The following is a 57,671-nucleotide window of genomic DNA, read 5'->3' as shown; positions in this document are numbered from 1 at the left end:
TTCCTCTTTCTCGCGGACCGGCCCGGCGATGAATTCGCCTTCGGGATTCAGGATGGCGCTGTCCCCGGCGTTGATCCATTCGCCCACGTTTTGATAAAACCGCCCTTTGAACTCAAATCGCTCCGGGATGTCGGACTGGCGCAAAGCCATGCCACAGCCAATCACGTAGACGCGGCCTTCTTTGGCGATGTGGCGCAAAGTGGAGAGCCAGGGTTCGCCGCGATCCCAGGTGGCGGCCACATAAATCTGCGCGCCCCAGGCGTAGAGCGCGTAACGCGCCAGCGGCATGTAGTTCTCCCAGCAGATCAGGCCGCCCAGCTTGCCGAAGGGCGTGTCGTAAACATCCAGCGTACTGCCGTCGCCCTGCGCCCAGACAAGACGCTCGCCGCCGGTTGGCACCAGCTTGCGATGCTTGCCCATGATGTTTCCCTGCGCGTCAATGTAGAGCAAAGAATTGTACAGGCTCGCTCCGCTGGCCTCGGTGTTGCGTTCGCTCAGGCCCATGACGACGTGAATCTTCGCCCGTTGTGCGGCGCGGCAGAGTTGATCAGTGTCCGGGCCGGGAACCGCCAACGAGTTGTTGAGGAACTCGGCGTACAACTCGTTGAGTAAACGTTCTTCACCTGGCGGCACGGCCCACACCCAGTCTGGGTAAGCCGGGATGAACGATTCGGGGAAGACGATCAACCGCGCCCCAGCCCGGCCCGCGTCTACGATCAACTCGCAGGCTTTTTCTGTCGTGGCCGCCCGGTCGAGAAAAACCGGCGAGGCTTGGGCGGCGGCGACGATGAAAGGCGCGTCGGCGGTGTGCATGGCTACGCGGGCATCGCGCCCATCTGTTGCATAATGCCAATGGCGTCTTCCACGCCGAAGTGTTCTACGATCTTGCCGTTTTGGATGCGGACGATATACTGGCCGGAGATTCGGAACGACTTGCCGTTGGCCGGAACCCCGAAGGCGTCTTTCGCCGGGGTAGCCGACACGGTGACCCGGGCCGCCACCCGGTCGCCCTCGGCGATCAGGTCTTCAATTGTCACCTTCTGATCGGGCCAGGCATCCACCGTGAGTCTGTGGAGTTGCTTGAGTCCCTCGAGGCCGGGCGGGAAGCCGGGCAACATGGCCGGGGTCTGGATGTCGGCGGCCACAACATCGTCGAGCGCGTCAAGATTATTGGTGTTATAAGCCTCTTGATACTTGCGAACGATGGTTTTGTTGGTTTCGAGTGACATGAGGTTAGCTCCTTTGAAAGATTCTTGACGGACTACGCAATACGGAATACGTTTTACGCCGGCGCAGGCATCAGGCCGAGTTGCTGCATAAAGGTCACGCCGTCCGGCTCGGCCCAATGCTCCACGATCTTGCCGTTGGCAAGGCGGAAGATGCTGATCCCGCTCACCCGGAGACTGTTTCCGGTGGGCGGCAGGCCCATGAAGGGCGCGGCGCTATGTGTGCCGGTCATTGTCCAGCGCATCACCACCTTGTCACCCTCTGCAATCAAATCCTCAATTGAGTAGTTCAAATCGGGGATGGCGGCAACGGTTCCGCGATGCGCGAACTTGCCGCCTTCCAGGCCGGGCGGCAGACCGGGGAGAGTCTTGTGGCTCACAACGTCAACAGCGACAATGTCGCCCAGCGCGTCGAGATCATTGGCGTTATACAACGCCTGATAACGGCGGACGATGGCTTTGTTGGCTTCGAGTGACATGGCAGGCTCCTCGTGGTATGCAACGCTAATGGCCCCGACGGAACACGCAATACGAAATACGTTTTACGCCGGCATCGGGATCGCGCCGATCTGCGTCAGCAGGCCGAGGATGTCGGCGTTGAGCCAGGCTTCCACGACTTTGCCGTTCTGTACTTTGAGCATGACGATGGCATGAACAACCACCGGTTTGCCGCTCGCTGGGACGCCCTGAAATTCGGCTTGGTGCGTGCCCCGGAAGCTGTGCTGGATGGCGACGAGATCCCCATCAACGATAATCGCCTCGTAAGGCATGCGCGAATCCGGGAAGGCGGTGTAGAACCCGGTCATTGTCGCTCGCGTCCCGGCCCGGTCGAGGGGCTGAGGGCCGAAGCCGTGAAACTTCACGTTTGGGGCCAGGGCCGAGTCCAACCCGTCCAGGTCGCGGCGATCCAGATACTTGAAGTATTGTTGAGCAAAGGCTCGCAGGTCTGTGTTTGACATGAGATAGTCTCCTTGAGTGATGTTCAGCGGATGTTTTGGGTTTGCCGAACTGCCCACACTCTACAGGATTACGGCTTGCGAGACATGGGGGAAAGTACGAAGGTTTGTAGTTGAGTAGCACGTAGATTTCGTGACAAGATGACACGATGACAAGGTGAAGTAAGGCCTGCGGGCTTCATCTTGCCATCCCTTCATCTTGTCATCTTGTCACCCTATCATCGCCTGACAGAGTGCTCAACCTTCTTTCCACCGCCCAGGCCGCCAACTGCGCCCGCGAAGCAAAGCCCAGCTTGGCGAGTGCGTTTTCCACGTGCTTCTCCACCGTCCGCTCGCTCACCACCAGTTCGTCGGCGATGGCCCGGTTGGATTTCCCTTGCGCCACCAGCGTTGCCACCTCGCGCTCGCGGCCCGTCAGCCCGCCGAACTCTTTCTTCGCAAGTTGACGCGGCGACGGTGTTGGCAATGATGGAATCATGATCAGAGCGCGACTCAGGAATTGATCACGAATCGGCTCAACGGGCAGGTTGGCGGACAACCCTTCGATCAACGTTTTGGCCGCCTCCCCTTCCCGTTCCGATTCCTCGCCTCGTCCCTGACTCCGATAAAACCGGCTGAGGGCGGCGTGGAGCCGCCACAACATCGGGCGGGCCTCGTGCTTCAGCGCCGTCTCGCGCGCGGCCTGGAGGACGATCTCGGCTTCTTCGGTTCGGCCCAGCGCCGCCAGCGCCTCGCCCCGCGCCAGGCCGAAGCGCGGGATAGCGTGCTCGCCCTGAACTTCGATGCCGGTAGCCGAGTCAATCAACATTTCGACGACTCGCAACGCTTCGTCAGCCCTGCCCTGAGCCAGCGCCAGTTCGGCGTAAGTTGCCCAGGCGTGGCGCTGGCCGATGCCAATCATCGGCGTGTCAGGCGTGAACGCTTCTTTGAGAATCGTTTCCGCTTTCGCCAATTCGTTTTGCGAGATGTGAAGCGAAGCCAGAAAGGCGGCGGCGATGCGCACCCAGTGAATGGCACTGCTCTCGCGGGCAAACTTCAGAGCTTGCTCAAGATGCTCGCGGGCGGCGGGCAGGGCCAGCAGGTCGAGATGCGCCGCCCCGGCCACCCAGCGGGTGATGGCCATAAACTGGCGATGGCCGATCTCGTCTGAAATTTCGATGGCCTGTTGGATCTGTTCGAGGGCGCGAGCGTACTCACCGGCGGTGGCCAGGCACAAGCCCAGCCAGGCGCGGGCCAGAGTCTCGGCAGGCCGCGAGTTCGTGTCGCAGGCAATTTGCAGGGCGGCCTCGCTGTCGCGCACGCGCCCGGCCAGAGTCGACTCTGGCCACACGCCGACATTCTGCATGTAAATTGCGCCGCGTGGGGCCAGCACGGTCAGGCTCGAAGCCAGCCCGCCCCGGTCGTCCAATTCGCGGAAGAGCGCCACCGCGCGCTCGTAGTAAGCTACCGTTCCAAGCGGGTCACTGCTCATCCCGGCGGCAATGCCCAACAGGTCCAGAGTCTCGGCCAGGCCGCGCTTGTCTTGCACTGACTCAAAAATGGAGAGCGCCTCCTGGTGGCATTGCCTGGCTTCGGCCAGCTGCTCCACGTTCATGCGCCAGTTGCCCAGCCGGTTGAGGGTGCGGGCCAGCGCCGCCGGGTCGTTCAGGGCGCGGGCGGCTTCCAAGGCCCGTTGGAAGTACAGGCCGGTTTGCTCGTAATCGCGCGACGCCGTTGGCGCATTGCCTCCAGCGCCCGCGTGAAGTGCTCGGCGGCGGCGCTCATGGCGTAAAGACTCACGGCCTTCCGACCGGCGCGCTGTGAATAGTCCATTGCCTTTTCCCACGACCCGGCTTCGTAAAAATGATGGGCCAGATCGGCCAGCCGGGTTTCCGGGGTAGCCGTCTCCAGAAAACCGGCGATGGTCTGATGCAGGGCCTTGCGCTCGCGGGCCAGCATGTCGGCGTACACCGCTTGCCGGGTGAGCGCGTGCCGGAAGGCAAAAGTCTCCGCCGATTCTTCGACGACCAACTGAGCGGCCATCAACTCCTTCACCAACAACACCAGTTCCGCCTCGCCGCGTTGGGTCAACTTTTGCAGAAGAGTGAAATCGAAGCGCCGCCCGGCCACGGCGGCCAGACCCAGCAGTTGCCGGGCCGCCGGACTCAAATCGTCGGTGCGGCGTTGCACGGCCACCTGCACCGTGCGCGGGATTCGGAGCTGGTTGAGCGGCTTGCGATCCCATTTGCCGTCGGCTTCCACAAAGAAAATATCGCCGGTTGCGATCAGCGATTTCAAAATCTCTTCGATGAAGAACGGGTTGCCCTCGCTGAGGCCGTAGATGGCATTGAGGAATTCGGCCTGCACCGGGCGCTGAAGCTCGAAGATGGCACGGAGCATGGAGTCCACTTCGGCGGGGTTGAGGCGGGGGAGGGTCAACTCGGCGGCCAGCCGTTCGCGTTCCAGATCGGCCAGGAAGCGGTTGAGGGCGGGCGTGATCTCGTCATTGCGAAAGGTGAGGATGACGAGGACAGGCTGGGCGCTGGCGCGGCGGATAATGGTGAGCAGAGCCTCGAGACTCTCGTCGTCGCTCCAGTGCAGGTCTTCGACGACAAGAAGCAACGGCTGCGCCAGCGCCAGGCGGGCGAAGAACTGGCTGAAGGCTTGAATGAGATGGCGCTTCTCTTGTTCGGGGTCGAGATCGGAAGCCGGGGCCGGGCGGGAGAAGGAAGGGGCAAGCTCAGGCAAAAGCCGGACGAAGACGCTGGCGGCGGAACCGAGATCGCGGCTGATCTCGGCTGAGGGCCGCGTTCCGAAGACTCCGCGCAGTAAATCAATCAGCGGCGCATAAGGTAGCGCCCGATCCGACTCGAAGCAATTGCCTTGCAGGACGAGGAAATTTTGCCGGGCGGCCCGCGCTTTGGCTTCGGCCACGAGCCGCGATTTGCCGTTGCCGGCTTCACCGGCGATGAGGGCCGTTTGCGCCCGACGGCCTTGAACCTGAGCCAGAAGTTGATCGAGCAGGGCCAGGTGGGTGCCGCGGCCAATCAAGATGGGACATAGAACGGGTTTGTCGGCCAGCATTGTTGTGATTATATACCCCAGCTTGGCGGCAGTCGCTTCACGGTAAACATTGTCAAGGGGTCTGGTCTGATCAACCAGGCCCGTTTTTTTGTTACAATGCTGGGAATGAGCCAGCCCGCCAATCTCCCCCTTAAACACCTCACCCGCTTCCCTGCCGGGGACGCCGCCCCTCACCCGACCATCATTTGCCTGCACGGACGCGGAAGCAATGAAGGCGACTTGATCAGCCTTGCGCCTTACCTCGACGACCGCCTGCTGTGGATCAGCCCGCGCGCGCCGCTTGACCTGATGGGCGGTTGGGAGTGGTACCGGCTCGAAGGAATCGGCGCCCCCGACCAGCCCAGTTTCGACGCGGCTCTGGAAACGCTCGACCGTTTCATCACCGAAGCTGTGGCCGCTTATCCGGTTGATCCGCAGAGGCTGTTTCTGCTCGGCTTCAGCCAGGGGAGCATGATGTCGTACTCGTTTGCTCTCACCCAGCCGGCGCGAGTGGCCGGCGTCATCGCCCAGTCCGGTTATATTCCGCTCAGTTCCGGCTTGAAGGTGGATGAGGCCGGCCTGAAGGGCAAGCCCTTCGTCATCACCCACGGCACGCACGATCCTCTGCTTCCGGTTCAGTGGGGGCGCGACTCTTACGAGACCCTCAAGCGCCTCGGGGCCGAGGTTGAATTTCACGAGTTTCGGATGGGGCACAACGTCAGTGACGAGTCGATTGAGGTGATTGCCGAATGGATGAAGAAGCGATTATGACACCTGAACTTTTTTTCTCGCCTGAAGTAAAAGCGGCGCTCTCCGACCATCGCCCGGTCGTCGCCCTCGAATCAACCGTGATCTCACACGGCTTGCCGCGTCCACAAAATTTAGAGTTGGCCCGCCGGATGGAAGCCGTCGTTCGCGAACAGGGCGCGGTTCCGGCCACGATTGCGATTCTCAAGGGCCAGGTCAAGATCGGCCTGACCGACGAGGAGTTGACGTATCTCGCCAACGCCGACGGGGTTTGGAAGGTGAGCCGCCGCGATTTCCCGGTCGTCGCCGTTCGCAAAGCCGACGGGGCGACGACGGTGGCCGGGACGATGATCGGCGCGGCTTGGGCCGGGATCAAAGTCTTTGCCACCGGCGGCATCGGCGGGGTGCATCACGGCGATCACACTGACGTTTCTGCCGACTTGCCGGAGTTGAGCCGCACGTCGGTGGCGGTGGTGTGCGCCGGGGCCAAAGCCATCCTCGATCTTCCGGCTACGTTGGAGTGGCTGGAGACGGCGGGCGTGCCGGTGATTGGCTACGGCACAAACGAGTTCCCGGCGTTCTACACTCGCACCAGCGGCTTGAAGCTTGAGGCGTCCGCCGAGAGCGCGGCTGAGGTTGCGGCGATGATTAACACCAAGTGGCAGATGGGATTGGCCGGGGGAGTTTTAATCACCGCGCCTATTCCAACCGAGGCGGCCCTCCCGTCCGACTCGATCAACGACGCTATCGAACAGGCGCTGGCCGCCGCCGGGCGGCAGGGCATCAAGGGCAAAGCCGTCACTCCGTTCCTGTTAGCCAAAGTCGCCGAGATCACCGGCGGGGCCAGTTTGCGAGCCAACATTGCCCTGCTGGAAAACAATGCCCGGGTGGCGGCGGAGATCGCGCGGAATTTGGGGTCTTCCGGCTTGAGCGTGAATTGGGACGCGGATTCACGCAGATGAACGCGGATTTTTCTTTTTATTAGCGAAAATCAGCGTTCATCCGCGTCCAAAATTTCTTTTCACGCCAAACCCGGTAGAGCCGGAATTTGTAGCCGTTTATTTATGCTCATTGCCCTCATCGCCTTTGCCTTGCTCTTTGATTTTCTAAACGGCTACAACGACAGTTCCAACATCGTAGCCACCGTGATCTCGTCGCGGGCCATGTCGCCGCGCCAGGCGCTCCTGCTCACCGCCGTTTCAGAATTCGCCGGGCCGTTTCTGTTCGGCGTCGCCGTCGCCAACACGGTGGGCAAGGGCTTGCTGGACGCCAAAGCCGTCACCCTGCCGGTGGTGCTGGCCGGCGTGGTCGCGGCCATCATCTGGAATCGGGTAACATGGTTTCTGGCCTTGCCCTCGTCGTCGTCGCACGCGCTGGTGGGCGGGCTGATGGGGGCGGCTATACTGGCCAGCGGCTTCAGGGTCATCCTGCCCAACGGGTTGATCAAGATCATCATCGCCCTGTTCGTCTCGCCGCCGCTGGGCCTGGCCGCCGGTTTCGCCGTCATGCGCCTCATCCTCTTTCTGGCCCAGTCGGCCACGCCGCGTATCAACGACTGGTTCCGGCAGGGACAGATTTTTACTTCGATTGGCCTGGCGTTGAGTCACGGCGCGAACGACTCGCAGAAGACGATGGGCATCATCACCCTGGGGCTGGTGGCCTCCGGGGCCTTGCCGTCGTTTGCCGTGCCGCTGTGGGTGGTGGTGGTGAGCGCCGGGGCGATTGCCCTGGGCACCTCGCTGGGCGGGTGGCGGCTCATTCGCACCCTCGGCGGTCGCATCTTCACCATCCGTCCGGTACACGGATTCTCAACCCACATCGCGGCCACGTTCGTGATTCTGAGCGCGGCCCTGCTCGGCGGGCCAGTGAGCACCACTCAGGTCGTCGGCTCGGCCATCATGGGCGTCGGCTCGGCGGAGCGTATCTCCAAAGTGCGCTGGGATGTAGGACGCGAAATGTTGCAAGCCTGGGCGCTTACCATTCCGGCCACGATGCTGTTTGGCGCAGGCACGTTCTGGATCATCCGGGCGCTAGGATTTTGAGAACCGACGACGGACGACAGACGGCGGCCCGTCGTCAATCGTCATTCGTCGTTTTAGAATCGAGATCAATCATGAAACGTTTTTCCCTCCCTTTCTTCCGTAAGAAACCCGATGTCTTTCTGCCATTGCTGATCAAACAGGCCGAGTTCGCCGTGCAGGGCCTCACTGGTCTGCAGGCCTACATGCGCGAGCCAAACGCCGACGTGGCCCGGCGCGTGAAGTCCATTGAGAAAGAAGCCGACGAAGTGCGGCGGATTCTGATCGAAGAATTGAATCGCAACTTCATCACGCCCATGGATCGCGAAGACATCTTCGCCCTCTCGCGGGCCATTGACGACGTGCTGGACTACGCCGACACCACCACCGATGAAATGGCCATGCTCGGCGTTCAGCCCAACCCTTACCTGGTGCGCATGGTGTCTCTGCTCACCGACGCCGCCGAGGAGATTCACAAAGGCGTTCTGCGCTTGCAGGATCATCCCGGCGTGGCGAACGATCATGCAGTGCGAGCCAAGGCGCTGGAGAACCGGGTGGAGAACGTTTACCGCGAAGCCATCGCCGCGCTCTTCGTCGGCCCGAAAGACGTGCACGACGTGGTGGAAATGTTGAAGCTGAGGGAGATTTACCGCCACCTGTCCAACGCCGCCGACCGGGGCGACGAGGCCGCCAACGTGATTGGCGACATTGTGGTGAAGAAAGTGTAAGATGGCTTTTGAGTGGGCGGTCTAATCCGCCCCGCGACCGTCTTCTGAAATTACCCTGCTTCTGCCGGGACGCTTCCTGGCAGAGCCAAGCTAAGCAATGAGGCTCTACCAGATTGAGCGTGAAAACCGTTAACGCAAGACGCTAAGGCGCAAGGCCGCTAAGAAATAAACTGGTTTTTCTTCGCGCCCTGGCAACTTTGCGGCTTTGCGTTAAAAATCCCGTTGAACCCGCAAGAGCCAACAATGAACAATGGGTTGGGGCGGATTAGAAACTCATCCGTCAGTCTCTCAAATAGAGGAGGTCTTTATGAACTTCACCCGCAAAACCTACTCCACGCGCAGTGAAAAAACTGTTGACTTCATCGTCGGCTTCGTCGGCTGGTTCGTGCTCAACGGCGTGGTGGGCGGCGCGGCGCAGCTCCTTGTCGCCCTCCTCAGCAACGTCTTTACCTCAGTAGACAGCAACAGCCCGGTGCAATCCCTGGTCGGCCTCGTCGGGCTGGCGCTATGGTGCATCCCGCTCGTCGTCAACATCGGCCTCATCATCTACTTCGCCTTCACCCGCTACTGGATCGCCCTGGGCGCGTTGGGCGCGATGGCGGCGGCATTGATCGTCGTCATCTGCATCGCCGTTCTCATCGGCGGCGTTTGCTTCGCTCTGCTGGCCGGCGCTGGTGGCTCGATAGGGCCATAACAGGAAAACTTAACCGTCCCCATTCTTTACATTTGGGGCTATACTTCTTTTCGACGTTCCCAGCCGTATTTCTCGCCTTTGCCCACTGACTCAGGAGGTCTCCCATGTATCCCGTCCTCTTCACCATCAACGGCATTCCGGTCTACGCCCACGGGTTTTTCTTTTTGCTGGCGCTGTTGGTCGGGCTGGCCTGGCTCGTCGTCGAAGCCCGGCGGCGGCGCTGGCCCAAAGAAGAAGTCATTCCGATCACGTTAGCCGCATTCGTCGGCGGCATGATCGGCGCCCGGCTGTCCATTCTCTTCTTCAACGGCTGGGAGACCGCCCCCATCGTCCTCAACTTTTATGCCCTGTTCGACCCGCGCATCGGCCCCGGCTCGATTCTGGGCGCGGTGGCCGGGGCTTACATTGGCGGCTACATCGCCGCCAAAGCCATTGGCAAGCAGGGTTGCGCCTGTGATGCCTTTGCGCCGGCCATGGCCCTCGCCACCGCGGTGGGCCGCATCGGCGACTTCCTGGTGTTCGAGGATGGCCTGGGCAAACCCACCTCGCTCCCCTGGGGCGTGCCCGTGCCCGGCATCTATCTGAACGGGCAAGTCGTGCCCACGCCGGGCGCGTCCTACTTAGCTCACCCCACGCCGCTGTACGATGCCGCCTTCAACCTGATCTGGTTTGGGGTGTTGATTCTTCTCCGCGATCATCCGAAGATGCAAAACGGCAACCTGCTCAAATTCGGTTTGGCCGGTTACGCCGCCTTCCGCTTCCTCGTCGAATTCGTCCGCAACAATCAAGTGCTGGCCTTCGGCCTCACCGGCCAGCAATTCTTCTGCCTGGGTTTGCTCGTCGCGCTGGCGATCTACTACGGTCGAAAACTGCAAGCCGTCCGGCAGACCGTTTCGGCCTGAGGTGCCTGTCGCTCCAGACCTCACAGGTCCGCTTCGCGAAGACCTGTGAGGTCTTCCCAAGTTCACCCGCCGGACGCGAGTGAAGAAAAGTGGGCTTCAAGATGGCGCAACAACCAACTGAAGATATTCTCAACTCTCTACTCGAAGACCTGAAGAGTGGTGATAATTACCGTCGCGAAACGGCAGTAGAGAAGCTGGTCAAGCTGAAGGCGAATAACGAGCGGGTCATCAGCGCACTGGAACAGATAGCGGCGAACGACCCCAACCGCTGGATGCGACAGTCAGCGAAGAAAGCACTGAAATCACTCCAATCCCTACCGCCCGTTGAATTTTTGCCCCCAGCGCCTCCGCCACCTGTCAATGAGATCTCGCCTGCTCTCAGCACACCTGCTGAACCTGTCAAGCAACCGAGCGAAGAGACGATCAATAAACTACTGGAAGAGCTTCGCAGTAGCGAAGCCTATCGTCGGAAATCAGCAATAGAGACGATTGCTGAACTAAAAATAGATAACGAGAAGATCGTCAGCGCCCTGAAAGCTACAGCGGCAAACGACGCCAACCGGATTGTGAGTCAAGAGGCTAAAGAGGCTTTGATTGTGCTTGGCGTCGAAGCGCCGCCAGCCAGCGAGTCAATCCCATCTACCTCCTCAAAAAAACCGCCCGTAACCACTCGTCAGAAATACATTGATTTGGCCATCGGCTTCTTTGTTTGGTATGTTGTCAACACTTTCGTTTGGTTTTTGTTGCTTGAGGGGGGCGGACTTTCAGATGGTCAGGGCTTGGCGATCGCTTTGAACCTCTTTATTCTCCCCGCGAACCTGATCGTCCTTATTATCTTGGCTTTTGTTCGCCGTTGGGTGGCGCTGGGTATCTTGGTAGCACTCGCAGCGAATTTTGTGATTGCTGCCATCTTGGGATTAATCACGCAGGCCCAGTGCGGTATCCCATTCCTCGTAAAGTAGCCAACTAAGGTATTGACTTCATGCTTCTTCAAGCCACGACTGCCCCCCGCCAAAAAGTAGACCGACCCGAAATCTTCTGGTCGCTCCAGACCTCACAGGTCTTGGAGACCTGTGAGGTCTCGCCAAAGTTCACCCGCCGTCTGCGAGTGAAGAAAGGCGGGCTTCAAGATGGCCGAACAACCGAATGAAGAGACGATCAACAAACTGCTGGAAGAACTTCGCAGTGGCGAAGCCAACCGCCAGATAAAAGCGGTAGAAACAATAACCGAGCTAAAGACAGATAATGAGTTGATCGTCAGCGCCCTGAAAGCCCTGGCGGCGAATGACTCCGACAGACCTGTGAGTCGAGAGGCCAGAATTGTAAGTCGGGAGGCCAGAAAGGCTTTGGTTGCGCTTGGCATCGAAGCGCCGCCAGTTAGCGAGCCATCTTCTCTAGTTGCGTCAAAGAAGGAACGCTCGTCCAAAGAGGAAACCGACTTCCTCATCGGCTTCTTCGGAATGCTGGCAGTGAATTTCCCGCTTTGGATCATATATATCATCACATACACCAATTCACTCAGTTCATTCTTTCCGGCGCTGGTGTTACTGCTCAATCTTGGCGCATTGGTAGGCTTCGCCTTTACCCGGCCCAAAATTGCTTTAGGTATATTAGGTGCTTACTTTGTTGCTTTGAGCATCGCCTTGACCGCCGGGTTGTTTGCCGCGGTCATATGCTTCGGTTCTTATTTATGATAAGGGTAGCCTTCAGTGATCCAGTTGCTTTCTACAGCCACTTCCAAACACAAGTTTGACCGACCCGAAATCTTCTGGTCGCTCCAGACCTCACAGGTCTTGGAGACCTGTGAGGTCTCGCCCCAAAGTTCACCCGCCGTCTGCGAGTGAAGAAAGGTGGGTTTCAAGATGGCTGAACAACCGAGTGAAGAGACGATCATCAAACTGCTGGAAGAACTTCGTAGCGATGCGGCCTATCGCCGGATGGCAGTGATCAAAACCATTGCCGAACAACGAGTAGACGACGAGCGAATCGTCAAAATACTTAAAACAATAGTGACCGAAGATATGAGTGATGCCGTTAGAGGTTACGCTCAGGCGGCTCTTTATGCCTTGGAACACGGCCAGTTGCCTCCTGATGCGCCCTGGTCTACTCCGGTGGCGTCGAAGAAGGAACGCTCGCCCAAAGAGGCAACCGACTTCAACATCGGCTTCTTCGGAATGTTCGCAGTGAATTTCCTGCTATGGATCATATCCATCAACATACCCGGTTCATTCTTTCCGGCACTGGTGTTGCTGCTCAATCTTGGCGCATTGGTAGGCTTCGCCTTTACCCGGCCTGCAATTGCCTCAGGCATGTTACGTGCTTTAGCCGTTGCTTTTGGCATCGTCGTTGTTGTTGGATTGTTTGTTGGGGTCGTATGTCTCGTTGCTTTTTCATGATAAGTAGGGCAGTCTTCGATGATCTCATCGTTTGCTACAGCCACTTCCAAACATAAGTTTGACCGCCCAAAATCTTCAGGGGCAAGAATTGCTGTCAACGGATTTGTGGAACGGATTGAGCGGATTCGGCGGACGGGACAATCTGTTCAATCCGCTCTTGAAATCCGTTGACAGCCTCGTGCCCCAAAGGAAAACTATAATGACCATTACTACCGTCCGCCCGCAAAAAGTAGACCGTCCCGAAATCTTCTGGGAATTTACCCGCAGTCTTTGCCCTGAATGCAAAAAGGTGATTGACGCCCACATCCTCCTGCGCGACAACAAGGTCATCATGCGCAAGCGTTGCCCGGAGCACGGGCGGTTTGAGGCGCTGGTCTTCGGCGACGCCGAGTTGTACACCCAGGTTCAACGCTACAACAAGCCCGGCACGCTCCCTCTCAACTTCGCCACCGAAGTCCGCGACGGCTGTCCCCACGACTGCGGCCTGTGTCCCGACCACCAGCAACACGCCTGCCTGGCCCTCATCGAAGTCAACCAGGCCTGCAACCTCGACTGCCCGCTGTGCTTTGCCAACTCCGGCACCCACTTCTCCCACTCCGGCTGGGAACTGACCTTCGAGCAGGTGAACTTCATGCTTGACCGCTTCATCGAGTTTGAGGGCAACCCCGAAGTCGTCCAGTTCTCCGGCGGCGAGCCGAGCCTGCACCCGCGCATTCTGGATTTCATCGAACTGGCCCAGCAGAAGGGCATCAGTTACGTTATGCTCAACACCAACGGCATCCGCATCGCCCGCGACGACAAGTTTCTGGCCGGCCTCCAGCGCCTCAAGCCCCACGTCTACTTGCAGTTCGACGGCTTCGAGGCCGAGACCAACCGCATCATTCGCGGCAAGCCCGACCTGATCGAAGACAAACTGCGCGCCCTCGACCGCCTGGCCGAGGCCGATGTGCGGGCGGTGCTGGTGGGGGCCGTCGAGCGCGGGGTGAACGAACACGAAGTCGGCAACATCGTCGAGTTCGGCCTGCGCCACCCGGCGGTGTTCGGCGTTAACTTCCAGGGCGCGTTCCGGGCCCAACGCCACAACATCCCCAGCGACCCGATGACCCGGATGACGATCCCCGATATCATCAAAGGCATCGAAGCCCAGACGAACGGCCTCTTCAAGTTGAGCGACTTCGTGCCGGTGCCGTGTTGCATGCCCACCTGTAACTTCGTCACTTACGCCATGCTCGACGGCGACACCGTCACCCCTATCACCCGTGTTCTCGACATTGACCTGTATCTCGACTACCTCAAGAACCGCACCATGCCCGGCCTCAACGACGACCTCCTGCACACCCTGGAGCGCCTGTGGAGCAGTTCGGCCCAGGTCGGCTCCGACCGGGCCGCCGCCGAAATTGCCAACATCACCTTCAATCCTCTGGCGCAAACCACCCAACCACCCGACCACCCAACTCGCTCCGCCGACCGTTGCGCCGCCTGCCACTCGCACCTTCCCCTCAGCCAGCACGCCCCGCGCGACCTGGCCCGCCATGTTTTCATGCTCAACGTCCGCGACTTCATGGACCCGTGGACATTCAACGTCAAAAACGCCATGAAGTGTTGCCTGGAATTCCTGACCCCCGACGGGCGGATGATTCCGTTTTGCTCCTATAACTCGGCCGGGTATCGGGAGCAGGTGGCGCAGACCATGATGTCAAGGTGACTGTCACGGGGTGGCCTGTGCGCCGGGTTTTCAAGATTTACCCGCCCCGTGACAGTCACCTAAGTACCCAGATTCGTTACATTTGTCTAGAAACAACCACAATGAAACCGTCGTAGAATAGACAGCACGGTGCCAGCACTCGCCCAACTCACCTCGGCAGTCAGCTTTCTAGGCATGGCCCTCTCGCTGTGGCTGGGGTGCTATCTCGTCTCGCGCAGTCCGCGCAGCCGGTTGGCCTGGCAGGCCGGCCTCACCCTCTGGACGCTGGCCGGCATCTTCATCGACTCTATCGTCTCCATCAACCCCTCTCCGGCTACAAGCTGGTGGCTGGGCTGGCCGATCAATCTCCCAATCGCCATCTGGTATCACCTCAGCCTCGAAACCTTGCCGCCGGATCGGGCGGGCCGCCAACGCCCGTTCCTGCCTATGGTCTACGGGCTGATGATCCTGTTCGACATTCTGCTTGCGTTCACGCCCTGGGTGGTGGCCGATGCGCCGGGCGGCCTCGCCGTTTTCGCCAAAATATTCGCTCCTGGCCCGTTGTTTATCTTCCTGCCCGTCAGCTTGATCGGGCTGATGTCGCTCACGCTCTACAACTTCTGGCGGGCGCGGCAGGCCGTTACTAATCTTGCCCTGCGTAAACAACTCAACAGCCTGGTGCGCGGCACAGTCTTCGGCGCGCTCGCCGTTGGCTATGCGGTGGCAATCGTCACGCTAAAACTTCCCGCACCCACGCTCCCTATTGTCTTCCTGTTTGGCCTGGCCGTTGCCACGCTGGGCTACGGCACCGTGCGCTACAGCGCCCTGATCGAGGGCCGCATCCTGCGGTTCGATATTGCCCTCAACGGCTTGTTGATTCTGGCCGTGTCACTCGTTTACTATGCGGCGATTCATTTCCTGGTTCGGACGGGCGGGATTGTGGTGGATGCTTTTGTAATAGCCCTGGCCATCCTGACTCACACCGTATTCGAGTTCGCCCGCCGCGTGCTCGAACGGCCCTTTCTACGACGATCCGAACGCGCCCTGCGCGCGGCCCTGCGGACAGTTGCCCTTGAAGTGGGCGAACGAGAAGCGATAGAAGAAGGATTACGCAGCGCCCTGGCCGCCGTCGTCGTGGGCGCCGCCTCCAGGTGGGGGGCGATTGTGATTCGCGAAGGCGATGACTTCGTCATCCATGCCTCGTTTCACTCGAAGCCGGTAGGCGAGCGCCTGCCCGCCGCCGGGTTGGAGGTTCGGGAGTTGACGACCCTGGCCCCGGGCGCGGCGGCCAAACCTTTGCCCGAACTGGCCGTCGTGGCGCCCCTCGTCGCCGACGACGGAAGTCTGGGCGCGATCCTGCTTGGTCAGCCGAAGAATGGCGTCTCTTACAGCGACAGCGATCTCGATCTGGTGGCCGAAGCCGCCGACGACTTGACTGACTTGCTGCGCCAGGCGCAGCGACAGGAGGCGCAGGCTAGAGAGATTGAGCATGCGCTGGACACCTTCCGCGAGCGTGAGCATCAACTGCAACAGGAGATTGAGACGCTTCGCGCCCCGGCCCAGTTTGAGATCGGCGATAAACAGGTGGCCGAAGTGGAAGATGCGCTGAAGCGTTTGCACGACTATTCTTATCTCGGCGACCATCCGCTGGCGGCGTTCGTGACCTTAAGCGGGGCCACCCACCTCGACCGGGGCAAAGCCCTCAACGCGGCGCTGATTGCGGCTATTGAGAAACTGCGCCCCGCCGGAACCGAGCCGCGCGAACTGCCGCCCCGCGAGTGGCATCCTTACGTCACCTTGTGCGACGCTTATATTCACGGCCAATCCAACCGCGAGATTATGGCCAGGCTTTATGTGAGCGAGGCCACCTTCCACCGCACCCGCCGCCGCGCCCTGCGCGCTGTCGCCAAAGCCCTGTTCGAGATGGACTCCGCCGCTAATTTGCTGAACTGACAGTTTTTGACACCCCCAGTAGTACAGCGCGGCTAGAGTTCAAGAAACGTCGCCCTCACCAATTCGACAAACTGACAGCTTTTGGCACCTTTGCCTCTGTGATTGACAGCTTGTTTGTTGTCAAATCAGCGCAAAGGAGATTCGACCATGAACCACAAAACTTTTCTCATCACCCTGATCGCTTTGGCTCTTGTTGCCGTGAGTTGCGGCTCGACGGCCTCACAACCGGCGGCGGAGCCGGTTCCAACCGACACCCCGCTTCCCACCAGCACCTCGGCCCCCACCAGCACGCCCGCGCCCACCGACACGCCCACGCCCATGCCCACCAGCACCTTCACCCCCACCCCGAACGTGACGGCAACGGCGCAGGCTTACGCGATGGCAACGGCGGAGGCCAACGCCGCCCTCGTCCGCCCCGACCTTGAGAAGATCGGCCTCTCGACCGATGGCGGCTATTTAGGGTGGATGCACGATCCGCTCACCATCAAGGTGGACACTTACATGGAAGAGCGGCCCGAGATTGACTACCCGGAGTTCAGCGCCGCCGACTTCGTTCTTCAGACCGACGTCACCTGGAACACCGCCAGCGGCCTGGCCGGGTGCGCGCTGATCCTGCGCTCCGAAGCCGACGTGGCAACTGGGAAGAGCTATCGTGTTTACATGATGCGCCTGCAAAACCGCCCGCTGTGGGACATCGAGTATTACAACCACGGCAAGTGGCAGAGCACGCTCACCGAGGAGGTCCTCGATGCGCCGGCCCTCAACTTCACCCAGGACAGCACCAATCGCATGACCGTCGTCGCTCAGGGCGACAAGCTCACCGTGTACGCCAACGGCGACAAGATGGGGTCAGTCATTGACGAGCGGCTGACCGAAGGCAATGTCTACTTTATGGCCTGGCAAGAGTCTGGCGAGACGACCTGCACCTTCTCCAATAGCTGGTTGTGGGTGCTGGGCAAATAGGCCCGCACGCTTAGCGCCAGACCTTTAGGGTCTTGGAGACCCTAAAGGTCTGGCCTTTTGCAAAGACCTGACAGGTCTAACTCGAAAGTGAAGTTCCCAATGATCACGCTACGCCGCCTCTCCATCCTCATCCTGGTTCTAAGCCTGACGCTTCCCATCGCCGCCCCGGTTCTGGCCGACACCAGCTACACCGTTCAACCGGGCGACACGCTGACGAAGATCGCAACCCGCTTCAACGTCACCACTGAAGCCCTTATCCAGGCCAACAACCTCAAAAACGCCAACGCCATTCAGATCGGGCAAACGCTCGTCATCCCCGACGGCAGCGCGCCTGCCGCCCAGCCTGCCTCCACCGGGCCTCAAACCTACATCGTGCAAAACGGCGACTCGCTCTTCCGGATAGCATCCAAATTCAACGTCACCGTAGACGCGCTGATAGCCGCCAACAACCTGACCTCGAACACCCTGCGCCCCGGCCAGACGTTGATCATCCCCGGCTCAACCCCGGCCCCGGTGGCTACGATCACGAATGCCGTCGGTTCGGTGTATGACCGGATCAGCGGCCCGCAAAGTTTCGTCAACCGGGTCAAAGCCGGCCTCGACTGGCTGCAGGCCCACGATGCCGACGCTTACAACCGGGTGGACACCTACGTCACCACCATCACCCCAAGCCCTTACAGCGACCGGGCGCAGGCCGCCCCTTTGCCCGGCGGCGGCTGCCTGGTGCGCGCCCTGGCGCGCCGCAACATGTCGGCGCAAATGGTGGCCGCTTTGCTATATCACGAAGCCTCGCACTGCTACCAGTTCGCCGCCGTCGGCGTGCTAACTTCCAAAGAAGCCGAAGTGTATGCCTACTCCGAGCAAATCGCCTTCATGGAGCGCAACAACTTCCCGAAGGACACCCTCGACTTCTACCGCAAGGTGCTGGACTACTACGCCAGCCAACCCGACGACGGCAAATACATCCCGCCGCCCGATTTCTAAACAGAAAGCCCAACATCACAAAGCCCGGTTCCCCGCAAACAGGAGCCGGGCTTTTGTTTTTCTCGAAACTGACAGTTTTTGACACCTTTGCCTCTGTGATTGACAGTTCGCTTAATGTCTACTGAACGCCAAGGAGATATAAACTCATGAACAAAAAACACAAACCTAATTCTCTTGTAGTGTTGGCGACGATCCTGGCGATTGTCGTCACAGCCTGTCAGTCGGCCACACCGGAGCCAACCGCGACTCCGGTTCCGACCGAGGCGGCAATTCCAACGGAGGCGGCGACGGCCATCCCGCCAACGGAGACGGCGACGGCAACGGAACCTCCCACTTCCACGCCGACCGCCGTTCCCACCGACACCCCGACAGCGGCTCCGACCGACACGCCTCCGCCGAGTCCGACGACAGTGCCAACACTGTCGCCTACGTTGGCCGCCACTCAGCCGCCGGCAGTTGCGGCTACCCAGCCGCCTGCCGTTGCCGCCACCAAACCTCCGGCCCCGGCGGCCTCGGGTTCGGTCTACGGCTCCACCGCTGGCCCTGACGGGTTTTTCAGCACCATCACCTGCTCTCGCCCGTCGGGCGACTGCTTGACGATGATGCCGCCTGGCGATGTCAGCTTCAGCTTCACGTTGGGCAGCGCGGCTGATGCGCCGTGGGCGCTCTTCCTGCCTTACGGCTTGTCGGTTGAGAGAGACGGAGCCAACGTCGACTCGATGTTCATGTTCGTGGATGCCGGTTGGCTGCCGCCGGGCTTCACCGTTGGGTTTGGCGGGAGCCGCAACTTTACCGAGCCGGGCCGCTACGTGATCCGCTCGTCTGGCTGCATGCTGGTCAGCGAGGGGCAGTGCGCGTGGACGACGATGGCCGGAACGACGGTGACGTTCGTCATCCAGCCTTAGAAATTCGGCATTCGTAGAGCGAATTGCCAATTCGCTCTACAGACTTGGCGGAATTAGCGCAGGCCTTTGGGGTCTTGAATATCCCGAAGGTCTGCCTTGCCAGTTTGAAAAAGTGACAGTTTTTGACACCTTTTGCTCTGGCTTTGACAGCCTGGTTGGCTTATTGTGATGTTGACAAACCCATTCAACCTGGAAAAGGAGCGACCCTAATGAAATCCAAATCCGCTATTGCCATGGATGGCGCCACCCGCGTGAAAACTGAAGATGGCAGCCTCGCTTTCAAAAGACGAACGTTCGCAACTTGCCTTGTCGTAATAAGCTTGGGGCTGTTCCTGCTCTTGTTTCTGGGAATAATAATAGTGACGGCCTTGTTGATTCGAATATAGGTCACATTACCTTGACCTCTCGCGCCAGGCTGATGGATGTGCCGATTACGGACATTCAGGCGCATCTAAGCAACGGCGAAAAAGTCCGTTTTGGGAGTGTGTCGGGTGACAAAGTTGAGGCGCGCGCGAACACCATTGCTCAACTTGTTGCTAACCTGACAGGCGCGCCAATACGCCAATGACGCCTATGCAGTCAATCAGACCTGTCAGGTGGGCGTGCTGGAAGCATGTGTTAGCGAACTTTACTGCGCCCGCTTCGCGTGACAGGTCTCTTGGGAATCTGCCAAGATGACAGCTTTTGACACCTTTGCCTCTGTCAATGACAGGGCGGGAGTCGTCAAATGTATTTCAAAGGAGACTTTCCCATGAACAAGAAATCCCTCGCTCTCACCCTCATTGCTTTGGTGTTCCTGGTAACAGCCTGTCAGCCCGCCACGCCGGAACCGACGGCAACGCCCCTGCCGACAAACACACTCCGGCCCACAAATACGCCGACGGCCACTGCAACGGCTACGGACACGCCGACGGCGACGCCGACTCACACGCCGACTGACACGCCCACGCCAACCGAGACGGCAACGGAGACTCCAACCCCGAAGCCTACTCTCCCGCCGACGCAACCTCCTCCGCCTATCCCGGCAGTCAGCGCCAGCCTGATCAGAGCTTTCAAGTTGGATAACGGCACTTGTGTTTTTGAAGTCGGCGTCGCCGGGTTTCCGGTAGAGGAGAATTACACGATTACGATTGATCGCCCCGATCCTCAGCCTGACACCTCCGTCCCTTTCCCGGCTCCATCCATCAACGTCGGGTTTCAGCCCGCCAGCCCGCCCGGTGACTACGCCGTTATCTTCCAGGGGACGCAGAACACCGCCCGATATGTCATTCACTGGACGGGCGCATGCCCGTAGCGTTTAGGTGACAGTCACCGGCCCGAGACGGCTTGAAGTTCAAGGTTTTGAAGCCGGTGACAGTCACTTGAGGCGTAGGTGGAGTCGCTGGTCGGGCTTTGCCGAAGCGTCATCGGAGCAGTTTTATAAAAGTGACAGCTTTTGACACCTTTGCCTCTGGCTTTGACAGTCGTAAAGGTGTTCACTGTAAACACCTTAGAAAACAGAAAGAGGGAAACAACATGGCAGATCAACAATTACACCCTGCCCCGACTGCTTGGCTGGCCTTCGCGACCTGGGGAAAAGTGGCCGCCGCCGTATTCGCCGTTTTGCTCGTCGCTTCCATCATTGGTCTGGTTTGGATTGACCGCGCCATTGCTGATTCCAAAGGTCAGGTTCAGACTGTTTCCGGGGGTCAAGCTTGGACTGAGTACATCACGAATGAAAATTCTATTGAGACTGACAACTGGGTGCAAGCGTTGACCATTGACACTGAAGGACGCGTTTGGGCTGGGACCAAAGGGGGGGAACTTAAGATGATTGCGCCTGACGGTCAGGTGACAACGTACAATAGTGCTAACTCAGGATTGTCAGGTGGCAGCGTGAGTGCCGTCGCTGTTGACGACCAGGGCCGGGGGTGGGTGGGAACCGAGTTTGACGGACTGACCATGCTTGCTCCTGACGGCACGTGGAAGAGTTATAAAGCTGATGATTCCAACTACGAAGCGGACTGGGTGCAAGCCATTATTATTGACACTCAAGGCCGGGTGTGGGTAGGAACCAGCGGCGGCGGGTTGAGAGTATTGGAACCCGACGGCAGTTGGACAATTTACACCAGCGCCAATTCCGGCTTGGGTTATGACTATATTGAAACCCTGACTGTTGATGGTCGTGGCCGGGTATGGGTAGGAACTTATGACAACGGAATCTACGTACTGGCTCCAGATGGCCAGTGGACGGCTTACAACCGCACCAACTCTGACTTGAAAGATGAACGACTGAATGCTCTGGCTACAGATCAGCAAGGCCAAGTGTGGGTTGCCGCCGCTTATTCTGGAATCAGCGTAGTTGGATCCGATGAAAGCTGGAAGCACTTTTCACAGGCCGAGTATGGGTTAGGAACGGATGCTCTCGACATGGATGCCGCGAATATTGTGACAGTAGCATTTGATCATCAAGGTCAGGCTTGGATTGGAGCCCAGTATGGCGGGCTTAGCGTATTAACTGCTGACAATCAATGGACTTCCTACACGCCGTCTAACAGCGGGCTTCGTAATCTGAGCTGGCCGGTATTCGCTTTTGATCAGCAAGGTCGGGTGTGGATTGGGGATGCTGGTGGGTTAGGTGTCTTTGATCCAAACGCGGGTGCACCACCACAAAACGTGGAATCGTTGGCCGCTGTTAAGTCGATTCTATCTGGGTTGAGTATCACTGCCTTTGGGCTGATGCTGATCGTTCTGGCTGTTGCCGACATAACAGCCGGAAAAAGGGTTCGCCAATTCGTCGTCGGTTTCATCGGATGGCCTTTGCTCAACGCTATGGTGATTTCGATGCTGGATGCGATCTTGCCCAGCACTGGCGGCTTTGGGCTTGTTTTCATGGCGGGACTTTTAGCGACTGCTTTCCTAGCCCTCCTCAATATCGTTGCCCTTATTTTCCTAGCCGCCAGGCGGCGCGGATGGATTGCCGCAGGGGCGGCGACGGCTTTCGTTGCCTCTATCACCGTAATTTGGCTCATCAACAAGTGAAATAGTGCTTCTTGCCTGGCCGCCGGTTTGTACACTGGGCTGACAACTGCTCATGAAAAGTGACAGCTTTTGACACCTTTGCCTCTGGCTTTGACAGTGATAAACGCGTCAAATGAGCATCAGAAAGGAATTTCAACAATGTCGAACGAACAGCTCTCCACATCTGAAAAGCCAGCCAACTCCTGGCGACAACGAGCATCTCAATTTCTCACTGGTTTCATTGGCTGGCCCACGCTCAACGCCGTAGCAACAATTTTTCTGTCGGCGATTCTAACGGTGTTGGTGCCCTGCGTTGGTTTTGGATGTTTTGGTTTGACGTTTATTTTGCTCGGTTTCCTTGCCGTCATCAACATAGGTATTCTGATTTTTCTGGCCGTCAAGCGGCGCTGGTGGATTCTCGCCGGAATAGTGACGACTTTCGCCGCCTCTATCGCCGTGATTTGGCTCATGGCCGCGCTTCAAAACTAATCGGCCCAGACCTGTCAGGTGGGCGCAGTAAAGTCTCACCAAAATAGGTTTGACGCGCCCACCTGACAGGTCTCAAGCGCAACCGGCAAATGTTCAACTCTGGAAAAGGAGCGACTCCGATGAAATCCAAAACTGCTATAGCTATGGATGGCGCAACCTGCGTAAAGACCAAAGACGGCAACATTACTTTCAAAAAACGGACGTTCACAACCTGGGTGATCATCGTGGGCCTGGGATTTTTTCTGCTCTTGGCACTGCAATTTGTGGTGGCGGACTTGTTTAGTGGCCAGGAATCTAGTCAGGAAGGGGGAGGCCTGGGTGCCGTAGCTATCTTGACGATAGTGATATTTGGCCTAACCCGCAGCATGCTAACGCCATCGGTCTACCTCAACGCTAACTCAAGGGTATTGGAAATTGGGCGCGGTACACCGACACGGCAGATTCTCTTTTCGAATATAGGGCACATTGGCCTGATCTCGCGTGAGGGGCCTATGGGAATAACCCACATAGACATTCAGGCGCTCCTGAACGAGGGCGAAACAATCCGGTTTGGAAGCGTATCAGGTGGAACGGCTGAGGCGCGCGCGAACGCTATTGCCCAACTCATTGCAGACGCAACAGGCACGCCAATACGCCGCTGAGTCGCAGTATTTACTGCGCCCACCTGATAGGTCTCAGGAGATTGCCCCATGAAATGCCCAAACTGCAACCACGTTTCTACAACAGCTTTGTTCAAGTGCTCATCCTGCGGCGAGACGTACGACCGGTCGGCGCTCGAAAAGCTGGAGCATCTCGATTATGTGCTGGCCTGGCTTGACGAGCAGGCGAAAGACCTCAGGCCCGATATCTACACCGTGTTGCGTAGCACAGCCGCAAAACAGCTTGAGGCCACCCGCGCCAGGTTGCCCGCCGCCCCGGCTCTGCCAACGCCTGCAAAACTAGCAGTTGCCTCTCAGCCCCCGCCTGTTTCGACCTTCCCTTTAGCAGATCAGGGGGTTGTCCGCGCTTTAGGTCTGGTTGAAGCCACTCGCCAACTCATTCCAGCCTGGACCAACGCCGGCATCATCAGCATCGCCTCGGCAGGCAAACTGAGTCACCATCTTGCCACACGGGCTGAGGAGTTGCGCGGCAAACTGGCCGGGCAAACCATCAACCTGGAACCGCCCGACGAGTTGCGAGTGCTTGAATTTGTCCTCGGATCAGTGGAGAGATGGGCGGAGGGCGGCCATATTGCGCCTGATGAGGCCAAGACTCTGCTGGGGAACCTGAAACTCAAACGCACTGCCCTCATGCAGGGCGCGCCGCTTACGCCGACTCCCGCCACACCTGCTCCAGCACCTGCACTAGCGGCCTCTTCAGCGGCTCCCGTTGCGCCGCCGATTCACCCGCCTAAGAAAGTCGTAGTCCCGGCATCGGTTGCATCTCAACCTGCACCAGCCGCGGCCCCGGCGGCTCCGGCAAAACCTGCCAAGCCGCCCGCACCGCCGATTGATTGGAGCAAGATATGGGAAAAGGCCTGGGGCCTCGTCGTCTCCGGCGCGCTTCTGCGCGGCCTGCTCTACTTGGGCGCATTCATGATCGTGGTCTCGGCCATCGTGCTGGTTGTGGCCTACTGGCAATTTTTCCATCCCTTGTTGAAACTTGGCTTCATCGCCGCTGTGCCGCTCACGTTTTATGCCAGCGGCTTCTTCATGCGGGCGCGCCTCAAACTGCCTGAGGCGGGCGGAGTGTTCACCGGCATCGGCGCGTTGTTGGTGGCAGTGGACTTCGCCGCCGTCTATCAAATCGGGGGCCTGCGCGGGCAAGTGGATGTGTACTGGCTCATTGCCTCAGTCTTCTGCACCGCGCTTTACACCTTCACCGCCTGGCGGGTGCGCGGCGAGTTCTTTGCTTACATCACCCTCATCGGCGCGACCAGCACCCTGCTGGCTTTCACCAGCCTGTTGGGCCTGCCGCTCGAATGGTGGATCGCTTCGGCGGCGGCCTCGGCGGTCGGGATGTTGGTGGCGGCTTCCCCGTTGAAACGGCAAGGCGGTGGTTGGCGCGATCTCGCTCAGGCGACTCGTCATCTGCCGCAACTCCTTCTGCCGGTCAGTATGTTCCTCGTCCTGCCCGTCCCCGGCAATTCGGCGTTCGGGCAAATGGCTGTGTTCCTGTTCGCCGCCGTCGGCTACGGCCTGCTGGCCTCGGCCTTCCCCGCCGTCTTCTTTGCTCATGCTTCAATCTGGAGTTCCATCGGCGCGGTGATGTTGGGTTTGCGCGCCTCACCCCTGCCGGTTGAGTGGTACGCAACCGTCGCCGCAACGCTTGCGCCGGTTTACATCCTCGCTGGCCGCGCCCTCTATCAACGCCTCCCGGATTTTGCGCCGCCGCGCAACCGTTATCGCGGCGCGGCGAATCTGGCCGGGTTTGGCCTGCTCGTCGTCGCCATTGTCACCGGAGCAGTTACGCTCCTCTTCGTGGACTTGTGGGCAGGCATCACCGCGCTGGCGCTGGCCGCGCTGGTGCTGGGCTGGTGCGCCTACTTCTTCCGCCGATCCGCCTTTGCCTTCTTCGCCGCCGGATTGTTCATCGCGCCGTTCATGCTGGCTGTTGATCAATGGCTGGTCTATCTCGAAGCGGGACAGGGCGGCGCGTGGTTGGCCTCCGCCGGGGCCGGGCTGGCGCTGATCTACCTGGCAACTGCCGCCCTCTTGCGCCGCGCCGACAAATACGCGATGTGGCTCCACTTGTGGGCGCACGCTCTCGCGCCGCTGGCTGTGCTTGGCCTGCTGATCAACTACGCCATCACCGCCGACTCGTGGTTCAACATTCCCTCGCTCGTTGCCCTCACTGGCGTGCTTGCGGTTTATGTGGCCTCGGCGGTCATCCACGACAGTGGCGGCCACCCCGGCCTCTCCAACTTTGTCAACTGGTTACCGTCTGACATCCAGCAGGACATTTTCTTGTGGCCGATTGGTCTGTTGATTCCGATCTGGATCGGCGTTGCAGGATGGGGAACCAACATTGCCCGCCCGTGGTTTGGCGTTGTGCTTGCCGCGCTGGCGCTGGTTTACGTGGGCGGCGGGCAATTGCTGGCTCTCCGCAAAGCCGCCTATCGCTTCCCGCCGCACGTCTATGCTTACCTGCTGGTCGTCGTCGGCATTGCCGTTGCGTTGAACGACAAACTTGCGCTGGTGGCAACGCTTTACATCGCCGTAGCCGTCATGGCCTCGCTGGCCGCTCTCTATCGCCGCGTTGCCGAGTCGGCCATCGCCGCCGCGCTCTTCATCTGGCCGTTCCAGTTGACGCTCCAGCTTTCGCCGCTCACGCCGCACGCTTACTCGCTGGCTTACGCTTTGCTGGCAAGCGCCGGCTATATTCCGCTTGGCCTTTTGCTCGACTGGCGCGGCAAGGGCAAGTTTCAAACTCAACCTTATACTATTCCACTTTACGTTGTCGGCCACAGCCTGGCGGCGTTGGCCGTGCTTGCCTCGCTGGCCGGGCGCTTGGGTGCGTATGAGATCAATGTGAAATGGATCGGCGTGGCCGTGCCGTTGATTGTTTCCGGCTTGCAAGCCCTCAGCCTATATCGCTTCCAGAAGTTTCCGTTCGCCTGGGCAACCGCCGCCCTCTTCCCCATTGCTTTTGGTCAAGCCTTCACCTGGCTGAGTGTGCCGCCCAAATATGATGCGGCGGCGTGGGTGCTGTTGGCTTTTGTGTATATGCTCGTCGAGCGCGGCTTAGTGATTAATGTCGAAGCAGGCTCTATTGTTGACGCGCTCCGCGCGCGCAGTCAGAACTTCCGCTGGCCGTTCGGCCTCGGCGCGGCGGCGCTGTGCGCCCTCGGCCTGGCCCTGACGGCTTATGAATTAACTTACGCCTTCCTCATTCGACCCGCCCTGGCCACCGATTACGCCTCGCTGATTCTTGCCCAGGGGTTGGCCGTCGGCTTCGTCGTGCTGGCGGCGCGGCTCTATCACAGCCGCTGGCCGCTCTTCGTCGAACCGGCCCTGGCCTTTATTCCCTTCACCCTGTTCTTCTTCGCTTATGGCGAACGGCTCTTCGGGCAGGCGCTTACCCTGTCCCAATTCAGCGTGGTCTGGCCGGCGTTGGCCATTGCCCATTTGCTGGCCGCCCTGCTGCTCGACCGGAACAAAGTGCGCTACTCGCACGGGCTGTATCTTGGCGGCTACTCATTGACCGGGTTTGCCCTCCTGTGGTCGGTGCTGGCGGGAGATCGAGTCATTAACTTGTACGCGCTGGCCGTCGCCATCGTAGTATCGTTAGCCTCTCACACCCTGGCTCACTACGGCCATCACCATTCATTTGGCGACTTGATCCATTTCATCTGGCCCTATCAGAAACGGCCGGCCTCGGTTCTGCAACGCGCCGCGCGCACCATCTTCCTCTTCGTCACCGCCTATGCCGTGCCGGTCTGGCTGGCGCAGTTCATGGCCTATCTCCAAGTGCCGCTGGCCTGGCGCGGGCTTGGGCTGGCGCTGGCCGCGCCGATCTACATTGCCTTTGGGCTGGCCGCCCGGCGGGTGCGGGCCGAGTACACCTGGCCGCTTTACAGCGCCGGTTACGCCCTGACTGCGATTGGGGCAATGATGGCCTTCGATGATCTGGTCATCGCCATTTACGTGCTGGCGCTTAACACCGTCGTGTACGCCGCTTCAGCCTACATCTTCCGGCAAGCGTTCTGGCTCTATCTCGCCAACGCCCTCGTCCCGATTGTGGCCCTGCTCACTCTGAGCCACAACGACGCCCTCACCGCGCCCTGGGTGTCGGGAATTTTTATGGCGCTGGCGTTCGTGTACTTTGGATTGGGGCAGCTGTTCAATCGCCGAAAGACTTCCGAAGTCTTGAGAGACTTCGGAAGTCTAAGTCCTTTCGCCCTCGCCTTCTTCGCTCCCGGCTACTTGTTGAGCGCCATCGCCTTAGCGGTCGCAAGTGGTGATAGGTTGCTTGCCATCGAAGTCTATTCGGCGGGCGTGGTGCTTTACGCGCTCTCGGCCTGGGCGTTTCGCGAGACGGTGTTCCTCTATCCTGCCGCGTGGCTGGCCGCCGTGCCTTACTATCTCGGCATGACGCTGGCGATTCCACCGGGCTGGTACGGCCTCGGCTGGTTGCCCCTCATCGTCGGCTATATCGTCATCGGTCGGTTCGTCTTTCACAAGAGGCCGCTCGGCGGTTTGAAGGACTCTCTCACCCACCCGGCCCTGCCGTTCTACCTGCTGGCTTACGCCCTCAGCCTGAGCATGATGATCCTCTCGCAGGCCGACGCGCTCACCTTCACCCTGGCCCTGGCGGCTGGAGCCGTCATCTACTTTGCCTCGGCCGCGCTCTTCCGTCGGTTCGCCTGGCTGTATCCGGCTTTGCTGGCGGCGCACGTTGGGCTTCTCTCGTTCTTCGCCATCAACCCCAGCAACTTGCCGCCGCAATACATTGCATTGCCTTTCTTGGGCTTCACCTGGCTGGTGGCTCTCGTCGGCTACATCTTTAGCCGAAGGCAGGGAGAAGGTCGCCTTGTCTCCCTGTCTCCGTGTCTCCGTTATCTGCTGACTCCCTCCTGGTCACAACCCTTCTTCATCTTCACCGCGCTCGACGTAATCTTCTGGCAGGCGGTCGCCCTGGGGCGCTACGAGACGGCCATCATCGTCGCCGTCGGCTTTGCCATTTTGCTCGGGCTGTTCGCCACCTTGTGGTCGGATGGTATGTTGCCCTACTTCACCTTTGGCTTCTTCCTGCTGGCGACAGGCTATCACCTGAGTTGGGCGCATGTCTCTCTCGCCGACTCGTCGGTGGTGATTAGTGGCATTGGCTTTGGGCTGTATCTGCTGGCCCAGATCGCGGCCCTCGCCGCCGGCCCCTCTCCCGTCGTGAAACAGCACACGACAGGGGAGGGAAGAGTCATCCCTCTCAACATTTGGATCAAACCATTGACCAATGTTGCCATGACTCTCACCGGGTTAGCCGTCGTTGCCACCGTGCCGTTTGCCCTCTCGAACACCACAGCCACCGCGTTTGCGCTGGCGTTCGCCGGGGCGCTCTATCTCACCGTCGCCTATCGAGGCCGTCACTACCGTTTGGGTTACACGGCCATGGCGATGTTGCAGGTGGCCTGGGCCTTGCTACTCATCAAGCAGAATCTGGTCGAGCCGCAGTTGTACGCTATTCCGGCCGGGCTGTACTTCGGCGGCGTAGGCTTCCTGGAGCGGCGGCGCGGGCGCAAGTGGTTCGCCCTCGTCGTCGAAAGCTTCGGGCTGGCGGTGCTTCTGCTCACCTCATTCATCCAGTCGCTCAACGGCGGCGCGGCGGGCCTGCCGCACTTCGTGATCATGCTCGTCGAAGGATTGCTTGTGATCTGGTGGGGAGCGGCGCGGCGGCTCAAAGCGCCGTTCTTCATCGGCGTGACGGCCAGCGCCCTCAACGTGGCCGGGCAGGTGGTCGTGCTGTTTGGCGGCGGCTCCACGTTGATCCGCTGGTTGATCATTCTCAGCGCCGGCCTGCTGTTTGTGACCGCCGCCGTGTTCGTCGAACGCCAGCGTGTTCGCATCATCGCCAGAGCGCAGGAGTGGCGGGTGGCGTTGGAAACGTGGGAGTGAACAGAGGTAACACATGAAAAGCACCGATAAATTCCTCATCGGCATCGTGGGCGGTGTCATCTTGCTGGTGGCCGCCGCCTTTGCCGTCGCCTTCCTGCGGCCCAAGCCCGCCTATCAGCCGGAAGACGCGCCGGAGGGCGTGGCCCACAATTATCTCTTTGCCCTGGAACAGGCCGACTACGAACGCGCCTACGGCTATCTCTCGCCCACCATCAAAGGCTACCCGGCCTCTGCCGAGGCCTTCAGCGAAGATGTCCACGATTACAGTTGGACTTTTCGCCTGGAAGACTCGACCACACTTGAAGTTGAGTCAACCCGCGTCACCGGCGACCGGGCCGTCGTCACCGTGCGAGAAACGACTTTCTACGAAGGCGGCCTTTTCAACAGCGGCGAGTACAGCAACACCTTTGACGTCACCCTGGTTCAAGTGGCCGGGAGCGGCGAATGGAAAATCGTCTCATCCGATTCGTACTGGGCCTGGTGCTGGGACGACAAGGATGGGTGTCAATAAATAGGCAGGAGGTCATCATGGTTACCGTTCGTCGTTGGTATATCTTTCTTGTTTGCGCCATCAGCCTGCAATCGGTGACGTGGGCGGTCATTACCCTGTTGCAGGACTTGCTCACCAGCGGCGGCTCGGTGGTAGCCCTCGCTTTTCAGATCGCCGTGGTCGTCATCGGCCTGCCTATCTTCCTCGTTCACTGGCTGTGGGCGCAGAGTCTCGCCGGGCGAGATATGGACGAGCGCGAGTCGGCCCTGCGCCGCCTGTATCTCTACGGCACGCTGGCCCTTTTCCTCGGCCCCATTACCGTCAACGCCTTCGACCTGATCGCCACGCTTTTAGGGCTGGCCTTCGGCGGGCGGCGGACTGATTTCGGTTTCTTCCAATTTTCTCCGACCGAGTTCATCATCCGCAATCTGGCGGCAATCGCCGTCCTGGCGCTGTTGTGGTTTTATCACCAGTGGGTGACGGCGGGGGACGCCAAAGCCGCGCCTGAAACCGGGAACCCGGCCACCGTGCGCCGGCTGTACATCCTGGGGTTCAGCGCCGCCGGCGTGTGGGCGGTGACGCTGGCCGTCATCAATCTCCTGCGCTGGATCATGTTCCAGTTTGGCGGCTCGACGTTCGGCGGCCCCGACATCTTCAGCCTGACCGGCGAGGTGGCGCGGCTGGCAGTGGGCCTGCCGCTGTGGCTGTTCTTCTGGCGCTGGGCGCAACAACTGTTCACAAGCCCCAGCGAGGAAGAGCGTGAGTCGGCGTTACGAAAGTTGTATCTGTATCTGACTGTCTTTATCGCCGCCCTGACCTCGATTACCAACGCCACCTTCATCCTCGCCGGTTTGTTCCGCCGCCTGCTCGGCCTGCCGTCGCTGGGCGACATTCGCGGGCCGTTGCCGATCATCATCGGCATGGCCCTGTTGTGGGCCTATCATGCCTTCGCCCTGCGGGGCGACGCGGCTCTAGCCGGCGAAGCGCCGCGCCAGGCCGGAGTGCGGCGGCTGTATCTTTACCTGGTGGCGGCGGTTGGTCTGGCCGCATTTCTCGTCGGGTTGAGCGGCGATGTCAGCGTCTTCATCCGCTCGGTCAGCGGCATACGCTTTGGCCCGGACCTCAAAGAACAATTGTCGTGGTTCACCGCCGCCCTCATTGCCGGCCTGCCGGTGTGGCTGTGGCCGTGGCGGCAGGCGCAGGTGGGAGCAGTGGCGGCCGGCCCGTCGGGTGCCGACGAGCGCCGCTCAGTCGTCCGCAAGCTCTATCTGTACTTCTATCTCTTCGTCGCCACCATGACCGTGCTCTCCGGCGCGGTGTACATCGTGTTCCGGCTGTTGAGCCTGGTTCTCGGCGAGCGCGGCGGCGGCAACCTGATCAGCGATCTGGGGCAAGCCATCGCTTACAGCCTGATCGCTATTGGAGTCTGGCTCTATCATGGCTTTGCCCTGCGCGGCGACGGGCAGGCGGGCAAACGTGAGCAGACTCAACGGCTGGCGGCCATGCGCGTGGCGGTGGTGGACGTGGGCGAGGGCAACTTCGGGCGCGCGGCACTCGACGGACTGCGGCGCGAATTGCCCAGCCTCACCCTCGATCCAATTGGCCTGACTCCGACAGCGGCCACGGCGATGGGCATAGACTCGACCATCAGCAATCAGCCATCTGCAATCGGCAGCCAATTAGCCGAAGCAGGATTGATCGTGGGGCCATGGAACATCGTCGTCGTCGGGGAAGCCGTCACTGCTGAAGTGGCCGCCGCCGTCGTCGCCAGCCCGGCCCGCAAACTGCTGGTTCCAGTGCGAGCCAATGGCTGGGAGTGGGCGGGTGTGGATCGGTGGAATGCCGAAACTATCGTCCGGCAGACGGTGCGGGCCGTCAAACAAATTGTGGAAGGCGAAGAAGTCAAGCCTGCCCGCCCGCTGGGGGCCGGGGCGATTATCGGCATCATCGTCGGCGTCTTCTTCCTGTTGATCCTGCTGGCCATCCCGGTGCTGTATTTCTTCTTCTTTAGGGGCTTTTAGGCCACAAGGAAGTCATCATGCTCGAAATAGTATTCGCCATTGCCGTTCTCGCCGTGCTTGCAGGCATCGTTTGGATGTTGGAGCGCCGCCTAAAGACTCATGGCGCGTTGTTCACCGAATCGACAACCTCAGCCACGCCTTTATGGAGGCTGTTGGCTTTGCTGTTAGGCCTCTTGTTCGCCGGTTTGTTTGTGATGGAGTTGATCTCCTCATCGCCAATCCACATCTGGTTCCCAATATTGGCGATTGCCCTGATCGGCTATAGCATCGGCCTGGGCGGATTGCTCAACAGAATTCAAGGGCAGAAAAGAGAGGGCGGCAACAGCCAGGGGTCAGCCACATCCTCTTCAGTTGACGCCTCTGCCGCGCCTGAAGCGACAATAGAAGAAGTCAAATTTTCGCTGAACCAGCCCACACGATTTCTCATCACTCTGGCGATCGTGATCTTGGCCCTGGCGGCGGCCTTGTATGGAACCATTTGGGTGATCACCCACCCCGACAGCCCGGTCACAACTACACATCTTGTCATTGGCCTCATCGTGTTGGCAGTGTTGGCCCGGCTCGTTCGCTGGTACAAGTTGCTCGAGAGCTTGCTCAAGCTGTTTACCGGAAAGCGGGATCATCATGAACGCTGAATAGACGGTCTCCCCCCGCGTTCTGGCGGGCTGGGCGTTTGCCTCGGCGCTGGTCATCGTTCCAATTGGCGCGGCGCTAGGCGGAGCATGGAATCAGATTGCGGCAGTCATGTTCGCCGGTCAATAGTGGTCATTGTTGGCCGACGGTTTCAACCATCTCGCCGAGCATCGTCAGGCGATCCGACAATTTTGAAGTGCGCGTGCCTTGAGTCAAGGGCTTGTCGCCAGAAAGGAACTTTCCCATGGATCACGATCCGCTCTCGCTCACTGTATCCGATGAGCCTAAGGTCCCCGAAAATCGCCGCTATATGCTGGCATCGCTCTCCTGCCTCGGCGTAGTGCTCTGCGTTGCCTTCGCCGCCACAATGGCGCTTGCGTTTTATTTCCTGAGGCCGGCTTTCGTTGCGCTGCTATCCGCTACACCTGCGCCCGCCGTGCAGATTGTCCCAACCTCAACTCAAGCAACAGCGTCCCAAAAGCCCGACGTTGAAATCACTGTCTACTGTGGGCTATTTGGCGACAGTCCCGAGTCTGCCGGAGTTGACCAGCCCGTTGTTTTGAAATGGGGATGGGGCGCCGCCACCGAGGCCTATCGCCAAGACTACATTGACGCCGCTTCGTTCTCCGTCCAGATTGACGGAGAGAATATTGATGTCTCTTCCGTGGCGCCGGTCCTCTCCAGCCAATCGAATGGCTTCTCCGCAAGTTGGAGTCTGCCCCCAAGAACCTTTGCCGCCGGGACGCATCAAACCATCCTAAGCGTAACTCTCAGCCGGCAAATTACAGATGGCAAAGATTTAGACAACGATGGCAATCTCGACCTCTACGGTCCCGGACTCACGGCCTTCCCTCCGTGCGATATCATCGTAACTGAGGCGAGAGCCACTGAGCCTCCACCGATTCATGACACTGATTTGCCCCAGGCCCAGTGGCCGCTCGTCCTCTTCGATTCGTTTGATACGAACGATAATGAGTGGCTGGACTTTGCAGACCTCAGTGGAACGGAACCAAATACCTTCGACGTACGCGATGGCAAATATTTTTGGAGTGTACACTCAGACCCCGGATCGCTCGGCGTCGGCTGGCCGGTTTGGGCGAATGGGAGTCCAGAGGTCTCCGACTTCTATGCTTCGGTTGAAGCGAACGTCACCGGCGAGATAAAAGATGCGACCTATGGCTTGGTATTCCGATACGGTGATATTGGCTATTACGACTTTAGCCTCAACGATCAGGGTCTGTTCACAGTCGAAGCGATTATCTACAATCAATCCAACAATATACTAATCAAACCGACCGAAACCTCAGCCGTTCAATCTGGTGAAGCAAACCGCCTTTCGGTTGTGGCAATTGGATCGCATTTGATGTTCTATATCAACGACCAGTTGGTTGCAGAGTTGGACGATGATACTTTGCAACGCGGTTTTGTTGGCGTTTATATTAACTTGGAGGGCGGTAATGCGTTGGCTGATGTTGAATTCGACAACTTTGAACTGCGAGCTCCGGCTATCGCGACGCCGACGACCACCGCGCCTGCCGAGGCCACAACAACCGACGATTCGCAGTGGACGGTGATCCTGTCTGATGCCTTTGATTCGAATGAGAACAATTGGAGAATAGAGGGTCTTGACGATGAGTACTTTACAGTAAACCAGCTTATTACAGACGGTAAATATCGGTGGCAGGCCAAATCCAAGTCGGGCGCTATCCTCTGGTGGGATGAGCCAGAGTCGCTTTATACGAAACCGGTGTCCGACTTCTATCTGAGCGCCGAGATCCAAATAGTCAGCGGGCCGGATGACGCCACTTATGGCCTCCTCTTTCGCGAAAATGACAGCGATTTTTACTACTTTGGGATCAATAACGACGGCGAATTTTTTGTTCGTCTTTCGACCAGGCTTGGGGAGTATTTGATTGTCCCGACGTCAACCCCGGCCATTCGGCCCGGCGAGGTGAACTGGTTAGCGGTCAGAGGGGAAGGCTCGCATTTCGTGTTCTTCATTAACGACGAGCGCGTGGGCGAGGCGGATGACAGCACTTTTAGCAACGGAAGAACCGGCATAGCCATAGAACTCAATCATACTGACGACGAAGCTGTCTTCGAATTCGACAATTTTGAGTTACGCGCTCCGTGATTAGACATCACGGCGCGGCTGAAATGCAAAGAGACGGTCTCCCCTCGAATTCTGGCGACATGGGCGTTCGCCTCGGCGCTGGGCGGGGCTTGGGATCAGATTGTTGCTGTCCTGCTGGCGAAGTAATGAATGGGTGAGGATTTCTCGGGCAAACTTGAAGCGCCGGGAGTTTTATGGCAGTTCCTTCGCCGGTGTTTCGGGGATATACTAGGCGCAGGATTGGTGAGGAGTTATAGACGGGAGGGAAGATGGCCCAAAACTTTCCGCGCAACGTTTTCGGATTCATCGCCGGTGTCGGCGCTGATCCGAAAGATAGTGACGATCTCCGGACGCGGAAGGTGTTGTTGGTCTACATGATATTGGCCGGGATGATTCTGCTCGTCCTCTGGGCCAGCCTCTACCTGGTTTTTGGAGAATTGCCAGCCGCGCTCACCCTTTTCGCCCACGCCGCCGCCATGCTCGTTAGCCTATTCCTCTACAGCCGGCGGCGCATCAGCTATTACGTGCTTCGCATCTCCCAACGCCTGCTGGCGCTGATCGTGCCGTTTGTGCTGACGATCAGCCTGGGCGGCTTCGCCAATTCCAGCATCTTCATCGTCTGGGCGCTGATCGCGCCGTTGGGAACCGCCCTCTTTGGCGAGCCATTGGAAAAATTTCTGCGCTGGTCAGCCGTCTATCTCCTCCTGGTCTTCCTCGTCGGCGTTCTCCAGCCCTTCTTATCCCCGGTCATTCACTTGCCGCCGGCGCTGGTGATGACTCTCTTCGCTTTGAATGTCGGCGGCGCTTCGGCCCTGGTGCTGGCGATGATTTACTATTTTGTCAGCCAGCGCAACCTGGCCTTCCAGCTTTTGCGCGACGAGCAGGAGAAAGCCGAAAATCTCCTGCTCAACATCCTGCCCCGGGAGATCGCTGCCATTCTGAAAAGCGAGAATCACATCATCGCCGAGCAGTTCAGCGGGGCCAGCGTGTTATTTGCCGACGTGGTCGGCTTTACGCCCATGTCGGCTAAAATGACGCCGGTGGCGATTGTCGAACTGCTCGACGAAATCTTCTCTCACTTTGATTCTCTGGTGGAGAAATACCATCTGGAGAAAATCAAAACGATCGGCGATTGCTACATGGCCGCCGCCGGGGTGCCGCGCCCTCAGCCGGATCATGCGCGATTGCTGGCTTGCGCGGCGCTGGACATGCGCGACTACGTGACCGGCCGCGAGTTCAACGGCCACAGTCTCTCCTTGCGCATCGGCCTCAACTCTGGGCCGGTCGTGGCCGGCGTGATCGGGCGCAAGAAGTTCATCTACGATCTATGGGGCGATGCCGTGAACACGGCCAGCCGGATGGAGACCCAGGCCGCCGTCGGCGTGATCCAGATCACCCGCAACACGTATGATCTCATCAAAGACGACTTCGTCTGCGAGCCACGCGGCCTGCTGAGCGTGAAGGGCAAGGGCGACATGGAGGTGTGGCATGTAATAGAAATGAAGCACGATTCGCCGAGCGAGATCGGCGTGGGTAGTGCCAGCCTGTTTCTGGTTTGCCCTGAGCCTGATGGCGGAACTGAGAACTGAGGTAAAGTTGGCCGTGCGCCCGTCATCCGCTCCGCCGAGCAGTGCGCCGTCAAGAAACACTTCGAGCATCCGCCGCAATTTGAGATCAGCACGGTGACAAGCGAGCCGGTTGCCGTGTGATTATTGTCACTGGACTGATCAGCCCTACGTTCTCTATAATCCCCCCATCACGGGCGAGACCCCTCTGGCGGCGAAGCGAGAGGGTTTCGCCGTTGCCTGCCATTTCACCATATCTATCCACCGGAGGAACCCATTATGCCCGCCGACACGCTAACCATCACCGACAACCGAACCGGCAAGACCTACGATCTCCCGATCACCAACGGCGCCATCAAAGCAATGGACTTGCGCCAGATCAAAACCGGGGCCGACGACTTCGGCCTCATGGCCTACGACCCGGCCTTCATGAACACCGCCAGCACCAAGAGCGCCATCACCTACCTCGACGGCGACAAAGGCATCCTGCGCTATCGCGGCTATCCCATCGAGCAATTGGCCGAGAAGAGCACCTATCTCGAAACGGCTTACCTCATCTATCACGGCGAACTACCCAGCAAAGCCCAACTCGACGAGTGGACGTACCAGATCACCCACCACACCTTCCTGCACGAGAACCTCAAGCACCTGATGGAAACGTTCCGCTACGACGCCCACCCGATGGGCATGTTCATCAGCACCGTCGCCGCCCTCTCCACGTTCTACCCTGAGGCGAACCGGGTGCGTGACCCCGACACGCGGCTGAAGCAGGTCTATCGTCTGATCGGCAAAGTGCCGACGATTGCCGCCTTCTCCTACCGGCATGGCCGGGGCCTGCCCTACGTTTACCCGGACAACGACCTGTCGTACCCTGGCAACTTCCTGAGCATGTTGGATAAGATGGCGCAGGCGAAATATCAGCCCGACCCGGTGAAGGAGCGCGCCCTGGACGTGCTCTTCATCCTCCACGCCGACCACGAGCAGAACTGCGGCACCAACGCCATGCGGGCCATCGGCTCGTCGCTGGTGGATCCATACTCGGCCATGGCCGGGGCGGCGGCGGCGCTCTACGGCCCGCTTCACGGCGGCGCGAACGAAGAAGTGCTCAAGATGCTGACCGAGATCGGCCACGTCAAAAACATCCCGGCCTTCGTAGAGAAGGTGAAGAAAGGGGATGGCCGACTCATGGGCTTCGGCCACCGGGTGTACAAGAACTATGACCCGCGAGCCAAGATTATCAAGCGCACCGCCGACGAGGTCTTCAAAGTCACCGGCGTCAACCCCATGCTCGAAATCGCCCTGGAGTTGGAAAGCATTGCTCTGCAGGATGATTACTTCATCTCACGCAAGCTCTATCCAAATGTGGATTTCTATTCGGGCATCATCTATCAGGCTCTGGGCTTTCCGGTGTCGTTCTTCCCGGTGCTGTTCGCCATTCCGCGCACGGTGGGCTGGCTGACGCAGTGGGTGGAACTGCTCAACGACCCCGACCAGAAGATTGCCCGCCCGCGCCAGATTTACCTCGGCCACGACACGCGCGATTACGTGGCGATGGAAAAACGGGCGTAATATATTGCGGTTGTAGGGGTGATTCATGAATCGCCCCTACTGCATCTAACCTGATGACTGACCCGGACTCTGATCGCGCCTTGCTGGCCCGCATTCGCGCCGGCGACAAATCGGCCTGCGCCGAGTGCATTGAGATTCACTCGCCCGGCCTCTATCGCGTGGCCCTGCGCGTGCTGGGCGACGAGGCTGAAGCCGAAGACGCTTTGCAGGAAACCTTCCTCAGCGCCTTCAAAGCCATCGCCTCATTCGATGGCCGCTCCGGCCTGAACACCTGGCTCTATCGCATCGTCTACAATGCGGCTCTGATGCGCGTGCGAAAGCAACGGCCCACAGTTTCGGTGGATGAGCCGATGCTGGACGACGACGGCGCTGAGATGCCCCGCCAGTTGTTCGACTGGTGTTGCCTGCCGGAGCCGGACTTCGACAGCAAAGAGACTCGCACCCAGCTTGACCGGGCCATTGGCGAACTGCCGGAGAAACTCAAGGCCGTGTTTGTGATGCGCGAACTGGAAGGGCTTTCGACGGAAGAAACGGCCCAGGCGTTGGATGTGTCACTGGAGGTGGTGAAGACTCGCCTGCATCGCGCCCGGCTGTGGCTGAGAGAACGGCTTTCGGCTTACTTCGTCGAACTGGCGCGCGAGCATAGCGTGGAAGGTTGATCGGATGCTGACCGAAACTTGCGAGAAACTGATTGACGGCCTCTCGGCTTACCTCGACGGCGAAGTGCCGCCCGAACTGCGGGCCGAGATCGAAGATCACCTGGCGACCTGCGAGAACTGCCGGGCGGTGGTGGACACCACCCGCAAGATGCTGTTGCTCTATCACGGCCTGCCCAACTCCGGCCTGCCTGCTCAGGCCCGCGAGCGGCTCTACAAGTCGCTCGACTTGAGCGAGTACCTAAAACCTCCCGAAGGTTTATAACCTCGGGAGGTTTTATTTCCAGTGCCTACAGCAGACCAGCAACAAGATCAGCGAAAATCAGCGTCTCATCAGCGTTTATCTGCGTCCCCCCAAATGTTTGGCAATCGTGTTCGTTGCCGCCACAGGCGTTTGTCACCTTTCCAGCCTCCCTACATCTAACGAAGTGAACGGGCAGAGTCGCCCGAAACTTCAAAAGACAAACGGAGGACTTACGTCATGCAAAACTTACTCAATACTGCCAGTTGGGATCGGATCGTGAGAGTGATGCTCGGCATCGCCATGATGATCGTCGGCTTCACCGGAATCGTGCCCGGCGTGTGGGGAACCGTCGTGGGTGTGGTTGGCCTGGTTCCGCTCATCACCGGCCTCGTCGGCTTCTGCCCGCTGTACTTCGTCTTCAAATTCCGCACCTTGAAGAAGCATTTGACCGGTACGAAATAATAGCCTCTATCGGACATAGCGGCCTTCAGCAGGTTCAGCGCGGCCTGAGCCTGTCGAAGGCCGCGCGCTGGCTTAGTTTGAATAAAGTCCAATGAAGCCGGGCGGACTGCGGCAAAACATCCTCTTCTCACCACGAAGGCACGATGACACGAAGGATCACGAAGAAGAAACTTGGTGTACCTTTGAGTCTTGGTGTCTTCGTGGTGAATTGTCGAAAGTTGGCAGGCGGTACACCCGCACGTTTTTCTCTTCGGCCATCACCGGCCACTCCGGCAAAAAGAAAGCATGAGCCGCCACCCGCGCCCCCGGCCTCAACTCGCGCTCGAACTTGGGCAGAAGGCGGGCGTTGGCCTTTGGCAAAAGGTAGAGGGTGATCACGTCGGCTTCACCCAGCGCCACGTCGAAGAAGTTGGCGCGACGAACCGTCACCCGGTCGCCCAGCCCAAGCAAAGCAATCATCGCCCGCGTCCACAGATACTTGAGCGGGTCAATTTCCACGCCCACCGCCCGCGCCCCGAACTCGCGCGCGGCGATGATCAGCACCCGCCCGTCGCCCGACCCCAAATCGTAAACCGTCTCGCCCGGCTGAACGTTCGCCAACCTGAGCATCCGCCGCACGGTGCTGGCCGGCGTGGGCACCCAATGCGCGCCGGTGAAGAAGGGGAGGAGGGTGGAGAAGAAGGCGATGAGGGAGAGAATGACGGCAAGCCAGAGGAGAGAAGAGAGAGGAGTGGAGAGCATGAAGGTAGTTGGAGATTAGAGAATTAGAGAATTGGAGATTGAACGAGAGCAGTTATGCTAAAATGGTTTTGAGGATAGGTCTATTTTCAACGGATGTTCAAACGGAGAAGCGGATGAGCATGCTCGCATCGGCTTTTCCGTTTTGCGAAGCATCGGCTGAAAGACAGGGCAAGTTCCGACCCCTGATAACAAATTGGCCTTGCAAACAACATTCGTTTATTCGTTCGCGAAGTGCATTCGTTGACAGGTTTCACCCCCTCCCCCCAAAAAATTCCGCCCGCGCTTGCGAAGCACCCCGTAGCGAAGCGGAGAGGGACGCGCGGGTTTTCAATGGGGTCTCGCAGTTCCGCCAGCGTTTCAAAATGTCAGCCGATCAGAAATCAGGATTCAGAAACCCAGAAATTCAAGTGCGCGAAACGGGAGAAAGCGCCAGGCGAAAGCCAATATTGTAGAGGGAGACCACCGGGATGCCACAGCCCCGAACCGCGGCGAGGCAATCCCAACGATCGAAGTCCCACGACCCGCCACGCAGCACCCGCCAAATATCCTCCGGCGCTTTCAAATTTTCGCGTCCATCTTTCGGGTTGTAAGGGTACTTGTAATCGGGCTCCTCCAAATTCCTTCCCCACAAACTATTCGTCCATTCACAAACATTGCCGCTCATGTCAACCACGCTATAAGGGCTGTCACCCTGCGGCGAATATGCGCCGACTGGCGTCGTCGTTCCCGGCCCGCCTTCACTGCTGTTCAGCCTCGCTTGATCCCACTCATTGCCCCACGGATAAATTCGCCCATCCGCGCCTCGCGCCGCCTTCTCCCACTCGGCCTCAGTAGGCAAGCGAAACGGCGTGCCAGTTTCTTTGCTCAACCACTCGCAAAAGGCAACGGCATCGTTCCATGAGACCTCAACGACTGGATGATTTTCCATGCCGGAAGGAATAACGCCTTTTTCCCAGTGTTCTGGCGGGCGACACTTTGATACCCTGACAAAAACAGCGTACTGAGCGTTTGTCACCGGATACTTGCCAATGTAAAACTCAGAGATATATACACGATGTTGTGGTTGTTCGTCTGGTTGCGCGTCTGGGTCCTTTGTTGAATCACTCCCCATCAAAAACTCCCCCGCCGGAATGCGGATGAGTTCGAGGGGGAAGGGGCGTTCGAGGGTGAGAAGGTCAGGCGAAGATTTGGGCGAGGGCGGCGCAACCGTCGCCTTCTCTTTCGGGCTGTAAGCAGGAGAGGCTGAGGCGCTGGCTTTGCCCAAAGCCTGAGCTACAGCTTTGGTCACCTGGCGGCTGTCGTCATTCAACATTTGTTCGAGGGCTTGCCGCGCCGCTTGCGCCAGCGCCGGGTCACTGCCTTTCAACAATCGGCCCAATTCTTCAACCGCGCCCGCTCGAATTCCGGCGAAACCGCTGTCAACCGCCTGTTGCAGTTCAGGCGGCAGTTGGGCAGATTTTGGCGCGCGCGGACTGCGGGCAATCACAATATCACCCCCTTCTCGGTCATAAACAATCAGGCGCGGCTTTTGAGTCGGCACTACCTCCACAACTTTTGGGAAGACGTAGTCGTACAACCGGGTCGGCGTGATTCGCCCGCCTTCGTCCGCCGCCGCGCCGGTTTTCAACCCTTCGACGATGAAATGGGTGAAGATCGAAGTTTCCACGCCGCCAATGATCCGGTTGCCCTCCCAGGCCGGCTGGGTCTTGTCGGTGGCGGTGAGCACCACCCGCCCCCGCCCTTCAAAGGTGGCGTCCGTAATCGCTTGCACGCCGGGCGCGCCTTTTGCGCCTTGCCCAAACGCGCCGCTCTGGCAACAGTCCAAAATCAACACCTGCCGCTTCGCCCGGCTGTTGTCCATTTCGTCTTTGAGAAAGAGAGAGGGAATGGCCGAGCCGCTCAAGCGATCATTCCGGCTGTTCTTCACCGCCAGATACAAACGGCCCTGAGGGTCGAGCAGGCCGTGGCCGGAAAAATACAGCAACAGCAAATCATCCGGCTTCTTGTCGGCGAAGAAATCGGCGATGGCCGGATGCACTTCGGCAAACGGGCGGTTGGCCAGCGTTTGCACTGCGTCAAAGCCGCCAATCTCCGGGGCGCGCAAGAGTTCATCCAGCGCGCGCACGTCGGCGGCGGGCGCAGTGAGTTGCGACAGATTCGCGTCGTCGTATTGGCTGTTGCCGATGATCAGGGCGAACTTGCGGGGCATCCGGGCCTTACTTCTTGCCTTTCTTCTTTGGCAAACTCTGGCTCACCATTTCGATCCACTCTTTGGCTTCAACCTTCGACATTGTAACCGGAACTTTCACTTTCACTGCCGCCCCTTCTTCATTCTGGATTTCGACCTCGACCGTTTGGCTTTGGTGGCGCATTGACCAGGCATGTAGGAATTCAAGGAACTTGGTCAACACGGTTGGGCCAACTGTCACCGCGACAGCGCCCAACACAATCGGGTCTATGCCTTTTGTGCTTTCCGACGTTGGCCCAGCCGAGATGAATTCCGCCGACTCAATATCCAGTTCGCGCACTTCGTTGCGGAACTGGCGCGTCAGGCGGTCGAGTTGCTCATCGTCTTTATCTTCCAAATTGAGGCGCACTATCAGTTCGGCGGATTCGTCAGGCATGGCCGGGTTCCTTTGAATGTGGGTGATGCTGAATTTTACCTTGCATTAGAACAACGGATTCGACGAATTCAACGGATGTGCGCACGCAAAATATGTCAGCCAATTCCGGCTGAGAAGGCCGCACGCTTGCGCGCAGATGCGGCCTAAGTTCGCATCCGGGGATGCGAACTCCTCGACAACTTTTGATACTGTTGGCGAATTGCCTTGAGGAGCCAGCACCCCCAGGTGCGGCCCGCCCAGCATCCGGGGATGCCTTGCTCCTCGTGATTTCGCCAACAGCATCAACTTTTGCGTGCACACCAACGGATCACGATCCGCCTAATTCGGGAAATCCGTTGTTCTACCTGGGATGCCGCCCAGCAGAACAATGGGAAACTCCAGAATGATGGGATGGGGCGGATTAGATAGCTCGCCCTGCTGATCACAGATTCTCGATTTCAACAGGCTCCACCGCCTCCGCCAACTCAAACCCGAACACCTTTGAGTAGAAGTACAACTCGCCGTCCAGGGCGCGCTTGATGTTGGCCGCCTGCCTGAAACCGTGTTGCTCGCCCTCGAAGGCCACGTAGGCCACCGGCAGTTCTTTGGCCCGCGCCGCCTCAAACATCTTCTGCGACTGGCTCGGCGGCACGACCTTGTCTTCCAACCCCTGAAACAGAATCAGGGCGCAGGACAGCTTGTAGGTATGATGGATCGGCGAGCGTTCAATGTACAGGTCGCGCCGCGCCGGATACGGCCCAATCATGCTGTCGAGGTAGCGCGACTCAAATTTGTGGGTGTCCGTCGCCAACGCTTCGAGATCGCTGACGCCGTAGTGGCTGGCCCCGGCCTTGAACTCGTCGCGGAAGGTGAGGGCGCACAGGGTTGTATAACCACCGGCGCTTCCCCCGGTGATGGCCAACTTGTTTCGATCTGCCAATCCCTGTTCCGCAAGATACAGCGCCGCGTTGGCGCAGTCGTTCATATCCACCACGCCCCACTGCTCGTTGAGGCGCTGGCGGTACTGGCGGCCATAGCCCGTGCTACCGCCGTAGTTCACGTCAACCACTGCGATGCCGCGACTCGTCCAATATTGAACTCCAAGATTGAAGGCTGTCGAGGTGGCTCCCGTCGGGCCGCCATGACTCATCACCAGCAGAGGCGGCTTCTCGCCCTCAGGCGCGTTGAAGTCCCGGTTCGTCGGCGGATAAAAGATCGCGTGCGCCGTCAGGCCGTTCTCGGTCGGGAACTCAATCGCTTGCGGAATTGACAGATAGCCAGGATCAATCGTCAGGTTGCTTGAGCGGCGCAGAACTTCGATCCGATTCGTGGCCAGGTCGAGCCACACCAGGGCGCCAGGCTCGGTCGGCGACTCGACTCCCAACACCACAAATCCGTTCCCGGCCTTCACGCGCAAAATTTCAGTGTACGGCAATTCAATCGGCTCCAGCTTCAGCGTGCCCGGATCCAAACTCGCCAGATGCGAGTTGCCGTTCTTCTCGTAAGCGCACACAATCGCCCCGCCCGCAAACGCATACAGCGACAGGCCGAACACCCACTGCGGCCCGCCGAACTCGGCCTCCATCGGGCACAAGGCTTCAACCTGATCATTCTTCAGCCGATACAGATTCCACCAGCCGGTGCGATCCGAGACGAAGTGCAAGACGCCGCTTGGCGACCACTCCGGCTGAAAGATGGATTCTGCCGGGCCGCCCGCCACTTGTAGGGGCGCGGTGACCGCGCCCCTACTGTCCAACTCACCCACCCACAGCTCCGTGCCATCCCAGGGCATGTTCGGATGGTTCCACGTCAGCCAGGCCAGGCGGTTGCCGTCCGGGCTGAGGCGGGGCGACGAATAAAAATTGTTGCCCGAGGCCAGCACGGTTGACTCGCCCGTCTCCAGTGAGACGGCCACTACCGTGTTCACCGCTTCGCGACTCGGATCAGTGTGATCTTCACGGATGCAGATCAGGCGGTTGCGTCCGCGATCCAGGATCGCGTCGGCATAGCGCCACTCTTTTTCAGGGGTGAGCGCCTCTGGCGGGGAACCGGGTTGCTGCCGATACAACCGTTGATCGGCGAAGTTGGAGAAGTACACGACGCCATCGGCTACAAGGTAAGCGCCGCCGCCGTATTCGTGAACCCGGGTGCGGGCGTTGAACGGGGTCGGGTTCACATCGGCGGCGACCCCGTCCGGCGTCCGCCGCACGATCACGTATCGCCCTTTCTCTTGTGGTCGAATCTCAACCCAGTAAATGTCATCGCCGTCCAGCATCAGTTGCCCAAGCCTGACGCTTTCCGACACAATCAAGTCCGAGGTGATAGGCGATTTCCATGAGCCGTAAGGCGCGATTTGCATACTGCCCTCTTACTCCAACACCCAACTCAGCGCGTTGCGCTGGCTGGAGGGGAGCAGGCCGCGCACCGGGCCGTAAGGTGTGTCAATCTCGGCCACCAGTTGCAGGCTGGCGCGAGCGGCCTCCACGCCCGGCATCAGTTCGACGATGATGTACGTCGCCTGGCTTCCGGCCAGCGGCGTCGTCGAGCGCACGGCAAACGCCCAGTGAGCGGCATTCTCGCCCAGGCCGTCGGCGGTCACCGCCAGAATGTTTTGCCGCAGGCTGAGGGCCGCCGGCGCATTCTCAGGCGCGACGAATTTGAAATCGGGGCTGATACCCACCGTTAGAGTCCCGGCCTGCTCTTCTTTGGCCGCCTTGGGAAGCAGGTCGAAGACGACGGGCCGCAAGCCATCACCTTTGGCATGAAGATAGACAACGATGTCCACGTAGCGCACCGACTGGCGCTCGGCGGGCCGGATTGAATAAGCGAAGCGAGTCAGGCCGTACCGTCTCCCGGTGGCGGGCGGCGTCCACCCTTCACCCATCAATGTCTGATCGCTCCACCAGACGGGCTTGCTGATACTCAAGGCCGGCAAACGCTCGCCCGGCACCGACAACATGCCGGTCGCCCGCATCAATTCACCTTCCCAGCCGGCTACCGTTGGAAAGTTGGTCTCGTCAATGTTCATGAATGGCTCCTGCTTAATAGAGACAACGGATTTGGCGAATTCGACGGATGGATTCGCTAAATCCGTTGTCTGGCTTGACTGGTCTGAAAGTAAAGCTTGCTATTCATCGCAGATTGGGTGACGAAAGTATATCCCAACCTGTGGAGAGAGGGCAACCGCCGCCAGACACCAGGTGTCTGACCGCGAATTTTATCAGCTCACTTCCTGCCAGGCCCGCAACAACTCGGCCACACCCCAGGCCTGGGCGAAACAGCCGCGCGGGGTGAACGGCGGGTCGCCGTCGAAAATTTCGCTGACGCTCCCCAAGCCGTGATCGTTGAGGTGGTGAATAAGCGGTTCAAGACTTGAATGATCCGGAGCCAGACTGCGGAGGCCGTGTGAGGTGAGCAGAGTCCGGGCGCAGGTGTCCACGACGGCCTTTTGCTGTTTGGCGCTCAACGGGCTGTGAGGCAGTGAGACGGCGAATAGTTGATTGGGGCGCAGGCTGGCGTTGTTGCCGTCAGGCCCGTCAATCACATCGTAGCAATAGCCGCCGATCTCAAACCAGAACTTGCCGAAGCTCGCCTGAACACGGTCGGCCATTGCCGTGTAAGTGTCCGGTTCGTTGAGGCGGCGGGCGAAGCCGGCCAGGGCGCGCAAGGCGTTGTGCCACAAGGCGTTGATCTCCACCGGCTTGCCGATTCGGGGCGTCACCACCCAATCGCCGACTTTGGCATCCATCCACGTCAACTGCACACCGGCCTCACCCGCGTAAAGCAAGCCGTCGGTTGCGTCCACGTGAATCTGGTAGCGCGTGCCGCGAACGTGCCAGTTCACAATATCTTTCAAGATCGGGAAGAGTTCGCGCAATAGTTCGTCGTCGTCAGTTGTTTCGTAATAAGCGCGAATGGCTTCAAAATACCAAAGCGTCGCATCCACCGTGTTGTACTCCGGCGTCTCGCCGGCGTCCGGGAAGCGGTTGGGCAACATGCCCTGACTCACAAAGCGGGCGAAGGTGCGAAGAATGCTTCGGGCGATTTTGAAACGGCCAGTAGACAGGGCCAGGCCGGGGAGGCTGATCATCGTGTCGCGGCCCCAATCGCCAAACCAGGGGTAGCCGGCGATGATGGTCTTGCCATTCTGATCGTCCGGGGTGGCGCGGCTGACGATGAATTGGTCGGCGGCGAGATAGAGTTGCGGCGGAGCGAGCGGGCGTGGGGGCAGGGAAGAGATGGCCGCAATGGTGGGTTCTGTTCCAAGCGACAGGTTTTCTGCCAAGTCAGAGTCGTTTGGGAGCAATGCTTGTTCATAGTCCCGGCGTCTGGCATAAGCGGCGGCGCTGTCGAGGCTGGGCCGGGCTTCGACGCTGGCGACGAAGGTGAGAGTCTCGCCGGGCTGGAGCGTGGCCCGGAACTCGCCGATGCACAAATGATCTTCGAGGCCGTCGAAGCCGCGAGATTTCTCGGCGCTCAACGAAAAGTTCTTGTACCAGTCGTGGCTTTGGGCCACGCCGGCGCGGTCGCTTAAAAGGTAAAACGGCGTTGCCCCGTCGTAGGCAATCACTCGCAAGCCGTGAGGCACCGAGGTAATCAACATCTGCCAGTCGCCGCCCTGAGTTGCGCCGTGATAGTCGCGATAGTTGACCAGGACTTTAGCGGCGAGAGTCAGCGGCCCGCCGGCCCGGCGTAAACGATATTGAATGTAAGTGGTGTTCGCGCCTTGCTCCATCCAGATTCGCTTTTCGAGCAGAGCATCGGCCAGCGCAAACGTCCAAACCGGAGTCGTGCCTTCGAGGTGGAAGCGCTCGAGGTTGCGATGACCTTCAGGGTTGACAACGTCGCCTGCCCAGCGATTGGCGAAGAGCGGGTAATCGTTTCCCCCGTAAGAGGCGGCCTCATCGAGTTTGGCGACGAGCAGGGTCCGGCCCAGGGGCGGGTTGATGGCGGCGATCAAGAGTCCGTGATACCGCCTGGTCAGCACTCCGCCCACTGTTCCCGAAGCAAAGCCGCCGAGGCCGTTGGTCACCAGCCACTCTTTTCTGGCCGCCGTTGATAAGTCACCGCAAACGTCGCGCCCGAAGTCGAGCATAGCGTATTACGTAGTGCGTATTGCGTAGGGCGTATTCACGGAATACGAAATACGCAATACGCGCTACTCATCGTGCCTCCCACCCTGCTGTTGAATCAACTTCGCCACCAGCCCCGTCCAACCGGTCTGGTGGCTGGCGCCAATTCCCGCCCCGTTGTCGCCGTGAAAGTATTCGTAGAACGGGATGTGGTCGCGCCAGTGCGGGTCGCGCTGGAAAATTTCCTGGCCGCCGAAGACCGCGCGCTTGCCGTCGCCGTCGCGGGTGAAAATGCGAATGAGGCGCTGTGAAAGCGCGTCGGCGATTTGCTTGAGGGTGAGAAACTGGCCGGAGCCGGTGGGGCACTCGACGAGGAAGTCGTCGCCGTAGTAGTGGTGAAACTTTTGGATCGATTCGATGAGCAGGTAGTTGACCGGGAACCAGATGGGGCCGCGCCAGTTGGAGTTGCCGCCGAACAGGCCACTGCGCGACTCGGCCGGCTCGTAGCTGACGGTGTAGGTGGAGCCGTCAACCTGAAGGGTGTACGGAGTCTGTTCGTGAACCTTGCTCAGGGCGCGCACGCCGTAATCGCTCAAGAACTCGCCCGGGTCGAGGGCGCGCTTGAGCAGGCGTTTCATGCGGTGGCCGCGCACCAGCGCCAGCAAACGGCGCTCGCCTGCGCCCGGCTCCTGCCAGCGCGAGACGAGGCGGGCCAGGTCGGGCCGGTGAGTCAGCATCCACTCCAGCCGGGCCTTGAAGCCGGGCAGGGCGTCGAGCAATTTCGGGTCCAGCGTTTCGACGGCGAACAACGGAATGAGGCCGACGAACGAGCGCAATTTCATTGGCAGGTTGTAGCTGTTCGGCAAATGCAAAACGTCGTAGAAGAATTCGTCTTCTTCGTTCCAAAGCGGAATGCCCTCGCCGCCGAGGTTGTTCATGGCGTCGGCGATGAACAGAAAATGCTCAAAGAATTTGGTGGCGATGTCTTCGTAGACCGGGTTGGTCAGGGCCAGTTCCAGGGCCATCACCATCATGTTCAGGCTGAACATGCCCATCCAGCTTGTGCCGTCGCTCTGCTCGATGTGGCCGCCGGTGGGCAGGGGCGAACTGCGATCAAACACGCCAATGTTATCGAGGCCCAGGAAGCCGCCCTGAAAGACGTTGTTGCCCTCCGAGTCTTTGCGGTTCACCCACCAGGTGAAGTTGATCATCAACTTGTGGAAGACGCGCTCCAGAAACATCCGGTCGCTCACGCCGAAATGTTTCTTCTCCATTTTGTAGATGCGCCAGGCGGCCCAGGCCAGCACCGGCGGGTTCACGTCGCCGAACGCCCACTCGTAAGCCGGCACTTGCCCGTTCGGGTGCTGATACCATTCGCGCAAAAGCAAATCAAGCTGGCTCTTGGCAAACTCCGGGTCTACCATCGCCAGCGGGATGCAGTGGAAGGCCAAATCCCAGGCGGCATACCAGGGATACTCCCACTTGTCGGGCATGGACATCACCCGCTCGTTATAAAGATGTTGCCACTCGCGGTTGCGGCCATTCTTGCGCTCGGCAGGCGGCGGCTGGCCGGGGTCGCCCTTGAGCCACTGGTCAACAATGTAGTGGTAGAACTGCTTGCTCCATAACATTCCGGCCAGCGCCTGCCGCTGAATCATCTTCATCTCGTCGCCAACTACGTTAGCTTGAACGGCGTCGTAGAACTCGTCGGCTTCGCGTTGGCGTTGAGCAAAGATCGAATCAAAATTGGCGAAGGGATCGTTTGACGGTTGACGGTTGACGTTTGTCTCCCTCAGCCTCAACTCCACCACCGCCGACTTCCCCGGTTCAACCGTCACTGAATAATGAGCCGCCATCTTCGTCCCGGCCTTTTCCGGGTTAACGGCATCGGCCTGCCCGTGAACGACGTAGTTGTTGATGCCGTCTTTGACAAAGGCCGTTTTGTTTGGAACACCCCACAGGCGTTCGGTGTTGGTCTCGTTTTCGGTGAAGAGGAGAGTCGGGGCAACCGTCTTTCCGTCGTCGAAGCGGGCGTGGCCACAATAAAGATGATAGCTTCCCAAAATCGGATGATCAGCTTTGACAGATGACTCATCCATCGCCGCCAGCGCCGGGCGGTGGTCGTCTCGCCCCCAGCCCCAGGTGTTGCGAAACCAGAGCGTGGGCAGGAGGTGAAGAGGCGCGGCTTCCGGGCCGCGATTGACGACGGTGATACGAATCAGAATGTCGTCGGGGCTGGCTTTGGCGTATTCGACAAACACATCGAAGTAGCGGCTCTCGTGAAACACGCCGGTGTCTACCAGCTCGAACTCAAGCCCGTGCTTGTTCCGGCCTCTGTTTTCATTTACAAGTCGAGCATAAGGGAACTCGGCCTGCGGATACTTGTACAGCATCTTCAGGTAGCTGTGCGTGGGCGTGCTGTCGAGGTAGAAGTAATACTCTTTGACATCCTCGCCGTGACTGCCTTCGGAATTGGTCAGGCCAAAGAGGCGTTCTTTGAGGATCGGGTCTTTGCCGTTCCACAAGGCCAGGGCCAAACACAAGCGGCTCTTGTCGTCGGAGAGTCCGGCCAGACCGTCCTCATTCCAGCGATAGACGCGCGAGCGGGCGTGGTCGTGCGGGAAGAATTCCCAGGCGTTGCCGTGAGGGCTGTAATCTTCGCGCACCGTGCCCCAGGCGCGCTCGCTCAGGTATGGCCCCCACTTGCGCCAGGCGTCGCCGCCGGTTTGGAGTCGGTTGTGTTCAGCAGTCATCATTTCCCTCCCGGCGACAAAGGAACAAGCGGCGAGCAGTTACAAGCCCGCGCTATAAATAGAGACGCCGACACTATAACATGAAGTGCGGCGTCTCTACTTGCATCTCGCAAAATTCCTGCGTCGTCCAGCGCCTTGTGCGCGCCCGTCGCCCACAAGGGCTAGACTACAACGATGCGATTCAAAGTTGGCAGATTGCTAATCGGAGCTGACAATGGGGCAGTTCACTACGAAATCCGCCGGGCCAAAGGGAGCGCCGCCGGGGCCGGTGATCAACCCGTGCTCGACCAGATTCCGAATATCGCCAAAGTCGTCCTGGCGCAGGTTCTGGCCGCTGGCGATGGCGGCATCCGTCCAGGCGGCGGGATGCACGTCCCACAGCGGGCTGTAGCGGCCCTGATTCGGACTCCAGGCCAACACGTTCAACGGATCAAGCCCATCGAGCAGAGCCGAGTTCAAGCCCTGGCGTTGCGGGTTGTTCGCGCCGGTCTGGCCGTTGACAAAAGCGACCAGGGTGGCGCGAGCCGAGTCGGTTCCATCGCCGCCGGCGAAGGGGGCCGCGGCCAGTGCCGGAGCGAAGGTCACGTTTTCCAGCGCGGCGACCGCCGGGTTAGAGGCATCGGTAGAGACGTACTTGACAGCCTTGCCACCCGAAAAGCCGTTCGTCTCCTGATAGATAACCTTGCCGTTGGCCGTGTCGAGCGCAACAATCTTGTCGGCCTGGCCACTCCAGTTGGCAATATGAGGCGCATTCAGAATCGTGCCATTGGGCAATTCAATCAACGGGCTGTAACCGGTCTCGCCAATCGCGCCCGGGTCAGCCGCGTTGGGCGGAAAGCCGGTCGGGCCGGGCACCACGTTTCGCACCGGGCTGAAATCCACCGTCGCCGGGAAGTCAATCACGCCGTTCACGACGCTAACTTTTTGCACTGCGGCGGTGCCTTTGGCGTTGTTCAGCTTTTGTGAACGGTTCACGCCAAAAGACTTGGCCGCACTGCCATCTGAAGCATCAAGCACGATGTACCACACGGTCTGGCCGTGGCTGGTTCCCCGGTAGAGCGGGAGGGTGACGGTGTCGCCGGGGTTTTCGACCGCGCTCTTGATGAAGAGCGTGCGCCCGCCGGAATCGGCGGAAACGGCCAACGGGGCAATTAAGGTGAGGCTGAGGGCTAAAGCGATCATCAACACTGCAAATCGCTTTGCCGTTCTAAATAAGGTTGTCATTTGGGGTAATCTCCTAGTTTCTTTTTGTGATTTTTTTTGCGTCAAAAAAATGCCAAACGTTGGGCCGGCGCCGACCCTCGGCGGTACTAGACACCTTTGAGGTATTCGCGGACCATCAAGGCCGCTGTTGCGCCCTCGCCGACGGCGCTGGCCGCCTGCTTGGTGCTGCCCTTGCGCGAGTCGCCGGCGGCGAACACGCCCTTCATCGTCGTCTCCAGCATCGCATTCGTCTCGATGAAGCCATACATGTCGCGTTTGATGCCGGAGGGAAGCCAGCCGGTGTTGGGCTTGAGGCCGATGAAGATAAAGGCCCCGGCGGGCGTCAGCTTCTCGGTTGCACCGGTCTTGGCGTTCTTGATGGTGACGGCGCTCAACTTGCCATTCTCGCCATGAAACTCCACAACTTCAGTGTTGTGCCGCAGGTCAATCTTCGGATTCTCTTTGACCTTGTCAATCACCACCTTGCTGGCCGTCATCTCTTCGCCGCGTACCAGGATCGTCACCTTGTCGGCGAAGCGCGTCAGGAACAGACTCTCTTCGCCGGCGCTGTTCCCGCCGCCGACGACGACGATGTGCTTGCCTCTGTAAAACGGCCCGTCGCAGGTGGCGCAAAAGTGGATGCCGGCCCCGATCAAATCCTCTTCGCCGGGCGCGCCCAGGCGGCGGTAGGTGGAGCCGGTGGCGACAAGAACTGCTTTAGTCCCGTACTCGTTGCCGTCGGCCGTCTTCACGTAGACAGATTCTTCTTCCTCACGAATCTCGACGACTTCCTGCGCCTGTAGCAACTCCACATTGAAACGCCGGGCCTGCCGGGTGAGCCGGTCGGCAAAGTCAGCGCCGCCGATGCCGTCGGGGAAGCCGGGGAAGTTTTCGAGCCGCTCGGTGACTCCGGCCTGGCCGCCCAGGCCGCTCTTCTCGATGACCAGCACCTCCAGGCCTTCGCGGGCGGCATAAAGCGCCGCCGTCAGGCTGGCCGGGCCGCCGCCAACGCAGATCAAGTCGTAATAAGCCATCCGGGCCCGGGTTTGCAGGCCAAGCTTGGCGGCCAGGTCGGCGTTGCTTGGCTCGACCAGGGCGCCGCCGTCGTCAAAGACGATGGTGGGGATGATGCGCTTGCCCTTGTTCACGCGCTCGACCAGGGCCAGGCCGTCGGCGTTTTGTTCGATGTCCACCCAGTTGTAGTGGACTCGTTGCTCGCCGAGGAACTTCTTGGCCCGCTTGCAGTCTTCGCACCAGACAGCGCCGTAAACAGTGAGGTTTGTGTGTGACATGGTTGTAGTCTCCTCGAAAATAATAACGAAGGTCTTACGTTTGAATTTTTGCTTACGATTGGGTTTCTCGTTAAATCTGGTAGAGCCTTACGATTCAAATGAGGCGCTTGAAATACAGTCTTGGATAAGCTGAAAGTGTTACGGTGTTGAGAAAATTCCATTTGCCCAACGCCGAAACGCGACTGATTTCGTATTCGATGGCCCGGTGGAGACTCAGACTTCAAGCGTGGTGAGGAGAACGCCCGCTATTAACGCGGCGATGCCAGAGAAAAAGGCCAGGAGTGCCGCTGACGGCAATTGTTTGATCGCGGCGGCGGCTTGTTTTAAATGATCAAGCTTTCCAGATCGCGCGGGTAGTAGGTCATAATTTCCAGCCCGTCTTCAGCAATCAGCACCGTGTCTGAGTGGCGGAAGCCCCCCAGTTCGGGCGCGTACAGACCCGGCTCCACCGTAAAGACCATCCCCGGCTTCAACTCGGTGTGATCGCCCACATCCAAAAACGGCCCTTCGTGATAACGCAACCCGATGGCGTGGCCGGAATGATGCTTCCAGAACTTCATCAGGTCGTTCTCTTCATAAAACTTTCGCACCGCCCTGTCCACGTCCGAGCATTTCGCGCCGGGCAACATGGCCGCAAACGCCGTCTCCTGCGCCTGCTTCATGTAGTCAAACATCTGCCGCTGATCGTTACTCGGCTGGCCCACGATCATCGTCCGCTCCAACTCCGAGTTGTAGCCCCACATCGGCGCGCCGGCGCCCGTCACCAGCACATCGCCTTCCTGAAAGATGATGTTATTGGCCAGCGCGTGCGGAATGGCGGCGTTGCGCCCGATCTGGCCGCGATAACCCGCCGAGGGGCCGTCGCCGTACATGCTCTGGGCGCGATATAACGGCCCAATCGTGTCCAGCATCGCCAGCGTGGCCTCGTGGCTGGCGCGCAGGCTCACTTCGGTTTCGGTCGCGCCGGCCTTCGTATACTTCTGTAAAAGGCGATGCGCCAAATGTCCCCACTTCACACTCTCGCGGATCAATGCAATTTCAGCTTTGCTCTTGACCATCATCAGGTCTTCGATGAAGGCGTTGAGATGCACGACATTGTCGCCGCCCAACTCGCTCAACGACGGGCCGCGATACCCGAAAATCCAGGGGTAGCCGTCGTGATCAACTCCCACCGCCCCGATCTTGCTCCGCCCCAGCACTCGCATTTCGATCAGCACCCTGCGAAAGGTTTCCATCGGGTGCGGTTCGTGCGGATACTCGACGTAGTGATCCACGCGCTCGAAGCCGGTCCTGGCTTTGGCGTGTTCCAGTTCGAGTCGCGGCACGAACATGGCCTTCTCGCCTTTGGCGTTCATCACAAAGGCAATCGGGCGCTCGGTAGGAATGAAGGCGAAGCCGGTGAAATATAAAATGTAGTGGCTGTCAAACAGAACCACGCCACTCAAACCCTGCGCCTGAACGTGCTCAAGCAGTCTGGCGGCGCGGGCCTCGAACTCGACAGGCGGGATATTGATTGAAGTCGGCATGGCGGCCTCCTTGAGAAATCGTCTTACAGGAGTATGATACACCTATTAAACTGCAAAGGTAACCGCACAGGCCAAGAAATTAGGACGCGGATAAACGCTGATGAACGCAGATAAAAAAACAAAAAAGAGATCAGTGAGATTCAACCCCGAAACTGCTCTGCGTTACGCCAGCCAGATGGCCCGCCCGCGCCGCGTTGGCTCCGGCGAAGAGGACGTCGTCGCTCGTGAACTTGTCGCCCGCCTGCAAAGCTTTGGCTATCAGGCCGAGCTTCAACCCTTCAGCTTCACTACCGGCGTCAACACCGCCATTGCCGTCGAAGTCGGACTCAGCCTGTTGTTGATCGCGCTTGCGATTTGGAATAGCAGGCTCGCGCCCTGGGCGGCGATTATGATTCTGGGACTGGCTTTGCTCTTTGAGCGGCTCAATCGCCTGGTGGAAGCCGTCTCGGTCAGGCCCGACTCCGGTTCAGCCGCCTCTGGCTGGGCGGCGGCTTCTAACATTCTCGCCACGCGCCCAAGCGACTCTTCTTTGCCCAGCTTGTATCTCGTCGCTCACTATGACTCGAAGAGCCAGCGCGTCCCGCTCCTGGTTCGCATGATGATGTTCGTCGTCGTCCTCGGCGGCGGCGTGGCCTTTGCCGCCCTGACTCTGTTGGGGCTAGAGGCAACGGCGGCCATCGTTGGCATGGCCGTGATCGTCGTCGGCTTGCCCCTCGTCTTCCTCGTCCCCGATTCGGGCAACGAGTCGCCTGGCGCGATTGACAACGCTTCGGGAGCCGGGTTGGTTCTGCACCTGGCCGAGTGTCTGGCCGAGCATCAAGGCTTGAACGTGATTGTCTTGATTACGAGCGCCGAAGAAATGGCGGTGATGGGCGCGGCGGCTTTTGTGAGGCGCAACGAATCTGTTTTGCGCCAGCAGGCTGAAGGCGGCGGTCTGTTCGTGCTCAACTTCGACGGCGTAGGCGTGGCTGGCAAACTGTATTACGCCGACTCGCGCAATCGTATCGGACGGTTGGCCGGCCTCATCACGCAAATTGGAAACGAGCGGCGGTCGCCCCTGAGTCGATTCGCCTGGGTCGGCGTGTTGTTCGATCACATTCCGTTTGCTCAACACGGCTTCGACGCGGTTACGCTGGTCACGCTTGGCAAGGCGTCGCTCTCTGTTCACACGGCTGGCGATACGGCAGATAAGTTGAATGTGAGAGGCTTCGCCCAAGCGGGGCAAGTGGCATTAGAAGTTGCTGAGAAGCTGGCAAAATCGGGGGTGGCGCGGGAAATCATCGCTTGACCGTCAAGCAAATTTCCGGGTTTGGCTTTATCCTTGCGCCTCGTGGATCGTTTTTGGTTGCGGCTGGAAGCCGCGCTATGTTTGAGACTCTATATCGAACCCATCGCTTCTTTGCCAATCAACTGCTTTACCCGATGTTGCTGTCGAGCGGGCTGGCCTTTGGCCTGTTTGCCGGGCGCGTTTACCTGAGCCACAGTTGGACTTACCGCTTCCTGATCTGGAATCTATTCCTGGCCTGGATACCTTACCTGTGCAGTTTGTGGGCGGCGCACCTGCACCGCAACGCGCCCCAACGCTGGTGGGCCTTGCTCCTGCCCGGCGCGATCTGGTTCATCTTCTTCCCCAACGCGCCCTACCTCGTCACCGACTTTGTGCATCTGGCCGTGCGCCCGCCGGTTTCGTTCTGGTACGATCTGACTATGCTGGCAACCTTCGCCTGGACGGGTTGCTTGCTGGCAATTGCTTCACTCAGCAATATGCAAACGTTGGCGCAAGCGCACCTGGGCCGCATCCTCGGCTGGCTGTTCGCGCTTGGGGCGCTGGGGCTGGGCGGCCTCGGCGTTTACATGGGCCGCTTCCTGCGCTGGAACAGTTGGGACTTGTTCTTCAATCCATACAGCGTGCTGGCTGATGTGATTGATCGCGTTCTCAATCCCTTCGATCACGTTCGCACCTTTGGCTTCGCATTTGTGTTCGCCACGCTCTTGTTTGCCTGCTACTGGACGTTCACATCCATTCAACACCGCGAGCATATCCAAGAGTAGCTTTTGACGTTTGACGCTTATCGTTTGTCGTTTGACGCTCGCACGCTTTTCGCGGGCTGTGCCTGTCGCTTGTCGTTTTGCGTGACTCCACCAGCATTCACTTCCCGCCTCTCTTCTTTCCCCCGTGCCCGCCTCGGCCATTTCCCCACGCCGCTAGAGCCACTGCCCCACTTAACTCAAACGCTGGGCGGGTCGACTCTGTGGGTGAAGCGCGACGATGCTGTTGGCCCGGCGATGGGCGGCAACAAGACTCGCAAGCTGGAATTTTTGTTTGGCGAAGCTCAAGCGCACCAGGCAACTGCCGTGGCTACGTTTGGCGGACTGCAATCCAACTTCGCCCGGCAGATGACCGCCGGGGCGCGGGCGCTCGGCCTCGAACCGCACTGCTTCTATTTCGCCTCCCGTCCCAAAAAGCTGGAAGGCAATTTGTTGTTGAACGAGTTGATGGACGCGCATCTACACTTCATCCCCTTCGGCCAAAGCGACGAGCCTTCGATGACGTTGGAGCAGTCGGTGCGGTTGGTGCGCTGGGTGGCGCAGGTGACGCCGTCTCTGTGGGACAAGCGACTCTACTTCATGCCCGTCGGCGGCCACACCCCCGTTGGCTGTTTGGGCTACGTGCTGGCGGCGATGGAAATCGAAGAGCAGTTGCGCGAGCGTGGCGTCGAGCAGGCCACAATTGTCACTGCGGTTGGCACAGGTGGAACACTGGCCGGGCTGATGGCCGGGTTTCACTTGGCAGGTAGCAAACACAACGTGCTCGGCATTGACGTGGGCAAGTTGTGGCGGGCCTTCCCGGCGTCCATTGCCTCACTTGCTTCAGAGATTTGCGCCCTGCTCGGCCAGTCGCGCAAGTTCACTGCCGCCGATGTGCCGATGATCGAGCGAACTTACGTCGGCCAAGCTTACGCCCGCCCCACGCCAGAATCGCAAGACGCGATGCGGCTTGTGGCGAGGCAGGAAGGGCTGGTGCTCGATCCGGTCTACTCGTCGAAGGCGATGGCGGGGTTGGTGGATTTAGCGCGAAGCGGGCAGGGGCGATGGAAGCCGGGCGAACACGCCGTTTTCTTGCACACTGGCGGCATGCCGACTTTGTGGGCAACATCGTAGCGCGACGCGACTTGAGACAGGTTGTTAAAGTGCGAAGTTGCCTCTGTTTGGCAACGCTCGTTCTTCTAGAGCAAACTAGACTTCCGAAGTCTTCAAGACTTCGGAAGTCTGGGAGATCAGGCGCCACTACCGCTGGTGGGCGTGCTGGTCGGCGGAATCGTGTGGTTGAACGGGTGTTGGCCGAAGCCGCCCCGTCCGCCGAAACCACCGCCGCGCGGGCCAAACCCAAAGCCACCGTCGCCGCCCCAGTAACCTTTCTCAAGGCCCTCCAACAACCAATCGGCATGGT

At 59.4% G+C, this 57,671-nt stretch carries 48 protein-coding genes (2 of these 48 cut by a window edge); 31 read left to right on the top strand and 17 right to left on the bottom strand.

Annotated features, from left to right (window positions below; all coding sequences use genetic code 11):
• The 6 genes from HYZ49_06270 to HYZ49_06245 all read right to left on the bottom strand — a co-directional run.
• A protein-coding gene (locus HYZ49_06270; GenBank protein ID MBI3241885.1) for a carbon-nitrogen hydrolase family protein crosses the window boundary here: on the bottom strand, nt 1-813 show its 5' portion. The gene continues 183 nt to the left of window position 1, outside the view; only the first 813 of its 996 coding nucleotides appear in the window; it begins with the start codon at nt 811-813; the stop codon falls past the left edge of the window.
• A 2-nt stretch (nt 814-815) separates the two neighbouring features.
• The gene (locus HYZ49_06265) at nt 816-1,229 is read right to left on the bottom strand and encodes an ester cyclase (GenBank protein ID MBI3241884.1); all 414 of its coding nucleotides are present in this window, start codon (nt 1,227-1,229) and stop codon (nt 816-818) included.
• A gap of 53 nt (nt 1,230-1,282) precedes the next feature.
• Nucleotides 1,283-1,705, bottom strand: coding sequence for an ester cyclase (locus tag HYZ49_06260; GenBank protein ID MBI3241883.1), 423 nt, complete (start codon nt 1,703-1,705; stop codon nt 1,283-1,285).
• Nucleotides 1,706-1,768: 63 nt separating this feature from the next.
• A complete protein-coding gene (locus tag HYZ49_06255) occupies nt 1,769-2,185 on the bottom strand; it encodes an ester cyclase (GenBank protein MBI3241882.1) in 417 nt (138 codons plus the stop codon).
• A 199-nt stretch (nt 2,186-2,384) separates the two neighbouring features.
• The gene (locus HYZ49_06250) at nt 2,385-3,848 is read right to left on the bottom strand and encodes a tetratricopeptide repeat protein (GenBank protein MBI3241881.1); all 1,464 of its coding nucleotides are present in this window, start codon (nt 3,846-3,848) and stop codon (nt 2,385-2,387) included.
• Nucleotides 3,827-5,245 (bottom strand): AAA family ATPase, encoded by a 1,419-nt coding sequence (locus tag HYZ49_06245; GenBank protein MBI3241880.1) that lies wholly within the window; start codon nt 5,243-5,245, stop codon nt 3,827-3,829. The genes HYZ49_06250 and HYZ49_06245 overlap by 22 nt, the downstream gene beginning before the upstream one ends.
• A gap of 105 nt (nt 5,246-5,350) precedes the next feature.
• Here HYZ49_06245 and HYZ49_06240 point away from each other — a divergent pair, with 105 nt between their 5' ends.
• The 28 genes from HYZ49_06240 (at nt 5,351) to HYZ49_06105 (ending at nt 39,030) form a co-directional block, all read left to right on the top strand.
• On the top strand, nt 5,351-5,995 hold the full coding sequence (locus HYZ49_06240) for an alpha/beta hydrolase (GenBank protein MBI3241879.1): 645 nt from the start codon (nt 5,351-5,353) through the stop codon (nt 5,993-5,995).
• A complete protein-coding gene (locus HYZ49_06235; GenBank protein MBI3241878.1) occupies nt 5,992-6,933 on the top strand; it encodes a pseudouridine-5'-phosphate glycosidase in 942 nt (313 codons plus the stop codon). The genes HYZ49_06240 and HYZ49_06235 overlap by 4 nt, the downstream gene beginning before the upstream one ends.
• Before the next feature lie 102 nt (nt 6,934-7,035).
• Nucleotides 7,036-8,013, top strand: coding sequence for an inorganic phosphate transporter (locus tag HYZ49_06230; protein ID MBI3241877.1), 978 nt, complete (start codon nt 7,036-7,038; stop codon nt 8,011-8,013).
• A gap of 71 nt (nt 8,014-8,084) precedes the next feature.
• Nucleotides 8,085-8,717 (top strand): DUF47 family protein, encoded by a 633-nt coding sequence (locus HYZ49_06225; protein ID MBI3241876.1) that lies wholly within the window; start codon nt 8,085-8,087, stop codon nt 8,715-8,717.
• 307 nt (nt 8,718-9,024) lie between these two features.
• Nucleotides 9,025-9,411 (top strand): hypothetical protein, encoded by a 387-nt coding sequence (locus HYZ49_06220; protein MBI3241875.1) that lies wholly within the window; start codon nt 9,025-9,027, stop codon nt 9,409-9,411.
• Between the two features lie 104 nt (nt 9,412-9,515).
• A complete protein-coding gene (locus tag HYZ49_06215) occupies nt 9,516-10,313 on the top strand; it encodes a prolipoprotein diacylglyceryl transferase (GenBank protein MBI3241874.1) in 798 nt (265 codons plus the stop codon).
• 101 nt (nt 10,314-10,414) lie between these two features.
• Nucleotides 10,415-11,275, top strand: coding sequence for a HEAT repeat domain-containing protein (locus HYZ49_06210; protein MBI3241873.1), 861 nt, complete (start codon nt 10,415-10,417; stop codon nt 11,273-11,275).
• A 168-nt stretch (nt 11,276-11,443) separates the two neighbouring features.
• The gene (locus HYZ49_06205) at nt 11,444-12,007 is read left to right on the top strand and encodes a hypothetical protein (protein ID MBI3241872.1); all 564 of its coding nucleotides are present in this window, start codon (nt 11,444-11,446) and stop codon (nt 12,005-12,007) included.
• Between the two features lie 168 nt (nt 12,008-12,175).
• On the top strand, nt 12,176-12,709 hold the full coding sequence (locus tag HYZ49_06200) for a hypothetical protein (GenBank protein ID MBI3241871.1): 534 nt from the start codon (nt 12,176-12,178) through the stop codon (nt 12,707-12,709).
• A 199-nt stretch (nt 12,710-12,908) separates the two neighbouring features.
• Complete coding sequence (locus HYZ49_06195) at nt 12,909-14,414, top strand: radical SAM protein (GenBank protein ID MBI3241870.1); 1,506 nt, start codon at nt 12,909-12,911, stop codon at nt 14,412-14,414.
• A 129-nt stretch (nt 14,415-14,543) separates the two neighbouring features.
• Nucleotides 14,544-16,346 carry a hypothetical protein gene (locus HYZ49_06190; GenBank protein ID MBI3241869.1) on the top strand — a complete coding sequence of 601 codons (1,803 nt, stop codon included), beginning with the start codon at nt 14,544-14,546 and terminating at the stop codon, nt 16,344-16,346.
• Nucleotides 16,347-16,493: 147 nt separating this feature from the next.
• Nucleotides 16,494-17,309 (top strand): hypothetical protein, encoded by an 816-nt coding sequence (locus HYZ49_06185; GenBank protein MBI3241868.1) that lies wholly within the window; start codon nt 16,494-16,496, stop codon nt 17,307-17,309.
• A gap of 99 nt (nt 17,310-17,408) precedes the next feature.
• Nucleotides 17,409-18,293, top strand: a complete 885-nt coding sequence (locus tag HYZ49_06180) for a LysM peptidoglycan-binding domain-containing protein (GenBank protein ID MBI3241867.1) — start codon at nt 17,409-17,411, stop codon at nt 18,291-18,293.
• A 146-nt stretch (nt 18,294-18,439) separates the two neighbouring features.
• Nucleotides 18,440-19,198 (top strand): hypothetical protein, encoded by a 759-nt coding sequence (locus HYZ49_06175; protein ID MBI3241866.1) that lies wholly within the window; start codon nt 18,440-18,442, stop codon nt 19,196-19,198.
• Between the two features lie 751 nt (nt 19,199-19,949).
• Entirely contained in the window at nt 19,950-20,492 is a 543-nt protein-coding gene (locus tag HYZ49_06170; protein ID MBI3241865.1) for a hypothetical protein, read from the top strand.
• A gap of 221 nt (nt 20,493-20,713) precedes the next feature.
• The gene (locus HYZ49_06165; protein ID MBI3241864.1) at nt 20,714-22,219 is read left to right on the top strand and encodes a hypothetical protein; all 1,506 of its coding nucleotides are present in this window, start codon (nt 20,714-20,716) and stop codon (nt 22,217-22,219) included.
• 138 nt (nt 22,220-22,357) lie between these two features.
• Nucleotides 22,358-22,687, top strand: a complete 330-nt coding sequence (locus tag HYZ49_06160) for a hypothetical protein (protein MBI3241863.1) — start codon at nt 22,358-22,360, stop codon at nt 22,685-22,687.
• A gap of 119 nt (nt 22,688-22,806) precedes the next feature.
• Nucleotides 22,807-23,328, top strand: coding sequence for a hypothetical protein (locus tag HYZ49_06155; protein ID MBI3241862.1), 522 nt, complete (start codon nt 22,807-22,809; stop codon nt 23,326-23,328).
• Between the two features lie 48 nt (nt 23,329-23,376).
• A complete protein-coding gene (locus HYZ49_06150) occupies nt 23,377-29,277 on the top strand; it encodes a hypothetical protein (protein ID MBI3241861.1) in 5,901 nt (1,966 codons plus the stop codon).
• A gap of 13 nt (nt 29,278-29,290) precedes the next feature.
• Nucleotides 29,291-29,788 (top strand): hypothetical protein, encoded by a 498-nt coding sequence (locus HYZ49_06145; protein MBI3241860.1) that lies wholly within the window; start codon nt 29,291-29,293, stop codon nt 29,786-29,788.
• 17 nt (nt 29,789-29,805) lie between these two features.
• On the top strand, nt 29,806-31,788 hold the full coding sequence (locus tag HYZ49_06140) for a DUF3842 family protein (protein ID MBI3241859.1): 1,983 nt from the start codon (nt 29,806-29,808) through the stop codon (nt 31,786-31,788).
• 17 nt (nt 31,789-31,805) lie between these two features.
• A complete protein-coding gene (locus HYZ49_06135) occupies nt 31,806-32,423 on the top strand; it encodes a hypothetical protein (protein MBI3241858.1) in 618 nt (205 codons plus the stop codon).
• 242 nt (nt 32,424-32,665) lie between these two features.
• A complete protein-coding gene (locus HYZ49_06130) occupies nt 32,666-34,555 on the top strand; it encodes a hypothetical protein (protein ID MBI3241857.1) in 1,890 nt (629 codons plus the stop codon).
• Nucleotides 34,556-34,803: 248 nt separating this feature from the next.
• Nucleotides 34,804-36,123, top strand: a complete 1,320-nt coding sequence (locus HYZ49_06125) for a guanylate cyclase (GenBank protein ID MBI3241856.1) — start codon at nt 34,804-34,806, stop codon at nt 36,121-36,123.
• Nucleotides 36,124-36,378: 255 nt separating this feature from the next.
• The gene (locus tag HYZ49_06120) at nt 36,379-37,668 is read left to right on the top strand and encodes a citrate synthase (GenBank protein MBI3241855.1); all 1,290 of its coding nucleotides are present in this window, start codon (nt 36,379-36,381) and stop codon (nt 37,666-37,668) included.
• A 53-nt stretch (nt 37,669-37,721) separates the two neighbouring features.
• On the top strand, nt 37,722-38,327 hold the full coding sequence (locus tag HYZ49_06115; GenBank protein MBI3241854.1) for a sigma-70 family RNA polymerase sigma factor: 606 nt from the start codon (nt 37,722-37,724) through the stop codon (nt 38,325-38,327).
• 4 nt (nt 38,328-38,331) lie between these two features.
• The gene (locus HYZ49_06110; protein MBI3241853.1) at nt 38,332-38,589 is read left to right on the top strand and encodes a zf-HC2 domain-containing protein; all 258 of its coding nucleotides are present in this window, start codon (nt 38,332-38,334) and stop codon (nt 38,587-38,589) included.
• A 216-nt stretch (nt 38,590-38,805) separates the two neighbouring features.
• A complete protein-coding gene (locus HYZ49_06105; GenBank protein MBI3241852.1) occupies nt 38,806-39,030 on the top strand; it encodes a DUF2892 domain-containing protein in 225 nt (74 codons plus the stop codon).
• Between the two features lie 156 nt (nt 39,031-39,186).
• On the opposite strand, the gene HYZ49_06100 is transcribed toward HYZ49_06105, so the two are convergent.
• From HYZ49_06100 to HYZ49_06055, 10 genes are all read right to left on the bottom strand, one after another.
• Entirely contained in the window at nt 39,187-39,771 is a 585-nt protein-coding gene (locus HYZ49_06100) for a class I SAM-dependent methyltransferase (protein ID MBI3241851.1), read from the bottom strand.
• Between the two features lie 403 nt (nt 39,772-40,174).
• Nucleotides 40,175-41,980 (bottom strand): SUMF1/EgtB/PvdO family nonheme iron enzyme, encoded by a 1,806-nt coding sequence (locus tag HYZ49_06095; protein ID MBI3241850.1) that lies wholly within the window; start codon nt 41,978-41,980, stop codon nt 40,175-40,177.
• Between the two features lie 7 nt (nt 41,981-41,987).
• Nucleotides 41,988-42,395 (bottom strand): hypothetical protein, encoded by a 408-nt coding sequence (locus HYZ49_06090; GenBank protein ID MBI3241849.1) that lies wholly within the window; start codon nt 42,393-42,395, stop codon nt 41,988-41,990.
• Nucleotides 42,396-42,816: 421 nt separating this feature from the next.
• Nucleotides 42,817-44,733: a S9 family peptidase gene (locus HYZ49_06085; GenBank protein ID MBI3241848.1), complete on the bottom strand. Its 1,917-nt coding sequence runs from the start codon at nt 44,731-44,733 to the stop codon at nt 42,817-42,819.
• A 9-nt stretch (nt 44,734-44,742) separates the two neighbouring features.
• Nucleotides 44,743-45,402: a hypothetical protein gene (locus HYZ49_06080; protein ID MBI3241847.1), complete on the bottom strand. Its 660-nt coding sequence runs from the start codon at nt 45,400-45,402 to the stop codon at nt 44,743-44,745.
• Between the two features lie 192 nt (nt 45,403-45,594).
• A complete protein-coding gene (locus tag HYZ49_06075; GenBank protein MBI3241846.1) occupies nt 45,595-47,469 on the bottom strand; it encodes a glycogen debranching enzyme N-terminal domain-containing protein in 1,875 nt (624 codons plus the stop codon).
• Between the two features lie 63 nt (nt 47,470-47,532).
• Entirely contained in the window at nt 47,533-50,202 is a 2,670-nt protein-coding gene (locus HYZ49_06070) for a glucosidase (protein MBI3241845.1), read from the bottom strand.
• A gap of 195 nt (nt 50,203-50,397) precedes the next feature.
• Nucleotides 50,398-51,423 (bottom strand): hypothetical protein, encoded by a 1,026-nt coding sequence (locus HYZ49_06065; protein ID MBI3241844.1) that lies wholly within the window; start codon nt 51,421-51,423, stop codon nt 50,398-50,400.
• 86 nt (nt 51,424-51,509) lie between these two features.
• Nucleotides 51,510-52,694 carry an FAD-dependent oxidoreductase gene (locus HYZ49_06060; protein ID MBI3241843.1) on the bottom strand — a complete coding sequence of 395 codons (1,185 nt, stop codon included), beginning with the start codon at nt 52,692-52,694 and terminating at the stop codon, nt 51,510-51,512.
• A 323-nt stretch (nt 52,695-53,017) separates the two neighbouring features.
• Entirely contained in the window at nt 53,018-54,220 is a 1,203-nt protein-coding gene (locus HYZ49_06055; GenBank protein ID MBI3241842.1) for an aminopeptidase P family protein, read from the bottom strand.
• A gap of 133 nt (nt 54,221-54,353) precedes the next feature.
• On the opposite strand from HYZ49_06055, the gene HYZ49_06050 reads away from it, so the two are divergent.
• From HYZ49_06050 to HYZ49_06040, 3 genes are all read left to right on the top strand, one after another.
• Nucleotides 54,354-55,508: a M28 family peptidase gene (locus HYZ49_06050; GenBank protein ID MBI3241841.1), complete on the top strand. Its 1,155-nt coding sequence runs from the start codon at nt 54,354-54,356 to the stop codon at nt 55,506-55,508.
• A 77-nt stretch (nt 55,509-55,585) separates the two neighbouring features.
• Nucleotides 55,586-56,272: a DUF1361 domain-containing protein gene (locus HYZ49_06045; GenBank protein ID MBI3241840.1), complete on the top strand. Its 687-nt coding sequence runs from the start codon at nt 55,586-55,588 to the stop codon at nt 56,270-56,272.
• 81 nt (nt 56,273-56,353) lie between these two features.
• Nucleotides 56,354-57,382 carry a pyridoxal-phosphate dependent enzyme gene (locus HYZ49_06040; protein MBI3241839.1) on the top strand — a complete coding sequence of 343 codons (1,029 nt, stop codon included), beginning with the start codon at nt 56,354-56,356 and terminating at the stop codon, nt 57,380-57,382.
• A gap of 116 nt (nt 57,383-57,498) precedes the next feature.
• Here HYZ49_06040 and HYZ49_06035 read toward each other — a convergent pair whose 3' ends face one another.
• On the bottom strand, nt 57,499-57,671 hold the 3' portion of the coding sequence (locus HYZ49_06035) for a hypothetical protein (GenBank protein MBI3241838.1). It continues 361 nt past the right edge of the window; 173 of the gene's 534 nt are visible here — the last part of the coding sequence; its start codon lies off the right edge, out of view — the gene reads right to left on this strand; its stop codon occupies nt 57,499-57,501.

It is taken from the genome of Chloroflexota bacterium, from assembly GCA_016197225.1.
In the GTDB taxonomy this organism is placed as follows: Bacteria; Chloroflexota; Anaerolineae; order Anaerolineales; family VGOW01; genus VGOW01.
Note: the sequence above shows the minus strand (reverse complement) of the source record. Positions and strands in the feature narration are given on the sequence as shown.

What these genes read in the sequence shown, in the direction of transcription:
- HYZ49_06255 (MBI3241882.1), bottom strand. Translation starts at nt 2,185, where the DNA reads ATGTCAAACACAGACCTGCGAGCCTTTGCTCAACAATACTTCAAGTAT.
- HYZ49_06115 (MBI3241854.1), top strand. Translation starts at nt 37,722, where the DNA reads ATGACTGACCCGGACTCTGATCGCGCCTTGCTGGCCCGCATTCGCGCC.
- HYZ49_06185 (MBI3241868.1), top strand. Translation starts at nt 16,494, where the DNA reads ATGAACCACAAAACTTTTCTCATCACCCTGATCGCTTTGGCTCTTGTT.
- HYZ49_06230 (MBI3241877.1), top strand. Translation starts at nt 7,036, where the DNA reads ATGCTCATTGCCCTCATCGCCTTTGCCTTGCTCTTTGATTTTCTAAAC.
- HYZ49_06130 (MBI3241857.1), top strand. Translation starts at nt 32,666, where the DNA reads ATGGATCACGATCCGCTCTCGCTCACTGTATCCGATGAGCCTAAGGTC.
- HYZ49_06160 (MBI3241863.1), top strand. Translation starts at nt 22,358, where the DNA reads ATGTCGAACGAACAGCTCTCCACATCTGAAAAGCCAGCCAACTCCTGG.
- HYZ49_06235 (MBI3241878.1), top strand. Translation starts at nt 5,992, where the DNA reads ATGACACCTGAACTTTTTTTCTCGCCTGAAGTAAAAGCGGCGCTCTCC.
- HYZ49_06135 (MBI3241858.1), top strand. Translation starts at nt 31,806, where the DNA reads ATGCTCGAAATAGTATTCGCCATTGCCGTTCTCGCCGTGCTTGCAGGC.
- HYZ49_06055 (MBI3241842.1), bottom strand. Translation starts at nt 54,220, where the DNA reads ATGCCGACTTCAATCAATATCCCGCCTGTCGAGTTCGAGGCCCGCGCC.
- HYZ49_06225 (MBI3241876.1), top strand. Translation starts at nt 8,085, where the DNA reads ATGAAACGTTTTTCCCTCCCTTTCTTCCGTAAGAAACCCGATGTCTTT.
- HYZ49_06210 (MBI3241873.1), top strand. Translation starts at nt 10,415, where the DNA reads ATGGCGCAACAACCAACTGAAGATATTCTCAACTCTCTACTCGAAGAC.
- HYZ49_06110 (MBI3241853.1), top strand. Translation starts at nt 38,332, where the DNA reads ATGCTGACCGAAACTTGCGAGAAACTGATTGACGGCCTCTCGGCTTAC.
- HYZ49_06240 (MBI3241879.1), top strand. Translation starts at nt 5,351, where the DNA reads ATGAGCCAGCCCGCCAATCTCCCCCTTAAACACCTCACCCGCTTCCCT.
- HYZ49_06165 (MBI3241864.1), top strand. Translation starts at nt 20,714, where the DNA reads ATGGCAGATCAACAATTACACCCTGCCCCGACTGCTTGGCTGGCCTTC.
- HYZ49_06060 (MBI3241843.1), bottom strand. Translation starts at nt 52,694, where the DNA reads ATGTCACACACAAACCTCACTGTTTACGGCGCTGTCTGGTGCGAAGAC.
- HYZ49_06170 (MBI3241865.1), top strand. Translation starts at nt 19,950, where the DNA reads ATGAACAAGAAATCCCTCGCTCTCACCCTCATTGCTTTGGTGTTCCTG.
- HYZ49_06045 (MBI3241840.1), top strand. Translation starts at nt 55,586, where the DNA reads ATGTTTGAGACTCTATATCGAACCCATCGCTTCTTTGCCAATCAACTG.
- HYZ49_06260 (MBI3241883.1), bottom strand. Translation starts at nt 1,705, where the DNA reads ATGTCACTCGAAGCCAACAAAGCCATCGTCCGCCGTTATCAGGCGTTG.
- HYZ49_06070 (MBI3241845.1), bottom strand. Translation starts at nt 50,202, where the DNA reads ATGATGACTGCTGAACACAACCGACTCCAAACCGGCGGCGACGCCTGG.
- HYZ49_06085 (MBI3241848.1), bottom strand. Translation starts at nt 44,733, where the DNA reads ATGCAAATCGCGCCTTACGGCTCATGGAAATCGCCTATCACCTCGGAC.
- HYZ49_06205 (MBI3241872.1), top strand. Translation starts at nt 11,444, where the DNA reads ATGGCCGAACAACCGAATGAAGAGACGATCAACAAACTGCTGGAAGAA.
- HYZ49_06180 (MBI3241867.1), top strand. Translation starts at nt 17,409, where the DNA reads ATGATCACGCTACGCCGCCTCTCCATCCTCATCCTGGTTCTAAGCCTG.
- HYZ49_06150 (MBI3241861.1), top strand. Translation starts at nt 23,377, where the DNA reads ATGAAATGCCCAAACTGCAACCACGTTTCTACAACAGCTTTGTTCAAG.
- HYZ49_06145 (MBI3241860.1), top strand. Translation starts at nt 29,291, where the DNA reads ATGAAAAGCACCGATAAATTCCTCATCGGCATCGTGGGCGGTGTCATC.
- HYZ49_06175 (MBI3241866.1), top strand. Translation starts at nt 18,440, where the DNA reads ATGAACAAAAAACACAAACCTAATTCTCTTGTAGTGTTGGCGACGATC.
- HYZ49_06125 (MBI3241856.1), top strand. Translation starts at nt 34,804, where the DNA reads ATGGCCCAAAACTTTCCGCGCAACGTTTTCGGATTCATCGCCGGTGTC.
- HYZ49_06095 (MBI3241850.1), bottom strand. Translation starts at nt 41,980, where the DNA reads ATGCCCCGCAAGTTCGCCCTGATCATCGGCAACAGCCAATACGACGAC.
- HYZ49_06265 (MBI3241884.1), bottom strand. Translation starts at nt 1,229, where the DNA reads ATGTCACTCGAAACCAACAAAACCATCGTTCGCAAGTATCAAGAGGCT.
- HYZ49_06195 (MBI3241870.1), top strand. Translation starts at nt 12,909, where the DNA reads ATGACCATTACTACCGTCCGCCCGCAAAAAGTAGACCGTCCCGAAATC.
- HYZ49_06075 (MBI3241846.1), bottom strand. Translation starts at nt 47,469, where the DNA reads ATGCTCGACTTCGGGCGCGACGTTTGCGGTGACTTATCAACGGCGGCC.
- HYZ49_06065 (MBI3241844.1), bottom strand. Translation starts at nt 51,423, where the DNA reads ATGACAACCTTATTTAGAACGGCAAAGCGATTTGCAGTGTTGATGATC.
- HYZ49_06220 (MBI3241875.1), top strand. Translation starts at nt 9,025, where the DNA reads ATGAACTTCACCCGCAAAACCTACTCCACGCGCAGTGAAAAAACTGTT.
- HYZ49_06090 (MBI3241849.1), bottom strand. Translation starts at nt 42,395, where the DNA reads ATGCCTGACGAATCCGCCGAACTGATAGTGCGCCTCAATTTGGAAGAT.
- HYZ49_06120 (MBI3241855.1), top strand. Translation starts at nt 36,379, where the DNA reads ATGCCCGCCGACACGCTAACCATCACCGACAACCGAACCGGCAAGACC.
- HYZ49_06215 (MBI3241874.1), top strand. Translation starts at nt 9,516, where the DNA reads ATGTATCCCGTCCTCTTCACCATCAACGGCATTCCGGTCTACGCCCAC.
- HYZ49_06155 (MBI3241862.1), top strand. Translation starts at nt 22,807, where the DNA reads ATGAAATCCAAAACTGCTATAGCTATGGATGGCGCAACCTGCGTAAAG.
- HYZ49_06245 (MBI3241880.1), bottom strand. Translation starts at nt 5,245, where the DNA reads ATGCTGGCCGACAAACCCGTTCTATGTCCCATCTTGATTGGCCGCGGC.
- HYZ49_06140 (MBI3241859.1), top strand. Translation starts at nt 29,806, where the DNA reads ATGGTTACCGTTCGTCGTTGGTATATCTTTCTTGTTTGCGCCATCAGC.
- HYZ49_06100 (MBI3241851.1), bottom strand. Translation starts at nt 39,771, where the DNA reads ATGCTCTCCACTCCTCTCTCTTCTCTCCTCTGGCTTGCCGTCATTCTC.
- HYZ49_06105 (MBI3241852.1), top strand. Translation starts at nt 38,806, where the DNA reads ATGCAAAACTTACTCAATACTGCCAGTTGGGATCGGATCGTGAGAGTG.
- HYZ49_06200 (MBI3241871.1), top strand. Translation starts at nt 12,176, where the DNA reads ATGGCTGAACAACCGAGTGAAGAGACGATCATCAAACTGCTGGAAGAA.
- HYZ49_06080 (MBI3241847.1), bottom strand. Translation starts at nt 45,402, where the DNA reads ATGAACATTGACGAGACCAACTTTCCAACGGTAGCCGGCTGGGAAGGT.